Below are 57,671 nucleotides of genomic sequence, written 5' to 3' on the forward strand. Positions count from 1 at the left end.
GTCTCTGAACATTACACCCATTGAATCCAATCAACTATCTCTATGGGCGGCTTAAACAAGATTCACGTTAATATATGTTTCGGTAAATTGAATTTGTTTAGGTTTATCGTTTAACAATAAGTCCATAATTTCTACGTCCACTGTTATGCTCCAAGTCTTATTAGAGACTTTACTGCCTTTAATGGTTCCTTTTTCAACTTCATGTTTTACATGTGACACCCAGGCTCCATACTGCTGATAAAAGCATTTCGTTAAAAGAATTTCATTATTACTAAATTCAAATTCTGTTTCCCCCAACTCTACCTGAAAAGTTAATTTTTCTCCCCATTCATCATCAATAATATCATCACATTGTGCTCCTGAATGGTTATACTCAAACACCAACTTATCGCCGTTTGATACGGTATAATTGTTTCTTTCAAACTCTGCACCATAAGCCACCATTATTTCTTTTTCAGCATACCAATTTGGCACTACCGCTTCTGGATAACAATTAGATTCACCTCCTTCTTCGCACGAAAAAAAGCTTCCGAGTGCGATTAACAAAAAAAGATACTGCATCACGTTCTTTATTTCTCTTAAGATGTAAAAGACTTATTTTGGTTGCGTCAAAAAAAGCAATCACATTTTATAGATCCACGAAGCCGGATTTTCTGTTCTGGTTTCTTTAAAAATACTGAAATTTAGTGTTGTGTCCCCTGTAGACGGATTGGTAAAAACTTCGCCTATTTCTTGTTTTGTAGAAATTTTATCGCCTTTTTTCACATAAACCTTTCCTAAATTCTTATAGGCGGTAAAGTAATTTCCATGTCGGTTCATAACTATTATATTTCCATTTTTAATGGCAACAATCCTTGTTACTTCTCCGTTAAAAATAGCACGTACCTTGGCATTCCTTTCGGTTGCGATTCGAACCCCAGGACTATTAATTGATAAGGACTTATCTAGTGGATGCGGTTGCTTCCCATAACCCAACTTAACAAAGCCTTTTTCTACCGGCCAGGGTAATTTTCCTTTATTGGCTGTAAAATTGGATGCTAATATTTTCTCTTCGGCTGTTAAAGCAAACGCTGTTGAACTAGACGCCTTTCCAGCACGTTTATTGGAACTGGCAATAGCTTCTTTAATAATACGTTCTATTTGAGCATCTATCTTCTCGGCTTCGCGTTGTTTTCTCTTAATTTGGGAAGCGTACAAGGAAATGTTCTTTCTTATAGATTTCATTATAACCTCGTGCTGTTTACGCTCAGTTTCTAAAGTCCTTTGGTGCTCCCTATTATCAGCAATTAATTTCTTTTTATCTTCTTGCTGTTTTAACAAGTCGACATTAACTTGCTGTAATTCCCTTGTTTTTGCCTTAATCGCTTCTCCTTGTTGTTTTTGGTGATCGGAATACTGCTTTATATACTGTAAACGCTTATATGCCTGCTTAAAATCGTTTGAAGACAACAAAAACATAATTCTGCTTTGTTGGCTTTTGCTTTTATACGATTTAACGATCATTCCAGCATAGTCTTCCTTTAATTGTTTTAATTCATCTCGTAGGGCTGTAATTCGTTTTTGGTTAGCGTCAATTTCCCTTGTTAACAAATTAGCTTGTTGATTTGTAACTTTAATTAAATTATCTAATATGCGTATTTTATAATTAAGATTTTCAATTAATGATAATTCCGATTTCTCTTTCGACTTGTTCTCGGTTCGTAGCTCATTAATCTTCTGAATCTCTCGACGCAATTCCTGTCGGCGTGTCTCCAATGCTTTTTGCTTGTTGTTTTGAGTAAAAGCAATGGCAGAACATAGCAAGAAAGCCAACAAAAAAACAGACTTATTTATGGTAGTGGTTTTTATCATTAAAATGCTATTTCCTTATATCCAGATGGTATTTTAAACGGAAATCTAAGGTCGACATCCAATGCTGCCCCCTTATACTCCAAATTAATAATTAGCTCTTCATTCGCCTCAATAGCAATAACTTTAATATGTTGTGGTAACGTTTGTTTTTCTATCTTTTGATAAGCTAAATAATCAATCTGTAAATGTCTAAACTTTTCGGGTTGGTAAATTTGCTGTGACTTAATTTTAAAATAAGAAGGCTCTAGCAATAAAAACAGTTCAAAAACAGCACGTTGCTGTTTGGGTTCTAAAACATAGGTATTGTCATCTACCGACACTTTGTATGTCTCATCTTTTAGATGGAACAGCGCCTCTCCCAAAAGCAAATTCTGTACTTTTTCAAAATCCAATTCTGTTCCCAACAACTTGCTTAAATAACTGTAATCGCCTTCAAAATAAGTGTTATCAAGTTTATTATAAAAACTGACTTTATCAGGTGTTATCAGAGCCTTAACAACAGATATTGGTGAAGACATCAATAAAATTTTTTTGTCTTTCTCTATACGCATGTTAACGGTATATCCCTTTTCTTTATCACCATCTTTAACATCTACTTTTACCCGCACCGCCAAGGTTTTAAAATGGGGTGTTTGCCTTAAGTTTTCCTTAATTAACTGCTTAGCTGATAATTTAAGGTTTGCTTCTCCAGATCTGACCGTTCTGGTCGATTTGCAATTAAAAACCAGTAACAGCAACAGGATTGTAATGGAGCGTCTATAAGTATACATTAATTTGAAGATTCTAATTGTTTGGCTTTATCATTATAAAATTTGGCTTTGGCTTCATTATTTAACAGGCCATAGGCTTTACCTAACTGATTATAAAAATCGGCTTCCATTTTAGGACTGTCAATAATATAATCGAGTCCAATTTCTAAAACTTCTATAGCCTTTTTATGTTTTAGTAAATTATTTAAAGACACACCATTTATTAGGTAAAGAATAGGCTGCGAGGGATATTTTTCCAATGCTTTACTACTTTTCGCTTCTGCTAATGTATCTTTTTTTAAATCGACATATAACAGCAACACATTACGTAGAATATCAAAATTATCAGTATCCAACTCTAAGGCTTGCTCATAATATTCTAGTCCTTTTTCTTTATTATTATTCTGTATATAGTATTGTGCCACCTCAACAAGTGTTTTGGCGTTGTTTAAATCTCCCATTAATAGGGTCGCTTCAACCAAATCGGCTTCATATTCTGGGTGGTTCCCTACGAATTTCACAAAATCTGATAAGACCTTGAGCTTTGCTTCTGGCTTAATTTGGGTGCTCTTGATAACTATTTTCATAGAGGCTATAGCCTTTTGGGTATCGACATCATCCAGATAAAACTTGTATAAGGCCAAATGTACTAAATGTGAGTTCGGGTTTACTTTTAGCAATTCTTTTGCTGTTTCAAAAGCTTTTTCTTTATCGTTGTTCTCACTATATCTGAATATAAGGTTTAAATAATTAGATTCTTTGTCTGGATTATTCTCAACTCGAGCTTCTAAATTCTTTATTTGGTCTTTTTTGCGCCCGGTTGCCTCATATACTTGGTTACGCATCCTATCTCTCTCCATTGAAACACCAAACTCTGCATCAAGTTCATCCAAAAGCTCCAATGCATCTTTGTACTTTTTGGTCCTAACATATAAAGCGGCCAGGTCTTCTTTGTAATCGGGATGATATTTAACCAACTGTTTAACAGTTTTTATGGCTTTATCATAATCGTTTTGTTGGGCATAAAACGCATAAAGCTCATCCAAAAACCATTCGTTATCGGGCTCTTTAATTACCGCTTTCTTTAAGGCTTCTTCGGCTGCTCCAAAATTTTTTAGTTTATTATAATTTTTTCCAAGCTCGAAATATAATATTGGAACATTCTTATCTAATTCAACACATTTTAAAAGTGCCTCAATAGAGCGATCGTAATTCTCAATCCCTTTTTGCTTAAGTGCTTCAAAAAAGAGTTCTTGAAATTTATCCTCTACATTACCTAAATCGTCATCTGGCTTTTTATTAAAATCTACTTGGGCATAATGATGTGTAGGAAACAAAAAGCCTCCTAAAAGAAATAGTATTATGTATATGTTACCTTTCATAAAAACACCTTTTCGACTTCAACCTCGATATAAGTAGTACAATATGTATTCCAAAAGTTAAGCAATTTCATCTACGCTTGTAAGCTACTCCAAAACGGCATAATCACCTAGGCTAATCGCCTTAAAATTACCATCAAACGAAACATAATTCCCAATCATTGCTTCATCTAAGTTAGCATTTTTAATGACGGTATGGGTTTGTATTAAGCTGTTCTTAATAGTAGCATTTTCGATAAAACTATTATGCCCAATGGATACATAAGGGCCAATAGTTGTGTTTTTAAGTACAACATTGTCTCCTATAAAGCACGGTTCTATAACCTTAGAGTTATCCAATTTCACTGAAGGAGCAACTAATTGCTCTTCGCCATCCGCTTTTAAAAAGCCTAGCATTTTACCATTAGTTTCCACAGTTATCGCTTTATTGCCACAGTCCATCCATTCATCAACCGTACCTGTTTTAAAAATTTTCCCATCGGCCATCATACGTTTAATTCCGTCATTTATTTGGTACTCTCCACCATTCATAACGTTTTCTTCCAAAACTTCTTGTAATTTATCCTTTAAAATGCTTACATCCTTAAAGTAATAAATACCTATTACTGCTTGGTTACTAACAAAATTTTGAGGTTTCTCTACCAACTCAACAATCTCTTCATTAGCATTTAATTTTACAACGCCATAGGCCTCTGGGTTATCAACTTCTTTAGTCCAAATAACGCTATCGGCATCTGGATCTAAGTCGAAAGTCGCTCTTATTAATGTATCTGCATAAGCAATTACTGCAGGCCCAGACAATGAGGGCTTGGCACACATAATGGCATGACCGGTCCCTAAAGGTTGGTCCTGACGGTAAATTGAGGCTTTGGCTCCTAAATCTTTTGCTAAATCTTGCAAACTTGAAACGACATCATCTCCAAACCAAGCAGGGTCGCCCAGTACAAATGCAATTTCTTCTATAGGCTGATTTAAAACCTTAGCTATATCTTTTACCAAGCGGTGTACAATTGGCTGACCTGCAACCGGAATTAAAGGTTTTGGTATTGTTAAACTATGGGGTCTTAATCGTGACCCACGTCCTGCCATCGGCACTATTATTTTCATCTTACCATTACCTGCATAAGCAGGTATCTTTTAATGTTAAACTTTATTCTCTAATTTTATTCAGGTTTAAATTCCAATTAAGACTAAGATCCAACCTAGCAGGATTCATATCTTCTACCAAATCTATTTTCCTATGTTCTTTAACCCGCTCTTCAATATTATCTGTTACTCCTATATACAAAACTCCTTGTTGTTTATTTGTCATAATATAGACATACCAGAAACCCATTACTGTTTTTTTAGAGACCCCTGCCTCCGCAAGAATCATTTTGTTCCTGTGCTTCCAAATCCGCCTGCTCCACGAGATGTTTCCGATAACACTTCAACCTCATTCCATTCGGCCCTTTCGTGTTTGGCAATTACCAATTGGGCAATACGTTCACCATTTTCTACTGTAAAATTATCGTTAGAAAGGTTTACCAATATCACGCCAATTTCCCCTCTATAATCAGCATCAACTGTACCTGGAGCATTTAATACCGTTATACCTTTTTTGGCTGCAAGGCCACTACGAGGACGTACTTGAGCTTCATAACCAATAGGCAATTCAATAAACAAACCTGTTTTTACAATAGTTCTTTCTAGAGGTTTTAAACTAATAGGTTCGCTTATATTTGCTCTTAAATCCATGCCTGCTGAAGCGATGGTTTCATAGTTTGGCAATTCGTGATTGGATGTATTTATTATTTTAATTTGCATATTTCTGATTTTTAATTGACTTCCTAACCCTAATATGGCATTATAATCTTGTTAGCAGTCTTTTTAATTCATTTTTCTCTAAGACATAAATAATACCCAAAAATACTAAAAGTAAAACTGTATTTATATAATAGTTTGCATTTGTGTTAAGTGCTAAAACTGATAAAATAATGGCTAAAACCAAATAGCTTATTATACTTTTGAGATTATAGGGAACTTGGTAGTGTTTTTGTCCCAAATAATATGACAGAACCATCATGGTTCCGTAGGCCAATAATGTAGCCCATGCCGCTGCAATAAATCCTATTTTTTCAATCATAATAACATTAAAAACAATTGTGATGACTGCCCCTATAAGCGACAGATACATGCCGTAACGCGTTTTATCGGTTAACTTATACCAAATGGCCAAATTGAAATAAATGCCCAAGCACAAATTAGCCAACAGCACTATTGGCACAATGTTTATAGCCACCCAATAACTCTCATCCCTAACGATTAGGGACTTAAAAACATCCAAATAAGCAATAATAAAAACAAGCATGAAACTTCCCAATATAACAAAGTATTTCATTATAATGGCATAGGTCTCTTTTGCATTTTTTTCTTTGGCATGATTAAAAAAGAACGGTTCTGCCCCAAGTCTAAACGCCTGAATAAAAATAGTCATAAAGACCGCTATTTTATAACATCCACTGTATGCCCCATTAATATCCTTACCCAGAACAGTTGGCAGTAACCACTTATCAAAATTTTCATTAATAACATAGGCTAAACCAGCTACCATAATTGGCAAGCCATAATTTAGTAACTGTTTAAAAATGACTTTACTAAATTGTAACTTAGTTTTAAAAAAGTAGGGCGTTAACAGTAAAAAAGTAACCACACTGGCTATAAAATTAGCTATAAATATATATTTTACTAAGTCGTCCCCATCGTAATAGGAAACTTTTATACCAAACTTTGGAATAGCCCATAAAAAGAAAAAATTCAACAAGACATAAATAAAAATATTACCCAATTTTATAGCCGTGAACTTAATAGGCTTTCCTGTAGCTCTTATATATGCAAAAGGTATAACTACAATGGTATCTAAAACTAACACACCTATTAATAGGTTAAAATAGCTTTCTTTCAAATTTACCCATTGTGCCAATTCTGCACTAAATGATAACACAACCGCTAAAAAGATAATAGTTGTTACTATCAAACTAATTAAAGCCGTAGAAAATACTTTGCTTTTTTCTTCACTCTTACTGAAAAACCTAAAAAAGGCTGTTTCCATTCCATAGGTTAACAGTACATTAAAAAAAGCAGCATAAACATAAAATGTGGTATTATCAGAATAACTAGCTGTTTCCAATGTATCAGTATGTAATGGTACCAAAACAAAATTCATTAGTCTTGGCAAAACAGTTGCTAGTCCGTATATTATGGTATCCTTAAAGAAGGTCTTTAATGTACTCAAGTAGTATTTGTTTATATCGCTAAAAATACGTTTTTAGCTAACGTAAACCAAAGATAAGTTATTGCTTCTTAGTACGGGAACCTCGATATATTTGTACGTTTTTTTCGATAATGCCCTCGATTTTAAAGTAAAGCGTTTTGTTGCCATCGTTATAACTTACTATACAGGCATTATCTTGTAACTCAAAAGGTTTCTTTTTGGGACGTACTGGCGCTGTATTACCATATTCGGCATAGGGTTCATTGCTCATAATAATATCCTGCTTTTGATTCAGGGAAGTTTTAAATCGCCCTATGAATAATGATTTATCTACAAATTCCAACTTAACTTGTTCTCCTCTAAAAAAGGCGCTATCTAGTGTGATATCCTTAGGGTTCGATAGCACTGGAATATACAAATTACCTCCTTTACCGCCGCTTTTCACCCCCGATAGCCAAGGCTCATAATAAACTTCACCAAACACCATAGGAATCCTATCTTGGAGTTTCTGGGCACTTGTACAACTCAACACTACCAGTATGATTAAAGATGAAAACGATATGTTTTTTAAAGTATCCATTTCTAACAATATAAAGATATGGATTCAAAATTGATGCCATAAAAAAGCCCCACTTAAAGTGAGGCTTGATAATTTATAGTGAAAATCCCTTTTGAATATTCTTAGGGCAGCAATTTAATTATTTAAAGCTTCTGCTCCACCAACAATCTCAAGAATCTCGTTAGTAATAGCTGCTTGACGCGCTTTGTTATACGTCAGTTTTAATTGATCTCTCAATTCGGTTGCATTATCGGTAGCTTTATGCATTGCAGTCATACGAGCACCGTGCTCACTTGCGAAAGAATCTCTTATTGCCTTATACAATTGCGTTTTTAAAGATTTTGGTATTAATTGCTCAACGATTTCTACTTTAGTAGGTTCAAAAATGTAATCGAGATTAACATTTGCATTGGCCTCAACTTGTACAATTGGCAAAAACTGCTCAGTTATTACTTCTTGCGTTGCGGCATTCTTAAATTTGTTATACACAACTTCAATTTTATCGAAATCGCCTGCAACAAACTTATCCATTAACAACTGGGCTATTTCAGAGACATTATCAAAAGTCAAATCATCGAAAACCTCACTTTTATTTGCAATGACAATATCCTTCTTAGCAAAGGCATCGTTGGTTTTCTTTCCTATTGCAACTACAGATACATTTTTGCCGGCATAAACATTGTCGATTAAATAGTTTGTTTGCTTTATGATGTTCGAATTAAAAGCACCACATAAGCCTCTGTTAGAGGTAATGGGAACAATCAATACGTTCTTTACATCTCGCTGTGTTGAAAAAGTACTTCCTGAGTCTGCATCTAAAGTCGCACTTAAACTTTGTAAAAGCTCGGTTAACTTATCTGCATAAGGACGCATTGCGGTAATAGCATCTTGTGCCTTTTTCAACTTTGCAGCCGACACCATTTTCATGGCACTGGTTATCTGCATGGTTGAAGACACCGATGATATTCTGTTGCGTATTTCTTTTAGATTAGCCATAATCTCTTTTTGTCATTCCGCATTTAATGCGAAATCTATTTTAATTGAACTCCAAATTATGAGATTCCTGCTTTCGCAGGAATGACAATTATGCTTTATACTTTGCTGATAAATCCTTAGCTACTGCTACTAATGTATCGGTAACTTCGTCTGTTAACTTACCAGACTTTAAAGTATCTAAAGCATCTCTATGTTTAGCATTTAAGAACTCTATATAGTCTCTTTCAAATTCTTTAACTTTCTCTACAGGAACATCTTTTAACAAGTTCTTAGATCCAGCATAAATAATCGCAATTTGATCTTCAACTGTAAACGGATCGTTTTGAGCTTGTTTTAAGATCTCAACGTTACGTTTACCTTTCTCGATCACGTTTAAAGTTGCGGCATCCAAGTCTGAACCAAACTTAGCAAACGCTTCTAGTTCACGGAATTGTGCCTGGTCTAACTTTAACGTACCAGCTACTTTCTTCATGGATTTAATCTGCGCATTACCACCAACACGTGATACTGAAATACCTACGTTAATCGCTGGACGTACACCTGAGTTAAATAAATCGGACTCCAAGAATATCTGTCCATCGGTAATCGAAATTACGTTTGTTGGGATATATGCCGATACGTCACCAGCCTGCGTTTCAATAATTGGTAATGCTGTTAAAGAGCCTCCTCCTTTAACGATTGGTTTTAATACATCAGGAAGATCGTTCATTTCTTTTGCAATGGCATCATCGTTGATAACCTTCGCAGAACGCTCCAATAAACGAGAGTGCAAGTAGAAAACGTCTCCTGGATAGGCCTCACGTCCTGGTGGACGACGTAATAACAAGGATACCTCACGGTAAGCTACTGCCTGCTTGGATAAGTCATCATAGATAATTAAAGCTGGACGGCCAGTATCTCTAAAATACTCACCAATAGCAGCTCCTGCAAAGGGAGCATAAACTTGCATTGGTGCAGGATCTGATGCGTTTGCAGCCACAATAGTGGTATACGCTAACGCTCCTTTTTCCTCTAATGTTTTTGCAATTAAAGCAACAGTAGACGCTTTTTGTCCTATAGCTACATATATACAATATACAGGCTCACCTGCATCGTAAAATTCTTTTTGATTTAAGATGGTATCAATACAAACTGTTGTTTTACCGGTCTGACGATCACCAATCACCAACTCACGTTGTCCACGTCCAACAGGAATCATAGCATCGATAGATTTAATACCTGTTTGTAATGGCTCGGTTACGGGCTCACGGTAAATAACTCCTGGTGCTTTACGCTCTAAAGGCATTTGGAAAGTCTCACCAACAATAGCTCCTTTACCATCAATAGGATTACCAAGCGTATCTACAACACGTCCAACTATACCCTCTCCAACATTAATAGAGGCAATTTTACCTGTACGTTTTACTGTAGAACCTTCACTTACCCCAATGGAAGCACCTAATAATACGATACCAACATTATCTTCTTCAAGGTTTAGTACAATCCCTTCTAAACCACCATCGAATTCTACCAATTCTCCGTATTGCGCATTAGAAAGTCCATAAGCACGTACAATACCATCTCCAACAGTTAATACTGTCCCTACCTCGTCTAGCGAAGCTGACGCTTCAAATGCTGCAAGTTGTTGTTTTAAGATTGCTGATACTTCAGCTGGTTTTACTTCTGCCATCTTATTTTAATTTAATGTAAATTCTCTTTTTAATTTGTTAAGTTTGTTAGAAACACTCGCATCATATTGCTTGTCGCCAACTCTTAAGATGAACCCTCCTAAAATGGTTTCATCTACAATACTTTGAAGCTCAACAGTTTTATCTGTAAGCGTTTTTACTTTAGCAAGTACTTTGGCTTCTAAATCTTTAGTCAAAGGAAGGGCTGTTGTAACTTGTGCTATCTCTTTTCCATTTAGCATATCGTATAAATCACTATACTTGATTGCTATATCATTTAGAATACTTATACGCTTGTTTGTTATTAGCAAATCAAACAAACCCGTACTAATTGCGTTAAGATTAGGAAAAACAGCTAATAACACTGCCTTTTTAGCCTCAGACTTAATTACAGAATTATTAAGCATATCGCTTAATTCCTGATTTTCTGCAATAGTAGTGGCCATTAACTTCATATCGTTATTCACAGCATCAGCCTCATTTTGGCCATTGGCCAAACTTAAGACTGCTTTAGCATAACGTACTGCTGCTCTTGCTCCTGCCATTTTTTACTTAGTTTAAAGTTGTTTCAGCCAACATAGACTCTACTAAATCAACTTGCTTTCCTTTGTTAGATAATTCCTCACGAATTACTTTTTCTGCAATTTCTATAGACAGTCCAGCAACATGATTTTTAAGTTCTGCCATTGCTGACTTCTTTTCCCCTTCAATAGCTGCTTGCGCTTGCTGAATCATTTTATTGGCTTGCTCTTGTGCTTCCTCTTTAGCATCCTCTATCATTTTTGCTTTGACATCCCTAGCTTCTTTAAGCATAGCTTCACGCTCCATTCTAGCTTCTTTTAAAAGCTTCTCATTATCGGCCTGCAAGTTCTCCATATCCAACTTTGCTTTCTCTGCAGAATCCAAAGCATCTTTAATTCCTTCTTCACGTTTTTCAACTGCCTCAAGAATGGGTTTCCAAGCAAATTTTCTTAACAATAAAACTAAGCCTACAAATAATACCAATTGCCAAAAGAACAATCCAATTGAAAATTCATTAATTAACTTTTCCATGTATATCTATGTTATAATCTTAACTAATCTTTTTTAAACAACAGCTACAACCAACCGTTATAGCTGTTGCTAGTGTTACTAAGCTGCGAATAAAGCAGCAAATCCAATACCTTCAATAAGTGCAGCTGCAATAAGCATAGCTGTTTGGATTTTTCCAGAAGCTTCTGGTTGACGGGCAATAGCCTCCATAGCTTGTCCACCAATTCTACCAATACCTAAACCGGCACCGATAACAATTAATCCTGCTCCTACGATACTTGGAATTTCCATAAAATATATATTAAAAATTAAACATTCAACTTTTAAATTAATGATCGTGGTGCTCTTCTACAGCCGACCCAAAATACAATGCCGATAACATTGTAAAAATATATGCCTGTAATGCTGCCACTAAAAGCTCTAGTAATGATAAGGCAAATGCCAAACCAAATGACAACGAACTTCCTAGCCAATTTTTAAAGATAAACATCAAACCGATAATGCTCATCAACACTATATGGCCTGCCGTAATATTAGCATACAAACGTATTAACAGCGAAAATGGCTTAATAAAAATCCCAAATAATTCAATTGGGGCTAACACTATTTTCATAGGCCATGGCACACCCGGCATCCAAAATATATGTCCCCAATAATTTTTATTTGCTGTAAAGTTTGTAATAAAGAACGTTAATAAGGCCAAGGCCAATGTTACAGCTATATTATTTGTTACGTTAACGCCAAGTGGTGTTAAACCTAATAAGTTAATAATCCAAATGAAGAAAAATATGGTAAGCAAGAAGCTCATGTAACGCTTATAATGCTTTTTCCCAATATTAGGGATTGCAATATCATCACGAATATAAAGCACTATTGGTTCTAATAAACGTCCCATTCCTTTTGGTAACGCTCCTTTACGGTAGGACTTAGCCATAGAGCTAAACATGTACAGCATTAATAACCCAACCAAAATGATTGTAAACACATTTTTAGTTATTGACAAATCCAAAGGCTTCGCATTGGTTGGATGATGGTGATCATCGTAAGTTATTGTACCAGAAGCATCCGTTTTATAAATTTTACCATGGTAAGATTTATAATAATTCCCCTCTACCTCAGCAACTGTTTCTCCATGGTGGAACTTTGACGATGAAAATACTTTTAAACCGTTATCCAACAGAATAACTGGCAATGGAAAACCAACATAAACATGTTCTCCATTTTCTTTTGTATAGGATGTTAAGCTAAAATCGTAAGAATCCTTTAAATGGTGTTGAATGTACTCCTTAATTTCTGTTTTTATATCGCCCTTTGGTTCCCCTTCAGAGTGCCCTTCTTTAGCGAAAGAAGTGAATGTTATTAAAAACAGTAGTAGTGTTATTGGTTTTAAAGATATTTTTCTACGCATATCACTTTAAATAATAGTGGCTTAAAAATCGCTGCAAAGGTAGGTTTTTATCTCAAAAACAAAAACTATTTTTCTTTTTATTTCAATTCACTTATTAATAAGATTTTAAGGTGCAATTAATCCATTCTATTTAACCATTTGCTCAAGCTAATGGTTTCTATAATTAAACCCAAGCCGTAGGGCACAAAAAAAGCCAAGAATTCAAGCCTTGAAACGTCATTATCTTGCTTATAAAAAGGATAGAAAAACACGAAGAATACGGCAAACTTAAAAAAACTCCCCAACATAAAAAGAAATCCTAATTGACTTTTGTATTTATTCCTCAAGAGATATAGAAAACCAAAAACCCCAATTACCAACAAAAGATTTATTGTGTAAGACAAAATAATTCTGTTATCGTATAGAGGCAGTTTTAAAATAGACAAAACACTTAGATGGACACAAAAAGCCAACAATAAAAATACGCTAGCCCTTATTGTAAAACTTAAAAAAGGATTTATCATTTAATCTTGAATTCGGCTCAGTTGTTTCAAAACCACATACAATGAAACACCAACCCCTAGAAGTGTAAAAATTATTAAAAAAGCTTTGCCCCCAGTATTATAGGTTGCATCTAACCACTTACCCAAAAGCACAAACAAATAGATAGTTACCCCCATTTGGATGCCTACCCCAGTAAGTACTGCAATTTGCTTAAGCGGATTGTTCGGCTTTTGTCCCTTTTTGTCCTCCATTAATTTCTTTTACAGATCCCTTCATAACACAGGTTACATTAAACGTTGCTCCAGGCTCTACGGCTAACTTTCCTACCACCACTTCCCCTTCAATATGAGCTGAGGATTTTAATGTTAGCGTCCCCGAAAGGGTTAGTTTACCTGAAAATTTACCGTCAAAATACGCATCGGTTCCTTGTAAGGTCCCTTTTATTAAGCCTGCCTTACCTACTACTACTTTCCCAGATGTTTTAACATTACCTTCAACAACCCCATCAATCCTAAAGTCTCCTTCGCTGGTAAGATCACCGACTATCTTCGTGCCTTGCGCTATAATATTCTGACTTGACGCTCCTTCTACCATTTGTTTTTCTTTTTTATTATCAGAGAACATAATATCTATTTATTGCTTCTATTTAAATATATACTCAAATTCTTATGTATTTGGATGATTTGATAATTCTCAGATGCCAATACAAAATAGGGCACCTGTACCTTATGCTTATCTTCCTCTGTCAAAAGTTGATCAAAAGTTTTAGCTACCTGCGCCGTTTTTAATCCATGAACAACAACCAAAGACGTACTTGGGTCATATACATCCAAAGAGGTTTTTAAATCGTAATACTTTATATTTTTTAAAACAGTATCCAACACTTTCTGAAAAGGTTTGGCTTCAGACAATGTTTCATCTTGAAATCTAAAAACCACCTTAAAATTGTTTGACACATTGTCTTCTACAAAATCTTTATTAGCCAATACAGGCAAAACATTATTCTCAATTGCTTGTGCCTGTATCCCTTCGGGCGTATTCGCATAGGTAACAGCAATGTAATTAATTGCTTTACTATACTTTTCTAAACCATATAAACGCCCCATAGCTGTTGCCTTTAACAGTTCCAATTTAGAGACTATAGGTTCGCCATCAAATCTATTAATGTAAGTTTCGCAGGCAGCAATCACCTTAGCATATTCCTGATTTTCATGTTGCTGATACAATGTTTCATACAAACGTTCTGGACTATCACTATCTTCTGTACCTGCCAACTCAGGGTTATTTAAAATGGCCGCATAACGCGATTCCGGATACGCTGTAACAATGTCTTGCTTGGCAATAGCTGCTTCATCATTTTCACCTAAAACCGTGTAAATCTTATACAAATTATATTTAGAAGGCAACACCAAGCGTTCTTCAGGATTATTGTTTAGCAAAGTCTTAAACTTACTCTTCGCCAATGGATATTCTTTAAATTTCTCTTTATATATGAGTCCTAATTGGTAATATGCAAAATTACGTTCTTTGGCAATACTATCTATTTCTTTTTCTTCGGATGGTATTTTAGAAATATAAAATTCTGGATCGTATAATTCATCTTCTGAAGCCGACGCCAGAATATCTTGATTCGAAGCATTGTTAACAGCCCCTGTCCCTCCTTTAGACGACCATCTCCAATTATCTTCTAGAGCACGATCCCCCCAAATTTTAACAAACTCATTTTTACCATAAGCAACCGTTGTAGGGTTATAAAAATAAAACATTGATGCCTGCCCCGGCCCCGGAACGCCTCTCCCAGAAAGCTGCTGTCCCCCTGGAACATTATTAACAGCGACACCTCCTCTATTACGCTCTATAGCTTCTTGGCGCTCTTTTTCTTCTTTTTCTTCTTGTGCCTTTAGCTTTAAGCGCTCTATAAACGATTCAAAATACTGTACACGATCTGCATCCGACAAATTCACTAATTCCAAAATGCTATCGTTAACCTGAGCAATAGCTTCATAAAATATAACATCTTCCAGATTATCCCGTTTACGTTTTATTACACGATAGGGCTTAGAATCAACAACTAAATTACTCATCGTGCTATCGTAATAAGCACCAGCATCGCGATATAGCAATTTATCAAAGCTCATATCGCCAAGTATTTCATAATTTTTAGCTTTTAACAATCTATCTTGCGTATTGGTCCGCAACGATTTATTATAATACGTTACGGCCAACGTATCGGATCCATTTTTTAAATGAAAGGCTGCTATTTGGTGGTAAATTTTATCTAAAAAAGGTCTGTTTTCTCTATTTTCTTCTAGATCTGTAAGATGCTCCAATAGCTCCAGTTTGTTGCCGTTTTCATAATCGAAATTTTTTATCTTTTCAATATGGGCACTTATTAAATATATGCGTGGTGTTTTTCTATTCAGCTCAATTACCTTATCAAAAGCATAATTAGCACTATCGGTTTTCCCTAAAGTATTATATAACTGTCCTTGTATAAATCGGTATCTACCTCGCTCATCATTTCGTTTGGTGACATTGGCAGCCACTTCCAACTGGGTTATAGCACTATCAACCGACTTGGTATTTAGGTATGCCTGAGCCAACATGGAAGTAGCATCTGCTAAATCTTGCCCTTCCAACTCTTCTTGCCTAAGCAAACGTTTTAAGTTATTGATTGCCAACTCGTCATTTTCTAAACGAATATTCGTTTTTTCACGCCAAATCTTAGCTTGATTTATTTTGTCGCTCGCCGGATATTTATAAAGAATGTAATTGAATGCTTCAAGTGCAGGAACAAAGCGCTGATCGAAATATCTTGCCTTTCCCAAAAGTAGGTAAGCTTCATCTATTTGTGGATTCTTCTCTTTTCCCTGAAAATTCATACTATGCTTTTGTATGGTTTTCACCGCCTTTTCCTCTGCCTTGGCAAAAAGCTCACTTTTAGATTGCCCTGGAAGCATGACCTCATCGGTAACTTCCATCCTTTCTATAGGAAGTACTTCCCAATAATTATCAAAATAACTTTCATTAAGACTAGTACGCCCCTGCTCTAAAACATTATATCCATTGTATAATGTGTTAAATTCTGCAGTGACTGCGTGATAATTACGACTTACAAAGCTGTTCTTTTTTCTTGAACAACTCGCCACTAAAAAAGTAGAAAATACTAAAACAAGTATAACGCTATAAACTGTTCTCAATGCTGGTTTTTTTAGTCTAAGTAAATAACTTAAAACTCTCGTTATTATTATATATAAAGGTAAAAATACGCATCTTTTTGAATTTAGCTATAAAAATGAAACTTTTAACGATTAACCAACTCCTTTCACCAGCCCCCATTAACCATTAACCAAAATAATAAACCATCACCAAAATACACATTAGTTCACAGGAGATTAGTAAAAAACACAAAAGCCCCATTGTTATCTACTCTTTTCAATTTGCCATTACCCGTCAAATTCTGATTCACAAGTACATGCCAGCTACTACAATATCTTAAAATTAGTTAGAAACAACATCTTTATTTACAAATCAACTTATTACTTTTGTCAAAAATTTACATATGTCATCATTTCACAAACTTAGCATAAAGGAAATAAAAAGAGAAGCAAACAAAGCCATTAGCATCGCTTTTAACCTCCCTGAAAACTTAAAAGAGACCTTTGCTTTTCAAGCAGGGCAATATATTACTTTAAAAACGACTCTTAATGGAGCCGAAATACGCCGTGATTATTCGCTATGTGTTTCACCTAAAAGCGGCGAATTAAAAGTAGCTGTTAAAGAAGTAAAGGATGGCACGTTCTCTTCGTATGCAAACAATGTATTGCAAGTAGGAGACACATTGGATGTAGCCCCTCCTAAAGGACATTTTACTTTCGAGCCCAACGATGCTAAAACAAAGAACATTGCTGCCTTTGCTGCTGGAAGTGGCATTACACCTATTTTAAGCATTGTTAAATGTGCTTTAGAAGAAGAAGTACATAGCAAAATTATTTTGGTTTACGGCAACAAGACCACTAATGATACTATGTTTTTAGATGAATTACTAAACTTACAACATCAATATAAAGAGCGCTTTTCCATCCAGTTTGTATTTAGTCAGGTTGATGAAGAGGATGCCATATTTGGACGTATTGAAAAGAGCACTGTAAATTATGTTATGAAAAACAAACATAAACATATAGAGGTTGATGCTTTTTTCCTTTGTGGGCCAGAAGCCATGATACATACTGTTAAAGATGTTTTAACCGATCACGGCATTGATGAAAACAGAATCCATTTTGAACTCTTTAAAGCTGCCAAACCTGCCGAAATTGATGTAACACCTGTTAAAAGCGGCAAAACACAAATCACTATTACAGTTGATGATGAAACAAGCACTTTTGAAATGTCTCAGAAACAAACTGTTCTTGAAGCTGCCCTAGACGAAGACTTAGACGCTCCTTATTCTTGCCAAGGAGGTATTTGCAGTAGTTGTTTAGCTCGTGTAACCGAAGGCGAAGTAACTATGAGGCAAAATAATATTTTAACAGATAGTGAAGTTGCAGAAGGGCTGATTTTAACATGTCAAGCACACCCAACAACCTCTACGCTTTCTGTTGATTACGACGATGTTTAGGCTCCTTCTGTCCTTTAGAAAGCCCATAAGAGGAAACATAAACACTAAATTTTTCGTCATTGCGATGATTGAACACAGAGCGAGAAGAAGCAATCTCTCTGTTTTTAATAATGGGATTACTTCGTTGTTCGCTCCTCACGCCTCGTAATGACGGATTTGATTTTCTCCACAAGAACTTTAGGAAGAATACTTCCTGCCGCTGTTTCGTAGCCCTCGGGGTATTTGTTACCATAAATCGATGTTGGGATATCTGGAAACTGTGTTCTGTCTGCCAGTAACGCATAATCTTCCGGTTGGTTAAATGGCGCAAAACCAGCATAAGGGTGGGTAACCCCCCAAACAGTAACAACTTTTACTCCTAACATAGCTGCTATATGGGCGTTACCCGAATCCATAGATAGCATGACATCCAAATTTGAAATAACATCCATCTCTTCTTCGAGAGATAATTTCCCGGCTACATTAACAACATTCCCATAATTTTTTTCAATAGCTTTGAGCTTATCAATTTCCGATTGCCCACCCCCAAATAAAAGCACCTGATAATCCCTGGACAGAACCTCAATTACCCGATGCATCAAATGCAAAGGATACATTTTGCCTTCATGGGCAGCAAAAGGTGCAATACCTATGCGTTTTTTTTTCTCTTCACCTAAAAGGCGTAGTGCTTTTTCATTTAAAACCGATGGTTCTGGAAATACTGGACGGGATAAATCCAACGGAAATCCCAAAGTTTCAAAAACATGTGCATATCGCTGATGTGTGGTCGTTAAGGGCTTAAAAACACGCCCTGAAGTTAGCTGTTTTTTCTCTTTCCGCCCTTTATCAATGGATACAAAACGCTTCGTTTTTAAAAAGCGCTTTAACAATTTACTTCTTAACACATTATGTAAATCGGCAATTGCATAAAACTCATTTCTATTGAGTTCACGAGCTAGTTTATATAATCCAAAAACGCCTTTATGCCTCCCTTTTACTTCGGCAGAGTAAACAGAAACCTGTTTTAAGCCCCTAAAAAAAGGCGTAAAAAAACTTCTTGTTAAAACGGTAACCTTAAGGTCTGGATATTGCTGAATTAATGCACGCAAAACAGGCACAGTCATGGCTACATCCCCCATGGCGGATAGACGTATAACAAGGATATGTTTAGGTTCTATGGACATAGCCTTTTTGTCTTTTCATTTTTGAAAAGTCAGTCAATTCGAGTGAATTTACGGAGTAAAACGAAGCAAATTTGTGTCGAGAAGTTTTGTTTACTAACAGGTTATCGATACAAAACACTTCACCCCTCAGTGTTTCACTCTAACTGACATTCAAATTTAGGTGAAATTATTTCTGCGAACGCAACACAGGGTTCAATTCATCGTCATTGTACATCTTCATTTGCTTATACACCTTCATATACTTATCGCCATTTTCGATATCGCTCAGCAAAGTATCGATTGCCGTTGATAAATCTACACGTTGCTCCAATAGAACATCTAACTTTTTTTGGCATGCAGTACGGTGTTCGTCTGAGGCATCAGCTCTTGTCGCCTCTTCATTCATATGATAGATTTTTAAAGCCAAAATAGACAGCCTATCAACACCCCATGCAGGACTTTCGGTATTTATTGTAGCATTGTCCTTTGGCGTTACGTCTTTATATTTTTCAAGAAAATAACTGTCTATATACTCTACCATATCGGTACGATCTTGGTTTGAAGCATCAATCTGTCGCTTTAATTTTAATGCTGCTACAGGGTCAATTTCCGGGTCACGAATTATATCTTCATAATGCCATTGCACGGTATCTATCCAACATTTCCTATACAGCAAGTGCTCTATCAAATCACTTTCATCATAAGCATTCTCAAACGGCTGGTCGACAGTATTAACAATATGGTATTTTTCTATTACTCGCTGAAATATTTTATTCGCCTTACTTGTAAACATATGCTTTTAATTTAAAGCGTAAATATACATCTATTTAGTCAACTTTAAATCTGTTATAGCCATGAAATTCCCTTAAAAAAAGAATCCAAAGCATTCATTTCCTAAAGACCTACTAAATAAACAATAACACAAACGGGACTAAAAACAGTATAGCAAGAAAGAGTTCCTTAAACCATGTCTCTTCGATGGTTTCAATATAATTGGTAATAATAATAGCTGAAGGCGCAAATAAAAATAAAAACTCACTACCATTCTTATTGGGCGCCAATACAATTATGGCAGTGGCTATTATAGCAGCAACAATAACAATTATAAATGAAGGTCTAAATGCCTTCTTCTTTTGTTTTAAATTTTTAATATAAAATAGGGAAGACCATAACCCAAAAGAAAACAATATCGTTATAAATAATAAATATTTAAGCGTATTGTAATTTTTAAAGTCATAACTCAATTCGGGTAGGCTTTTAAATACTCCAAAAAAACTATTATTCCAAACAACAGAAATACTTACAACAATAACAAAAACAGCCCCAACTCCCACAAAGGGAATAATCCAATGCTTTATTTTATTATCTGTATACAGTAATAATGTAATAGGAATTAAAATAAAAAACAGTAATGCCCAAAAGTAAAACAAGGAAGCTATTGCTATCCAAAAAGCTGCGTCGAACAGTTTTTTTCGAACATATAATTGAGAACGCAAACTTATTATACGTCGCACGGCCAATAGCACAAAAAAATTAGCTAATAGGATATTAGTGCTTCCAATACTTTGTGGTAATGCCAATAAAAACAGGCTAAACAAAAGTATTTCGTAATTACCATACTTCGTTAGGCTATTTTTACTCACAATAAAGTTAAGCAACAACACCGATCCTAAACAAACAAAAAACATCCCTAATTCATTAAAAACAAGTCCCATAGTAATTGTTTCATTTACCAACTCAGCTCTAGCGATTAGGAACGCCAGAAGTACAATAAAAAAAACAACTATAAAATTTATAGGCTTAGATTTACTAAAAATGCTTGTAATCATTAACTGTTTTTGTATTTTTGTCGGGTAAATATACTAACTATAAGTGGTTAGAAAACAATAAAACAAACACATGAAAGATTTCTTTTACGCCATACAGGATTTATTTGTGGATTACCTTTTTGCCCCTTTTGATGCTTTAAGAGCTTTAGAGCTTGAAAATTGGTTTGCAGCAAATATTTTTTCTTGGATTTTTATGCTAATAGGTTTTGTTGCGTTCGTATACTGGATGAAACAATTAAAAACCTATAACGACAACAACGAAGAAGATAAAAGTATTTCTTCGCACTCGTTTTTATAAATCGAATCCAATATCCTTACGATAATACATCGTATCGAAATGTAGTTTCTCTATATTTTGATACGATTTTTTTATGGCTTCCTGATACGATTTCCCATAGGATGTCACAGCCATTACACGTCCTCCCGAAGTTACAATTTTACCTTCTTGTAACTGTGCACCTGCATGAAATAAAATAGAATCTTCAACAGACTGCACGCCTGTTATTTCCTTTCCTTTTTGGTAAGCTTCTGGATAGCCACCAGACACAAGCATAATGGTTGTTGCTGCGCGTTCATCAATATCAATGTTAATAGTGTTTAATGTTCCATTGGCCATGGTTTGTAATATCTCTACCAAATCGTTTTTAAGTCTTGGCAAAACCACTTCCGTTTCAGGATCACCCATGCGCACGTTATATTCTATTACTTTCGGGTCGCCTCCCACCTTAATAAGCCCTATAAATACAAATCCAACATAAGGTAAATTGTCTTTTTTAAACCCATTAATGGTAGGTTTTACAATGCGTTCTTCAATTTTATTTAAAAATTCATCGGTCGCAAAAGGAACTGGAGAAACGGCTCCCATACCACCAGTATTTAAACCCGTATCGCCTTCACCAATGCGCTTATAATCTTTTGCTGTTGGTAAAATCTTATAGTTTTCGCCATCGGTTAATACGAAACAACTCAATTCAATTCCGTCTAAAAACTCTTCGATAACCACCTTTGTACTAGCTTGTCCAAATTTAGCATCTACCAGCATGCTTTTTAATTCTGCCTTCGCTTCTTCTAAGCTATTAAGAATAACTACGCCTTTTCCAGCTGCCAAGCCATCTGCTTTTAAAACATATGGCGGCTTTAAGGTTTCTAAAAATGCATACCCTGCCTCTACATTATCTTTCGTAAAGCTCTCATATGCTGCTGTAGGAATGTTATGGCGATATAAAAATTCTTTTGCAAATTCTTTACTGCCTTCTAAGGTCGCGGCTTCTTTTTGTGGCCCTATTACAGCCACATGCTTAAGCGCTTCGTCATTTAGAAAAAAATCATGAACCCCTAGCACTAACGGATCTTCTGGGCCAACTACAACCATAGTAATATCTTTGTCCAAAACAAGTTCTTTTATAGCACCAAAATCGGTTACTCCAATATTCACATTGGTTGCTATTTCTGCTGTCCCAGAATTCCCAGGAGCAACAAATAAATTATCACATAAAGGACTTTGTGCGATCTTCCAAGCAAATGTATGTTCTCTTCCGCCAGAACCAAGAATTAAGATATTCATTGTATTGTGTTTTTATGAAGTGCAAAAATAATTGGTTTTACCTTTAAACCCGAATTATTCGGCAAGAATTATCAAATGCTTATTATAGACATGGGATCTCTTAGAAATTTAAAATATTTCTTTACTTTACACAAACCTAATTTCACGTATTGCTTTTGAATTTATTTGACCTTTCATTACAACTTAACGGCTTCCCGATTCGAAAAGCCCAACAGATATTGCGTGATATCCAAAAAATAAATGAAGCCGAATACGCTAATTATATCAATACTAAAAGACAAACGATTCTTAAATACCATTTGGCACATAATACTTTTTACAAACAATTTGCTAAAAATTCAGACCCTATAAATTGGAACAGTATTCCCGTAATGACTAAAAGTGATTTACAGCAACCTTTAGAAAACTTGCTATCGGATGGCTTTTCGAAAAAAACTGTTTACATCGATAAGACCTCTGGAGCTTCGGGAACTCCTTTCTTCTTTGCAAAAGACAAGCTGTGCCATGCCTTAACTTGGGCAATTATAAAAGACCGATTTGGATGGTTTAACCTGGACTTTAACAGCTCTAAACAGGCTCGTTTTTATGGAATTCCCTTAGATAAAAAAAACTATTATAAAGAGCGTCTTAAGGACTTAGTAAGTAAGCGTATCCGATTTAACGTATTCGACCTTAGTGATACAGCATTGACAAACACTATGGAATCCTTCAAGATTCACCCCATTAACTATATAAATGGCTACACCAGTGCCATTGTTCAATTTGCTAAGTTTTTAAAGCGCAAACAGATTGTCCTTAAAACTATTTGTCCGAGTTTAAGCGTATGCGTTGTGACTTCCGAAATGCTTTTTGAAAATGACAAACAACTTATGGAAACACAGTTTGGTGTTCCTGTTGTTAATGAATATGGTGCTTCGGAACTCGACCTTATTGCTTTCGAAAATCCTGATGGCACATGGCAGGCCAATAGCGAAACATTGTTTATCGAAATTTTGGATGCACAAAACAATGTGCTGCCTCTTGGAGAAACAGGACGTATTGTTATTACATCGTTATACAATAAAGCCCAACCATTTATCCGTTATGATATTGGCGATACAGGGTCGCTTTCTACACGCAGTACTCCCATAAAGCCTATTTTAGAAAAACTCACTGGACGTACCAATGATATGATAACGCTACCTAGCGGAAAACAGGCTGCAGGATTAACGTTTTATTATGTAACCAAAAGCATTATAGAAGACGATAACAACGTTAAGGAATTTGTGATCGAGCAGCTAAAAACCAATACCTTTAAAATTAACTATGTTAGCTCGGAAGACCTATCTGCTAACAAAGTAAAAGCCGTCGAAAAGACCATAGATACGTATTTAGAAAAGGGACTTATCTTAGTATTTGAACGCCAAAAGCAACTGCAACGTTCAAAAAGTGGTAAATTGAAACAGTTTTCATCATTAATCCAACCTGCCTCATGAATATACTACTAGTCGCCGGTGCACGCCCTAACTTCATTAAAATAGCACCAATAATAGATGCTATAAAAACGAAACAAGCGCAAGGCATTAATATTGACTATAAGCTTATCCATACAGGACAACACTACGATAAAAATCTAAGTGACACGTTCTTTACCGAACTTGACATTCCACTTCCAGACACTAATTTAAATGTTAAAAGTGGCACACAGGCAGAACAAACGGCGGCTATTATGGTTGGCTTCGAAAAAGAATTGCAACAACACCAATGCGATTTAGTAATGGTTGTAGGCGATGTTACTTCTACAATGGCATGTGCCATCGTGGCAAAAAAAGCAGGCATTAAAGTTGCTCATGTAGAGGCTGGTATCCGTTCTGGTGATCTTAATATGCCCGAAGAGATTAATCGTATTGTGACCGATAGCCTAACCGATTATTTTTTTACAACCTCAACTCATGCCAATAACAACCTATTAAAATTAGGTGTTGATAAACGCAATATTTTTTTTGTTGGCAATGTTATGATAGACACACTAATTAAAAATGAACATCGCCTAAAGCAACCCAATATTTGGAACAACCTGAACTTAAAACCCAAGTCCTATTTGGTCATGACCCTACATCGTCCAAGTAATGTAGACGAAAAAAATAATCTTAAAACGCTTATTTCCCAAATTACTACCCTTGCAAAAAAACATACTATCGTTTTTCCTGTACACCCAAGAACACAGAAAGTTTTAAAAGATTTAGACCTTAATTTCAACAATCTACACTATATAAATCCATTAGGCTACTTAGAATTTAATTATATAGTAAAACACGCTTTAGCTGTAATAACAGACTCTGGAGGCATCACAGAAGAGACCACAGTCATGAATGTTCCATGCATAACCCTGCGTTCGAGTACCGAACGCCCTGAGACCTGCGACATTGGAACAAATGTTTTAGTTGGCAATAAAACAGAAAAAATCGCCAAGGCCTTTGGTTTCCTATTCTCAAAAGCTTGGAAGCAAGGGCAGATTCCTGAATTATGGGACGGCAAAGCTGCTGAACGCATCATAAATCATTTAATTGCAATCTACCAATTACAATGAAAGAGGTTTTAATCATAACGAATTATTTTCCTCCAGAAACAGGAGCTGCTGCCAACCGTATATTCCACTTAGCAAATGGCTTACAAAAGCACGATTTTAAGGTTTCTGTCATTACGCCTTTACCCAATTACCCCACTGGCAAAATCTTTAAAGCTTATAAAGGAGCTTTTAAGCTCTCAAGCAAAGAGCACAACTTAACCGTCCACCGCTTATGGATTTATGCCAGCAATTCCAAAAACAAATTTATTCGCTTTTTTGCCATGCTATCCTATAGTTTAAGTTTGCTTTGGTTTTTCATATGGCATAAACTACCCAAAACTATCATTATTCAGTCCCCACCGCTGCTAGTTGCTTTTACCTGTGTCTTCTTTTTACGGCATCGAAAACGGCAACTTATCTTAAACGTTAGTGACTTATGGCCCTTAGCAGGGTTTGAACTTGGTGTATTCAAAAAGAATGTTAGCTACCGCTTGTTGGAAAGCATAGAGCGTTTTAATTATAGGCATGCCAGTATCGTTTTAGGCCAAAGCCAGGAGATTCTAGATCACATCTCAAACGTCGTTCCTAAAAAACCATGTTTTTTATACCGCAATTTTCCGGATTTTGATATTTTAACACCTAATCCTTCTGGAACAGACACAAAAAAACTAAATATCGTTTATGCTGGGCTTTTAGGCATTGCACAGGGCATTTTCAAACTTTGCAAGGCGTTGGACTACACCAATGTAAGCTTTCATATTTACGGGACAGGTCCAGAGCAAAAAGACATAGAAGCTTTTATTGCCAACCACCCCGAATTAGACATGCATTACCACGGAGAACTACCTAGAAACAAACTACATCAAGCACTTTTACAATACGACCTTACCATTATTCCATTGCGAAACCGCATTTACGGTTCTGTCCCTTCTAAAATTTTTGAATATGCACGCCTGGGATTACCGATGTTATATTTTGGAGGAGGCGAAGGTGAAACGATTATTAATACCTACTGTTTGGGTTGGATTGCCAATTCTGGAGATTACCAACATTTAAATCAGGTTATTTCTAATATTAACAAAGAAGATCTCGACCTTCAACTTAAAGAACACATCCAAAAAACAGCTTTGGAGCACTTTGATTTTAACAAGCAATTGAATGCTTTTATTAAGTTTATTGAATAAAGAATTTCTTGAAACGAACTATCCCCGAGGCTGAGCGTCGAGGAATTCTTTTTGATTAAACCAATCTTTCCAAACAACTTCATAACCCTGTGATTGAATCATTTGCTCAATAGCTGCTGTAGAACGCTCATCGGAAATCTCAAATTGCTCTAAGGATTCTGGCTCTACACTATACCCCCCTGGATTGGTTTTAGACTCGGCACTCATACTTGTAATCCCCAAATGCACACTATGGTTTCTAAACCGTTCGCTTTCGCGCGTTGACAATGACAACTCAACATCCTCATCCAATAAACGGTAAGCACAGATTAATTGTACCAAATCGGCATCGTCCATTTCCACTTTTGGCTCCACATCTCCTTGATGCGGACGCAGTCTAGGGAACGAAATGGAGTATTTGGTCTTCCAATAGGTCTTTTGTAAATATTTTAAATGCAAGGCGGTGTAAAAGCTATCTACCCGCCAGTCCTCGAGACCAAACAATGCACCTAAACCTATTTTATGGATGCCTGCTTTACCCAATCTGTCTGGCGTTTCCAACCGATATTCAAAATTCGATTTTTTCCCTTTAGGATGATGCGTCTTATAGGTTGCCCTATGATAAGTCTCTTGATAAACCAAAACCGCATACAAACCAGATGCCATTAGCTGTTCGTATTCTTCTTGATCTAATGGTTGCACTTCGATACTTATATTCGAAAAATTGGACTTAATCAACTCTATAGCATGTTTTATATAAGATACTCCTACGGTTTTGTTAGCCTCACCAGTAACCAATAAAATATGGTCATAGCCCAAACTTTTAATATGGGCTACTTCCTTTAAGATCTCGGCATCACTTAATGTTTTTCTACGAATCTTATTGGTTAAACTAAACCCGCAATAGGTACAAATATTTTGGCACTCGTTAGAAAGGTACATGGGAATAAACATTTGAATGGTATTCCCAAAACGCTTTTTGGTCAATTGGTTACTACGTTGTGCCATTTGCTCTATAAAAGGCTTGGCTGCGGGAGCAACGAGTGCTTTAAAGTCTTCTAAGGTTATTTTATCCTTCTGGAGAAGAGCCGCAACCTCATCTTCCGTAACGTTATAAATCTCCTGCTCTAATGTATCCCAATCGTATGTTTCAAAAACAGTTAAAAATGACATGTGCTATAAATGAATTGAATGGTTCTTTAACTAAAGGTTTAAAAACGATGTTAGCGGACTACTTGCTTCTGCTTGTCTTTTAATAGGGGCCAACTTTGCTTTGTATGCCATCCTTCCGGCCTCGACGGCCTTTTTAAAGGCTATTCCCATTTGTTTCGGATTTTGAGATACCGCAATGGCTGTGTTTACCAGCACGGCATCAGCTCCCAACTCCATAGCATAAGCTGCATGCGAAGGTGCGCCAATTCCGGCATCAACGATAACGGGCACATTGCTTTGTTCGATGATAATCTCTAAAAAATCAAGTGTTTTAATGCCTTTATTACTTCCTATGGGTGCTCCCAAAGGCATAACACATTGTACCCCTACCGCTTCCAAGCGTTTACACAATACTGGATCGGCATGAATATAAGGCATTACTACAAACCCCAACTTTACCAATGCTTCTGCCGCTTTTAAGGTTTCTATCGGATCTGGCAATAAATATTTGGGATCTGGATGAATCTCTAATTTTATCCAATTGGTTTGCAAAGCTTCTCTGGCTAATTTTGCTGCAAAAACAGCTTCTTTAGCTGTTCGAACGCCAGATGTATTAGGCAATAAATTAACAGAGGTCGTTTTTAGGTGCTGTAGCATGTCATCCGACTCGTTTTCAACGTCAACACGTTTTAATGCTACGGTTACCAATTCGCTTTCAGAAGCTAAAATAGCCTCTTGCATTAACCGTGAGCTACCAAACTTTCCCGTACCCGTAAACAATCGCGATGTAAAGGTTTTATCTGCTATCTTAAGTATATCCATCTTATTTATTATTTGAGTTTACTTTCCAAACCTGCTCCCTTACAGAGGGTGCCTGCAACAGTTTATGAAAGCTTTTAATACTATTAAAATTATTCGTAATCGCCCCCGAGACAGCAATACCATAAACTCCTGTATTATTTAGGTTCGTAACATCTTCCAAAGTAATCCCGCCAATGGCTATAATGGGGGTTTCTGTTTGTAATGCTTCTACAATCCTGACATATCCCGAGACACCCAAAACAGGGCTTAACTTGGTTTTGGTTCTTGTAAATCGAAAAGGCCCCAAGCCAATATAATCTACGCCCTTGGCAATAAGTACTTCACAATCCTGTATGGTATTAGCCGTTCCTCCAATAAGCTGCCATGTTTCAAGATGTTTTTTTGCTATTGTCGGGCAGGTATCCGTTTTCCCCAAGTGCACACCATCGGCCTTGACCATTTGTGCTATTTTGTAATAATCATTGATAATTAAACGTGTTTGAAAATGTGCCGTAATGTCCCTAGCTTTTTCAGCAGTTTGAAGCACCTGTTCTTGCGAAAGGTTTTTAAGGCGCAATTGTACCAATTCGGCTCCTGAAACACAGGCCTTTTGAATATTGTCTAAATGGTTTTGAGGTGTTTTACCTTGTGATATATAATGTAATTTAGGAATCATAGATTTAATATGTTATTGTGTACACCCAATAATGAGGCATTGGAATTTAAAAACTGCTCGGTATAATACTTTGCTTTTTTGGAAGCCTTTTCTAAATCGGATTCAATTAAAATATTACTTGCTAAAGCTGAAGACAACACACAACCGCTACCGTGCTTTTCATGTGTCGCTTCGGTATAGGGTGGAATGTTAATCATTACAATACCGCTGTGGTATAGGGCATCCCATCCTTTTTTATCGGTTCTGTGTCCTCCTTTTAAATAAATATTGGTGAAACGACCGATATGTACAATCGTATCTTCAATATCCCTGTCTGGATACAACTCTTTAATTTCATCATAGTTAGGGGTAATGATGTAACATTGTTTCCAAATATTATCCAATAGCTCCTGACTTTCCGTGCTATGGAAATCAAAACCAGCACTTGCTTTAATGATAGGATCCAAAACGACTTTAATATTGGAATTTAAGGCATGTAATGTATCCAAGATCTGCAATAAGATTGGCCAATTTTCAATGATACCTATTTTAACCACAGAAATATTAAAACGTTCAAATAAAATTTCAATCTGATCTGTTATAATAGCTGCATCCACCCACTTACAAGCACGAAAGTCTATATCATTTTGTACGGTAAGAGCCGTACAAACCGAAAGTCCGTAAAGCCCATGTGATTCAAAGGTTTTTATATCAGCCGTAATTCCAGCGCCACTGGACGGATCTAAACCTGCAATGGTCAAAATATTATCTCTATCCAACATAAGCCTTATAAGCATTTTGCAAAATCTTAAAGCTGTCCACAGGCACATTACTGTTCCATATGCTCCCTAAAACAGCTGCTCCCTGATAACCCAATTCTTGTAATGTATACAGATTGTCCTGCGTCACCCCTCCCATACCAATAACTTTTTTATTGCATTGCATCACGTTAAACCCTTTTCCCTTATATTCTTTTTTTGAAATGGATGTAAATACAGGACTCAAAAAGTGATAATTGAATGCTGTTTCACAACTATTCAAAGCATCAAGTGTATGAAAAGAGGAACTGGTCGCTTCAATACAACCATTATAGCTTTCAATATAATTATCTATATCCGCACCCAAATCCCTCCTTTTTTCTTCTTGAAAGTGAATGCCCTTCAAATTGAAATGCTTTGTTAGCTCATGAAACCGATGTACCATAATTCGCTTATGGTATGCTGTATCTATTTGACTGATATACCTACAATGTCCTTCAAAATCCAGTTCTGGTTTTCTGAGGTGATAGCATGTTAAACCAACTTTAAACAATCTATTTAACACAGCTATTTCATTGGGTACCGATATTTCAGGAGCAACAACAATTAGCATCTTTTATAAATAGACCTCACTTCCTTTTTCTTTAAATTCCTTCGATTTTTCTGCCATGCCCTTTTCCACAATCTCGTTATCGACAATATCATTCTCGGCTGCAAAATTGCGCACTTCCTGTGATATTTTCATAGAACAGAACTTAGGGCCGCACATGGAACAGAAATGGGCTATTTTAGCCCCTTCGGCGGGCAGGGTTTCGTCATGATAAGCACGTGCCAATTCTGGATCGAGTCCCAAATTAAACTGGTCTTCCCACCTAAATTCAAAACGCGCTTTACTCAAGGCGTTATCGCGATGTTGCGCTCCCGGATGTCCTTTTGCTAAATCTGCTGCATGTGCTGCTAATTTGTAGGTTACAACCCCGGTACGTACATCCTCTTTATTAGGTAATCCGAGGTGTTCTTTCGGGGTTACATAACATAGCATAGCGCAACCATACCAGCCAATCATAGCGGCCCCTATACCAGACGTAATATGATCGTATCCCGGCGCGATATCTGTGGTTAAAGGTCCTAGAGTATAAAATGGTGCTTCGTCACAAACCGCAATTTGCTTTTCCATATTCTCCTTAATCATATGCATCGGTATATGTCCGGGTCCCTCAATAAAACACTGCACCTCATGCTTGCGCGCAATCTGTGTTAGTTCTCCCAAGGTTTCCAATTCGGCAAACTGAGCGGCATCATTGCCATCAGCAACCGATCCTGGACGCAATCCATCTCCCAAGGAAAAGGCCACATCGTAGGTTTTTAAAATCTCACAGATATCTTCAAAATGGGTATAGATAAAGTTTTCTTTGTGGTGGGCTAAGCACCATTTCGCCATAATCGATCCGCCACGGGATACAATGCCCGTAACACGCTTGGCTGTCATAGGCACATAACGCAGCAAAACACCTGCATGGATGGTAAAATAATCGACACCTTGCTCGGCCTGCTCTATAAGGGTATCTCTAAAGATCTCCCAGGTAAGGTCTTCGGCAACCCCGTTTACTTTTTCTAATGCCTGGTAAATAGGCACGGTTCCTACAGGTACAGGTGAATTACGAATAATCCACTCCCGTGTTTCATGGATGTTCTCTCCTGTTGACAAGTCCATGATATTATCGGCTCCCCAACGACAAGCCCAAACAGCTTTTTCGACCTCTTCTTCAATAGATGATGTTACTGCCGAATTCCCAATATTGGCATTAATCTTAACCAAAAAGTTACGCCCCAATATCATGGGTTCTGCTTCTGGATGATTGATGTTTGAAGGAATCACGGCGCGCCCTCTGGCTACTTCATCGCGTACAAACTCTGGCGTAATCTTTTCTGGAATGGCTGCTCCAAAATGTTCGCCTTTATGTTGTTTTATAATCTCTGTCATTTCGTCAATACGCTGGTTTTCACGAATGGCGATGTACTCCATCTCTGGTGTAATAATCCCTCTTTTCGCATAATGCAGCTGCGTTACATTCCTTCCTTTTTTAGCTCTTAAGGGCTTTTTCAATAAAGAAAAGCGCATATGATCCAAACTGGTATCGTTTAAACGCTGATTACAGTACTCTGATGTAAATTCATCTAAATAGTCTACATCACCACGCTCTAATATCCAAGGTTCCCGTATACGCTCTAATCCCTTGTAAATATCTATTTCTTTGTTAGGGTCGGTGTAAGGCCCTGAGGTATCATAAACCGTAACTGGTTCGTTGGGAATGCTTTTACCTGTAATGACTTCTTTGGTATCACTCAAGGCAATTTCACGCATTGCAACCCGTATTTGCGGGTGCATGATTCCCTTAACATAAATTTTTGTTGAATTGGGAAATGGGTTTCTCGATATCTTTTCGGCGTTTGGTGCTGTGTCTTTTGCTTTCATTCGTTTAAATTCTATCAATGTTCATTTTATTATTAATATCTGATGCACTTGAATATTTGATATCAGCCACCTTGTGTAGCCTGAATGATCAAAACGTGGTCATTACTGTTAAAGATTGTACTGTCCCATTGGTCTCTGGGAACGATGGCATTATTTACAGCTACTGCAATACCCTCAATGGGTAATCTTACCTGCTCCAATACTTGCATAACATTGAAGTCTTCTTTAATTTCGGTGGATGTGTCGTTAATGTAAATCTTGATCATACCTGTTTCATTTTTAGCGTGATTCTTGTTTAAGAACAAGTATGTCACTTCGAGTAAAATTCTGAAAGAATTTTGTGTCGAGAAGTTCTTTTAACTTATAAATTTTCCTGTTTTCGATAGCTCAACCAAGCGAAATCGAAGTGCACCAAATCGCAGATTTAGCACGCAAACTGACGAAAATTTCTTATCCAAAACTCACATATTTTCAATATTGAAACGGTAGAGGCAACTTAACGATCTTTGAAAAAAGCTACTTTGCATGATCTGCAAAGTCATTTATGAAAAGTAATAACAGACATCTTAAATGTCCTAACTTTTCCCTACGTCGGTACTAACCGCATCAGGTTCAAAGGGTCAATCTCAGTTCCTATTATGAGGAACACCCCTAAAGTTTCGGTTCAAAAATACTAAAAGAAAGTATATTTTCTTCTCTTTTCCGTAAAATATATAAAACGGATATTCAAACTAAACCACTATGACTAATGTACCATAGGTTTAATTACGGACTGAAAGTCCACTCCATTCATTATCTTTTTGCCACTAATTAACAAATACTTTTAATTTCTATTGTGAAAAATATTCATGTATTCGTGGCGTAAAATACTTTTAGATGCTAAAGCGAGATGTCTTAAAGTGCATAGTTTTAACTAAATTTGAGACTAATAAAACTGTTTTAATATGCCTTTTCTTCTCCCTTTATAGCATTTAAAAAGGTTTGCACTATAATTTTTATATCGAGTAACAGCGACCAATTTTCGATGTAGAAGATATCGTATTTTACACGGTTAATAATATCCTTATCTTTTTCTATCTCCCCTCTAAAACCACTTACCTGGGCTAAACCTGTAATACCAGGCTTTACAAAATGGCGCACCATAAATTTATCTATCCGTTGCGCAAACATGTTTGTATGGCTTACCATATGAGGACGTGGTCCTACTACTGACATATCACCGAACAGCACATTAAAAAACTGCGGCAATTCATCTATACTCGTTTTACGAATAAAACGTCCTATTTTGGTAACACGTAAATCACCTTTTGTAGCCTGACTCATATTTGCCTCCTTATTAGGCGTCATGGAACGAAACTTATAGCAATCAAATTCCTCGTAATTAAAGCCGTTTCGCGATTGCTTAAAAAATACAGGCCCTTTAGATTCCAATTTAATGAGTATAGCCAAAATTGGTGTTAACCACGATAGAACAAAGACAATAACAGATGCAGCAAATAAAATATCGAAAAGCCGTTTTAAAAACTGATTTAGCGTATCTTGCAATGGAATGGTACGCAAGGATAAGATAGGAATATAATCATAGTACTCGTATTTTAGTTTTTTTGCGTAGATATCTTTATTATCTGGAATGAATTTCAGTTCTTTTAAGTTATTGTCTGCAAAATCTATTAATTTATTGATCTGTTTATTAGATAGCTCGGCTACAGATGAATAAATTTCATTTATATCATTTTCAATAATAAAACTGAAACATTTATGTAGTGAAAAATCATCCTCTTTTACAGTAAACTGTTTTTTAAATTGATATCCAAAATCGAGTCGTGTATTAAAGATCCTTATCAACTGTCTCGTTTTTTCATTATCACCAATGACAATTACATTGCGTGTATTCCCGCTTAAAACTGACCGGTATCTCTTGAGTAAGAAAAAGATAAGAAACTTAACCATTGTAATCAATGTAAATACAACGCCCAAATAACTAGCTAAACCCAATCTGCTAATACTTGGTTGTTTAAAAAAACCTATATAAGCATAAGTTACAATAGAAAAGAACAAAAACTGCCTAAATAATAGAGGAATGACTTGTATTATCTTAGTATGTCTCTGTACCTCATAAAATTGGTTCCTAAAAGCTATAAGAACCCAAAAGACAGCTTGGTACGTTATAAAAACATATATATTGGTAAGGTTCATTTCCAATAAAAAAACCGTTGCTATAATAATGCTTAAATCTATTACATATGAAACAGGCCTTATATAACCTGAATACCGTCCTTTTTTTGTACCCAATTTATTTTTTTATATGTGTTTTAAAATCTTTGTGTTCACTTTTATAAAGTTCTTCTTCAGAAAGTCCTCTAAAATAATTGAAGGTTGCCCTCAACCCTTCACCCCTATCGACTTTGGGTTGCCAATCTAAAATCTTTTTAGCTAAACCAATATCTGGTTGGCGTTGCAAAGGATCGCCTTCGGGTAAGGGCTCATACACTATTTTTTGTTTGGTGCCCGTTAGTTTAATAATCTCCTCTGCAAACGCCTTGATCGTAATTTCATGTGGATTGCCTATGTTTACGGGATAGACATAATCACTTAACAACAACCTATAAATGCCTTCTATCTGATCGTCTACATAACAAAAGGAGCGTGTTTGCAACCCATCTCCAAAGATTGTTAAATCTTCCCCTCGCAAGGCTTGCCCCATAAAAGCCGGAATCACACGACCATCATTCAACCGCATACGTGGACCATAAGTGTTAAAAATGCGTACAATACGCGTTTCTAGACCATGAAACCTATGATACGCCATGGTTATCGACTCCTGAAAACGTTTGGCTTCGTCGTACACACCCCTTGGTCCAATGGTATTGACATTACCATAATAATCTTCCGTTTGCGGATGCACCAAAGGATCACCATAGACCTCGGAAGTGGACGCTATTAAAATACGTGCCTTTTTAGCTTTTGCCAATCCCAACAAATTATGGGTGCCCAACGATCCTACTTTTAAGGTTTGTATGGGTATCTTTAAGTAATCAATAGGACTTGCAGGAGAAGCAAAATGTAAAATATAATCCAATCTGCCTTCTACTTTCACAAACTCCGTTACATCGTGCTCAATAAACTCAAAATTGGGATGGTCTTTTAAGTGCAACAGGTTCTTCTTATCACCGGTAATAAAGTTATCCATGCCAATAACATGATAACCTTCCGAAATAAATCGGTCACATAAATGAGACCCTAAAAACCCTGCTGCTCCTGTAATTAAAACACGTTTCAAATCCGACTTCCCTTAATTATCAATTTTTTCAGTTAGCAAATTTAAAGGAATTACTTCAAAACCATTACTTCTTTTTTGATAATCTGCTCCTGCATAAATGACCTTCCCCCCTTTAAAGCCAGTTATAGTACTCCAGAACCTTAACCCTTTAAAATAGTCTTGGGTAATGGTCTTTCCTGATTGCCTGGGACCAATAACTGCAATAGTCTTATACTGCTTTGCTAAACTCAGAAGTTCTTGTTGTGCTTCTCTTAAAACCATAAACAAACATATACGTCATGGCGAGGGAGGCACGACCGAAGCCATCCCTTGGTTGAGAACACCCCTACTCACAGATTGCTTCACTGCGTTCGCAATGACGTTAAAGACTGATTCGTTATGCACACAATGACGCTATAAATTGATTAGTTATATATGCAAATATCGACCTGTCATTCCTCAAACTAATTATCCGAGTCTTAATTACAAACTCAGCCAAAAAACAAACATATACGTCATGGCGAAGGAGGTACGACCGAAGCCATCTCTTGGTTGAGAACACCCCTACTCACAGATTGCTTCACTGCGTTCGCAATGACGTTATAAATTGATTAGCCATACAAATAATGCCCTGCCTTTCCTCAAATTAATTGTCCAAATCTTTGTTGCAAATTCAAACAAAAAAACAGTGACGTCATTACGAGGGAGCACAGCAACCGAAGTAATCTCATGGTTAGACTACTAGATTTACAGATTGCTTCGCCATGCTCGCAATGACGATTATTATTTATATTTAAGAATGAAAAAATCTTACATTTATTTCTTAACCAATAAAAACAACACCGTAATATATATTGGAGTTACCTCAAACTTATTGAAAAGAATATATCAACATAAAACCAAAGCTTTCAAAGGTTTTACTTTAAAGTACAATTGTAATAAATTAGTTTACTATGAAACCTTTACAGGTATCAATCAAGCTATAGCTCGAGAAAAGCAACTAAAAGCAGGTAATAGAAAAAGAAAAGAAGACTTAATAAACTCTTTAAATCCCGAATGGAATGATTTGTCCGATGGTTGGCTGTTTTACTTTGATTAACGTCATGGCGAGGGAGGTACGACCGAAGCCATCCCTTGGTTGAGAACATCCTACTTAAAGATTGCTTCACTGCGTTCGCAATGACGTTATAATAAAGTGATCTAAGTCTAAAGAACCCTTAGCTCATAAGGTGCTTAGTTCCATTCTACACCGCATTGGCCTGTCATTCCTCAAACTAATCTTCCGAGTCTTGATTACAAACTCAACCAAAAAACAAACATATACGTCATAGCGAGGGAGGCACGACCGAAGCCATCTCTTGGTTAAGGACTCCCCTACTTAAAGATTGCTTCGCCATGCTCGCAATGACGCTATAAATTAATCAGTTATACAAATAATGACCTGCCTTTCCTCCAATTAATTGTCAAAACCTATGTTACAAATCCAAACAAAAAAACAGTGACGTCATGACGAGGGAGGCACGACCGAAGCCATCTCTTGATTAAGGACACCCTACTTACAGATTGCTTCACTGCGTTCGCAATGACGTTATAATAATAAAGTGGCACAAAATCCAATGAGACCTTAACTACTTGAGATATTTGATTCCACTCTACATGACAATACCCTGTCCTTCCTCAAACTAATTATCCGAGTCTTAATTACAAGCTCAAACAAAAAAACAGTGACGTCATGGCGAGGGCCACACGACCGAAGCCATCTCTTGGTTGAGAACACCCTATACTTACAGATTGCTTCGCCACGCCCGCAATGACGTTTAGCATCAACATTAAGAGCCCTTTCCTATAGTGTAACAAGTAAACCCTATTTTTTTAAGGGATTCCGTATCCAAAATACCACGTCCATCAAAAATAACATCAGTCTTATTCATATCATAACGAATGTCTTGTATATAAAACAAAACGTCAAAAATCAGAAATAGTGAGCGAAAGAATGAAACTGCGAAGCGTAGCTTCAAGCATGCCATTCTGAAAGCGAATGGTGCCTTGGCAATTTCCTATTTTTTGACTTGATTTTTTGGTTTTGTAATTATTTAAAATGCCTATCAGGCATCTTAAATAATTAGTGTATCAAGACAAAATGAACAGGCATCAAATTCCCTATTAACGTTAAAACTCGTTGGAGATGATTCGCTTCACTATGCTTACGTTCTGCATGAACACCCTATCAATCCAACAATAGGAGGAATCTCTTTCTCCTATAAAACCTAAGTCTTTTGAGATTCTTCGTTGCACTCTGAATGAACAAGATCGTTCTGAGTGACGGAATTAAGAACCTTTCCCTATGGTATAGCACACAAAACCAATTTTCTGTAAGGCTTTCTTATCTAAAATACCACGTCCATCAAAAATAAAAGCAGGCTTGTGCATATTATCATAGATCTTTTGCCAGTCGTAGATTTTAAATTCATCCCACTCTGTTAAAACAGCAATAGCATGTGAATCTTTACAAGCCTCATACGGATCTTTACTAACATGCAACAAAGTTCTATTGGCTTCTTCGCTACGGGTATTTAAATAGTCTAAATCCGCATAGATGCGTTCTTCAACCACTTTAGGATCGTACACCGCTATGCTTGCCTGTTCGCTTAATAAGTTATCGGCCACTTTGATGGCAGGCGATTCCCTAGTATCGTTCGTATCCTTTTTAAAGGCCCAGCCTAAAAAGGCGATTTTTTTTCCAGAAACTGTATTGTATAAGGTACTGACGATATTATCGGAAAAACGATTCTTCTGGTGATCGTTCATCAATATAACCTGTTCCCAATAATCAGCTACTTCGTTTAATCCGTAGGTTTTGGCTATATATACCAAATTTAAAATATCCTTTTGAAAACAGGAGCCTCCAAAGCCAACGGATGCTTTTAAGAATTTAGGGCCAATACGACTATCCATCCCAATCGCTCTGGCCACTTCATCAATATCTGCTCCCGTTTTTTCGCATATTTCGGACATGGCATTGATGGACGACACCCGCTGCGCTAAAAAAGCATTAGCCGTCAACTTAGACAACTCGGATGACCACACATTCGTTGTCAATATACGCTCCTTAGGCACCCAATTAGCATATATTTCTACTAAAGTTTGTATGGCCGCTTGCCCTTCTTTAGTTGTATCTCCTCCAATTAAAACCCTGTCCGGATTCAGTAAATCCTGAACGGCAGTCCCTTCTGCCAAAAACTCAGGATTTGACAATATTTGGAATTGTACCCCATTACCTGTATTATCCAGAATGTTTTTAATAGCGGAAGCTGTACGCACAGGTAAAGTAGATTTCTCCACCACGATCTTATCTTGCTTAGCAACTTTGGCAATTTGACGCGCACAAAGTTCAATGTATTTTAAATCAGCCGCCATCCCTTTCCCTTTACCGTAGGTTTTGGTAGGTGTATTAACCGAAATAAAGATCATATCGGCTTCGTCAATGGCCTGATCTATATTCGTTGAAAAAATTAAGTTTCTTCCCCTAGCCTCTTTAATGATGCTGTCCAATCCGGGTTCAAAAACTGGCAAGTTATTTAAATCATTATCATTCCAGGCTGCAATACGGGATGCATTAACATCTACAACGGTTACTTTTATATGGGGGCATTTTTGTGCAATAACGGCCATGGTGGGTCCGCCTACGTAACCAGCTCCGATGCAACAAATGGTTTTAATTTTCATACATAAATTTTCTAAAATAATAATAATCCCCCTGAGCAATTTATCAAGTCCACAATTTTTCAAAACAACCTCTCCTCATAATACTATTATGAAACTCTCTCCCTAGAAATGTAATATGTCTCATTTTTAGGACACCTCAGAATTGGACAAAGATTTGTTAAAATTCATATGGGCAAATAGAAAAAAATTCATAAATGAAAAAAACATTATCCCAAATTGTCTATGAAAAATAGATTCTGTTATTGCAGAAAGGGACAAAACGACTATAAACAACAAATAAATATAATCTTTTGACTTCAGAACTTCGGGCATTGAGCCAAAAAGTAAGTATATGAAAAATAAGAATCCTATTATTCCCGAAACAAGTAATGTCTGGATATATTGATTATGGGAATTGTATTTATATCTAAGAGCTCTTCTGAAGTTAGTTCTTTTATATTCATTTATAAGCTCTTCATTATAGTTACCCAAACTATATCCGTAAATAGGAGATTCCTTAATTACATTTATAGATTTCTCCCAAAGCTTCTTCCTTAATTTAAATCCCGAATAATTGGCAACTTCCTTATTCATAGATAAAAACCTATCCTTAAGGTTAGAATTAAAGAACACTATTGAGCCAAAAATAATATAAATACAAAGTGTAGATATTGCCACTAATTTTTTGTTCTTTAAAGCAAAAAACAGGCTCAATGGTATCACTAATAACGAGATTAAAATTGTCATTCTTGCAGACAACAAAACCATTCCTGAAAATAGGAAAAAAAACAATCCTAACAATATTGTTTTTGCGGTTTTATCCTTAGTCGTTGCAAAAAAATTGATCAAAAACACTATTGCAATTAGATAATAGATAGACAGATAGATTGGTTGTATCCTAAAAGGTTCTGCAAATGAATCATAAGTAAAATAAGTTGATTGTATCTTTCCTGATATTATATAACCTCTAAAAATTGCATTTACAGAATTAACAACAATATTAATTATTGCACCAATTACAAAAGCTCCAGATATAAAATTGAAAAACTTTGTGTTTATTTTCCCTTTGTTAAAATAAAAGAGTAAAGGGATTATTAGAATTGGCAACAAATTTCTTAATTTATCATAACCTTCCTTATTATTGGCTATAAAAATTACTAAAAGCAGTTGTATGACAAAGAATAGAAATCCTGCTAAAAAATATTTGTTTGATGATAATAGTTTAAAAGAAGACTTACTGATTGTTTTATCTCTAATAATTTGCACTATTGCAGCTACTATAAACAACGCAAAAGCAATTGAGTTAACCGCTAAGCCGAAAAAAAATGACATCGCGAGTATAGTTGAAGCGTATAAAAAAATATTGTCGACTATTTTAGGCATTTAAACACTTTTTAAGAAAAACTTCGTATTTTGAGTTTATGATATCCCAGCTAAATTCACTTTTAATCTTTTCTGTGTTTTTTTCAATAAAAGTAATATGTTCTAGTTTTTTAAGATTTAAAAGGTTTAAAACATCTTCCTTTGTCTTGAAATAAAAAGCATTTTCTTCAAGAACACTTTTATTAAACAAATTATCATTGGCAATGATTAAAGCAGAAGAAGCCATTGCTTCTAAAAGAGAAGGATTTGTTCCTCCTACTGAGTGTCCATGGAAGTAAAGATTAGAAAAATATCTGAGATTATCTAGGTGTGCAATGTTATAAATGCCTCCGATAAATCTAATATTTGAATAATTCTTTAACTTATTTTTTAAGTATTCCCCAAATTCAGTTTCATGTTTTCCAATTACAAGAAAAGTGCTGTTATTTCTATCCATTGCCACCCCATCCAGAATTGTTTCAATATTGTTTTCTGGCTCTAATCTTGCGATTAACATATTATACTCATGTTTTGATACATCATAAGTGCTTAATACACTTTCGTCAGGAGATGAAAAAATATTTGCTCCATAAGCAATATATTCAGAATTAACCTCATATTTGTCCGTTAAATACTTTTCAATTCCTATAGAATCAGAAACAAAATAGTCACTGGTTTTGATGGCTAATCGTTCTGCATACTTTAAGAACTTTTGAACAGGTTTTGAATATTTGCTTCTTTTCCACTCTAAACCATCCATATTTGTAACAACGATAGATCTAGAAGGAAGCATCCAACCCCAAACAGAACTGCTCGTATATCCTAATTGCAAGATAACGTCAAATTTTCTTTTTCTTGAATCAAGAATACAATTAAAATCATATATAAACTGACCTGGAGTTCCAATCTTATCTTCAGGATCATACTTATGAATTATTTGGACTCCATTCCAAACTTTTTCTTGATAAGGGTGGCTATGCGAATTATAGACATATACTTCATGTCCTTTATTGCTTAAATATACCGAAAGATATTCTGCAAATTGCTCGAATCCACCATGATTGTTGGGTATCCCTCTTGTACCCAGAATAGCTATCTTCATAAATGTAATTATGACTTAGGCACAAATATAACCTATATTTTTACCTTATATAAATTTAAATATGATTTCTGAAATTTTATAAAGCCCATATTTATTATTTTTGTACTTTAAGTTTAATATTTCCTGCTTTGAAAAAATCACAAAAATTTTTCTTTTTATATTGTTTCATATTACTTCAATTAAGTAGTTATTCTCAAATTCCTTTAAAAAATAACATAACTCAGAAATATTCATATTCTTTAGAAAATGTCAGCTTAGCTCATGCAAATGGTAATCATAATGCTTTTCCAAGTATCATGATGACTAAAAATAAAAAAATGATCGTTGGTTTTAGATCTTCTAGTGGGCACTTGAAAGGTAAAGCAAGTGCCAGTATTATTTTTAGTGATGATAATGGAAAAACCTGGTCTGAAGAAGTTATTATTGATAATGGTTTGGATTTTAAGGACAGTAAGTATGGAATAAGGAATGTAAATGTTACATTCCTTAAGAATAAATCCATAATCGCTACCTATCACGAGAACGATGGAGATTATGGAAGTTTATATTTTAAAACCTCATCTGATAATGGTACAACTTGGTCAAACAGAAAACAAATATTATTTGAAAATTTTGAAACAAACAAAATTAGTTGTGAAGGACACCTGATTGAAGTAGACAACAGGTTCGTAATTCCTGTTTTTGAAGGAAATAAAAATGATTCTTTAAATGCCGGAGTAGTAATCTCTGAAGATTTATCCAGTTGGAAATATGTTAAATTACCAAATCAAAATGGTAATGAACACGAAAATACCCTGATAAAAGATAATGATCAAAATCTAATTATGTTTTACTCAGATCCTACAACTGAAAAATTGTATAGATCAATATCAAAGGACAAAGGTAATTCTTGGAGTATTCCACAAGACATAACTTTTACTGAATGGAAAGTTCATCATAGACCAACTGTTTATTATGACTCTTCAACAGAACACATGTTTATCATTTTTAGGGAAAAAACAGAACAATCTGGCGCTTTAGCTATTTCATACGATAAAGGAGTAACTTGGCAAAGAATACTAACTGTTAATGATGATAAAAGACGTATTACTTATGGTGATTTCATAAAAATTTCTAAAAACAAAATTGGCTTGGTATTTGCCTCTGAACAAAAAAGTAATGGTCATAACTCTAACTTATACTTTGCCGAGCTTATAAGAACCAAAAAGTAAACACAATTCATCTTATCAAAGAATTTTGAATCATTCTTTAGTGAAGAATGCGATAAAAATGAAAATTGGTGCTGTAGGTCCGATATTCTTCGTATTTTAAGCATAGAAATTTAAAAGAAAACCCCGTTTTTTGGCTATATCGCCACTTTGCGGGGTTTGGTTTCTTTAAATTACAAAATAACAACTTGATATACAAATGGTTATTCACTTACGAACGTGCCAATATACAACGCGCCTATTACTATAGACAAATATCTATCAGTTTATATTTTATCCCAATTTCTCCATTACTTCTAATTTTGGATTAAGCTCTTTAAGTCCCAATACCAAAATCAATATCAAAAAAGCAACTATTTGATGTTTAAAAAGTCCTGCATTGGTTATACCCGCAAAAATCATCAATAAATTAATCAAAAAAAGGTAACTAACCTTGTTAAAAATATTAGTTTTTTCTTTTAACCTTTTCCTAAAACAAAAAAGGGGTGTTAGATATATACAAGAAACAAAAAATACTCCTGGTATCAGTCCATATTGGGAGGAAAAAGCCAATAAATCATTATGAGAATCCATGATATTTCTGTCTTTAGAACCAAAATCACTTTTATAAGCATTCCATCTTCCTGGGCCAATTCCAAAAACTTGGTTCTGTTTTATCATATTTAATGATGTTTGGAAATGATCTAATCTCAATTTCAAAGAAGCATTAAAATCATTGTCCTCTAGAACTAAAATAGTGTTTAAAGTTTTGCCTGAAAGATCAATCCTTTCTATTTTGAAATCTGTCAATTTAAGTCTTTCACTTTTGGGTTCAAAAAAAACAAGCACCGAAATAAAAATAAAAAAGCAAATAATCATTGTAATTATTTTCCCTACTCTCTTTCTTTTAATTAATATAAAGAGCTGAAAACAAAACTCAAAAAAACCATATAATATTAATATAAAAATAGCGCTTCTTGTTTTTGTTAATATTATTCCAAAAATTAGCACCAATATCAATAAAAAATATCTATTGGAAATTTTTTTCCTTGTTATCGAAAAACAAAAAAAGCAACATAAACAAGCTAAGATATTTGCAAACGTATTATTTCTTAACGAGCCACTAATAAATCGCCCAGAATCCGAAAAAAAAACACTATAAATTGTAGCTTCAAATAAAAGGAAAATAATGGATCCAATTATACCATAAAAAATATTTTTTTTTTGATACAACACTTCTGTGTTTAATAATATAAGAAACAGCAAACTATATCTCAAATGATAAGAGTTAGAAAGGATTAAACCCATATCATATCCCGTATGATAGCTCAATATATTAACTAACACCGAAACACAGATTAATCCTACACTAAAAAGGAATATATTGTAGTAACTGGAATTCTTAAAGTTATTTTTGGAAAAACTCTTTTTTCTATATTTGAAAATACCAAGAATCAAATATAAATCTATAGTGGTCACTAACGGAAAATATACTGTTTTATAATCATTTGGTGATGATATTAAAACACTTGGCAATAAATTATTTACCGCTACAGGTTGTGCCAAAACATTAAAAACCAAAAACAAAGAGTACCATTTAATATTCTTATTACCCAAAAAAATCGAAATGAAAAATATTATGGAAGAAGCTGCTTCAACCCATGTTATTTCACCTTCTAGGAAGTAAAATTTTTGGCTTTTAGAATTTAAAGAAAAAACAATTAATGTACCTATGTAAACAATACTTAAAACCGTTGTCAGTATTATATTTAGAATAAAGGTCATATACCATTTATATTATAACCGAATTTAGACAAAACTCATCATTCAAATCAAACAAAAGTTATTTTAGTGCATATAAAAGTTTGACTAATCCAATATATAAGAAATAAACCAAAAATATTACTGTCATATTTTGGATGAGAACAGTCATAACCCCAGATGTAACTACAGCTCCAAAATTAAAAGAAATCAGTATTAATAAAATAAGATTAGAAGGAATCTTTAAATCAAATTTACTTAAATAGACTTCATAAAAAAGATTGGATAAAAATCCCAACAGTAATGGAGAAAAAACCAATCCATAAACCCCAAAATTAACGTAGGAAATACCTAAATAGGAAGGTGTGATACTTCCGCCATCAAAACTAAATCCCATCAACTCTTTAAGAAATGTCCCACTATTTGGATGACTACCTGGTAATAACATTGAAAAATCAACCAAATATGTCTTTCCTAGTAAAAAATCGTACTTTTTAGGGAAAAAATCTATTACATATTGAAAGTTTTGAATATTAACAAAAGGCCTCCAAGCAAATCTCGCTTTAAATAATTTACTTAAATCAGCTTCATAATTTGTTCTAAGCGCTCCAAAAAAAACCATTAAAGAAAAAAGAGCCACAGCTGCAATCGCAATTTTCTTAAAAGAAAATTGCTTCCTATTAACAGCTTGTATAATGTAGATTATAAATACCACAAGAAATAGAGCTGGTCCTCTATTACCAAATGATAACACAAAAAAGAAAACCATTAGTGTAAGCAGAAACTTTATCATTTTGGATATCTTGGCCATCAAAATTGTTAATAAACCGAATGTAAAAAAATTCAGAGCTAGTTGGCTTATCAATCCTTTTCCTTCTCTTGCCCTAATTCTCACATTTTCAACATCTTTCATAAATATAATGAAGCCTCCGACATCATAAACAAATTTAAAAGTACACATTATTCCAAAAATCAAAAACAAAAACCCAACAATCGTTATTTTATGGTTAATAGAAAGATTTATACTTGATTCGGGAAATTTAACATATGAAACCCCTAATTTCTGAACCAAAAATCTAGACAATATTCCACCGATAAGAATAGAAAAAAACGAATAGTTAATCAAGAAAATTGTTTTATTTTCAATAACGATATGAGTATAAATATCCTTATAAAACAACCCTATATAAAAGAAAATAAAGTGAAATACAACAATAAATATGAATGGGTTAAACAAATTTCTAAGATTAAAAACCCTATTCACAAAATAGAAAATCAGAAAAGAAAAAAGTAAATAATAAATCATCTATTATCTTTATATTCTAATTATATCAATATCATAATGTTCAAAAACATCTAAGATGTTGGAGGAAACCTCCTCTTTACTATTTAGATAACAAACCACATCAATCTCATCTTTGTAAATTAGCTTAATATTTAACAAAGCGGATGAATAGTAAGAAAAAATCTTAAATGGCTTTACTTTTTCTATTAATAGTTCAATAGGCATGTTACTATCCAACTCCTCATACCCTAAGTCTAATTCTTTCATATATTCAGAAAAAACCTCTTTATAATAAGGATTATGAGTGTTAAAGGAGGCGTGTCCTTTATAATATATTATATTATTTTCTTTTTTCATTGTTGTAATTTCCTGAATACTTGCGTTATAAAACTCTTTTAAGTAGCTTACGGGGCCTCCAAGAATTAAAAAGTTTTCTTTTCCGAAACTGCTTCCAGAATTGTTAAATTGGACTTCAATTTTTTTTCTTTCCTTTCCTTTTGTAAACTTTCTAAGTGGAGTATAAATATAAGATATCTTATCAGATTCGTAAGGCAATATTGTTTCTTTATATCTATATAAAAAACCTAGAAACAGTGATATGGCAATTCTCTTAAAATGGTATTTTTTAAACCTCTCCTTATAATCATAAAAGTATAATACGCCTTCATAAAAAAAATTCACTTCACACTTAAACGTCTTTCTAAACTTATTATTAAAATAAATATAGTTTGCTAACAAACCGCCTATATGAGGAATAAAAATACTAACATCGGATTGGTTTTCTTTGACTATTTCTTTTAGAGCACCAATAACTTTTTTTAATTGGAAAAAACTTTTAACTAGTTTAGCTGTATTATCAACCCTTATATAATCAATATTCTTGGTATTCTTGGTATTTACTTTAAGACTTGAATGAATAATTAAAAATCTTTTATTTTCCGATCTTTTAGTTAAATAGTTAATCAACTCATATGCATAAAAAAGCTGAAATGGTGTTTGGCAAATAAAAATATTCATAAATTCTCTTTGTATATTTTCCAAAAATATAACTTACTGATAAATAGTGATAAAAATGATAGAACTTGAGCGATAGAAGCCCCTAAAACACCATACGTTGGAATTAATAAAAAGCTAGCTACAATATTAATCGTAAAACCAATTGCTGTCGCCTTTAATATTTGAAAATCTCTACTATACGAATATAATGCGTAATGGGAGATAAATGAAACACAAAAAAATGACATTGCAATTAATAAAACAAAATAGGAAATTATATTGCTTAACAATACGGTTTTATTCATAAATAAAAGAAGAGGATAAATAAATACAGAAGATAGTATTATCCCTAAAAAAGTATATTGTAGTAATTGCTTCTTATATACTTTAAATACAATCATAAATTCTCTAAAATTCTTTTTTCTGCTTTCTAACAATCTGGGGTATATTTCAATGATAACTATGGTTTGTACGAAAACGAAGAGAATATTTGATATACTCGAAAAAAAAGTAAAAATCCCCACCTCTTTATCCGAAAAATAAAATTTAAGAAAATACCTACCTGAGAACTCAATTAACTTGTACATAATTGTTCCAACAAAAAAAGGAAGAGCAATTACTATTCCCTTTTTTATCCAATCAAAATCTAATTCTTTAACCCATGTAAAATTGGTTTTTCTAAAACCTACCACCAAGGAAAATGCAGCCCCAAACAACCATAATATAAGAAGTGCATTTATGTTTTTGGCAACAAAATTAATTTGCCATAAAACATATAATACAATGATCCAAATACCAGATCTAAGAAAAAGAACCATTGTTCCTACAATTGATTTTTTAAGCAATATTAGAATTCGATATAATTCTTGAGATAAATGTTCTGCTACTAGTATTAGTATGAATAGAAATAAGTGCTCTTTTTCTACGATATCTAATTTTACCAAAAAAAAAGAAAATGGTATAACAAAAAAGTACGAAAGTAAGTAAAATAACAACTGATGTTTGAAATAAAAGCTAAACGGCTTTGCTTCTTTTTTAAGAATCTCTCTTGAACTGAAAGAATAGAAGTCAAAACCAACAATAAAAGTCATTATTATAACGGTACTTTGAAAAATACCAAAAGTGCCATATTCCTCAACTCCCAGTTCGTTAATTATTATTATTGATAAGGCAAATTTTAATCCAATTGTAGCTCCTCTTAAAAAAAGATTAAATAATCTGACCCTTGACGAAATGTCCATATTTTATAAATTAAGAATCATTACATCATCGTGACTACTCATGAACTATACTATAGTGATTGGGGTTTAGAGGCGTTCCTTTTTCTATATTTTGGGAAAAGGTATTTCCCAGTATATCCTTAAAGTACTTAGGGTGCATTCCGTAACCTGGCCTTATAGATCTTACATTCTCAGAAGAAACAACATCTCCTTTCTTAACATCTTTAATAACAAATAAAGATCTTGCAAATTTTTTATTCTTTTTTACTTTCTCAGAAAGCTCATAACTTACTTCACCTAACATCTTTTCAGTATTTCTCACTGCCATTACCATTTCTGTAAACTCTTTTTCATCTAAAGAAAAGTCTGCATCCGGCCCTCCTATAGATTTGTCTAAAATGAAGTGTTTCTCAATAACTTTTGCTCCAAGAGTGATTGCCACAGCTGGCGCTAATGATCCATAAGTATGATCACTAAATCCTACTTCTACGTTAAATCGCTTCTTTATATCGGGGATAGTATTAAGGTTTGCTAGTTCTAAAGGAGCCGGATAGGATGAAGTACATTTAAGCAACATTATTTCATTATTTCCTACATCTCTACAGGTATCAACTGCTAATTGGATATCTTCTTCGGTAGCAATACCCGTAGATATAATTATTGGCTTTCCTTTTGACGCTGTGTATTCTATTAATGGTATATCCTGAATTTCGAAAGAAGCTATCTTATAGGCAGGAACATTCAATGCTTCCAGATAGTCAACAGCTGTATTATCAAATGGGGAAGAAAAGCAAATCAATCCTTCCTCTTCTGCTACCTTAAATAGTTCCTTATGCCATTCCCAAGGAGTATAAGCCTCTCCATACAGTTGGTATAATGTTTTACCATCCCACAAAGTCCCTCCTTCAATCTTAAAATGCTCGTTATCACAATTAATTGTAAGTGTATCCGGAGTGTAGGTTTGCAACTTAATAGCGTCCGCTCCTGTTCTTTTTGCTGCTCTTATGGTTTCAATTGCTACTTCTAAACTTCCATTATGATTAGCCGATAATTCAGCAATAATAAAACAAGGATTATTCCCTCCAATATTTTTATTTCCTATTTTCATTTCCTAGTTTTTTTCCTTTAATAAATGTGATATTTTCGGTTCTAATTTTCTCCAAAACTACAGCTCCGTTTGGAGTTTTTACAACTATTTCTTCTTCTGACTGTAGAATAGTTCCATTATCAACCTGACTTTGGAAACCCAAATTACTATATCTTATTTTGTCAATAATAATTTTATGTCCTTCGTAAAATGTAAATGCTCCAGGATATGGGTTTGCTTGTGCACGAACCCAGTTCCTAATTCTTTCTTTATACCAATCCCAATTAATTTCACCATCTTCAGGAACACGCTTCCCGAAATATGTAGCTTCAGTATTATCTTGCTCTTCTAATTGAATGTTTTGATTTGTAGCTAGGGTTAGCACTTTTTCAACCAAAGGAAAGTATTTTTCAGCATACTTTTTTAGAATATCCGCTCCGGTATCTTTCTCATTAATTGGTACTCTAGTTTGTTCGATTATAGCACCAGTATCACATCCAACGTCTATTTTATGTGCCGTTATTCCAGTTTCTTTTTCATTATTAATAATAGCCCAGACATGAGGTGTTCGTCCTCTATATTTAGGCAGTAAAGAACCGTGAACATTAAATACAAGCTGATTAGGGTGTTGTATGATATCCTCTTCTATCAGAAACAGATAATTAATCGAGGCAATCACGTCTACCTGAATGTCCTTAATGAAATTGTACCCTACACCATTACGTGGGTTTCCTGCAAAACAAATAATCCCTTTATTCTCACAAAGATCAATTATTTTTTTAGACCCTTTATCAGTAAGAACAAAACAAACGTTATATCGATCTACAATCTTTAATAGAGTATCATGACCTAAACCTCCACTGCATAGAATTCCTAGTTTTAACATAATTGATCGATGGTGTTAAGAAAACGCTCTTTGATACTATTGTCGAATAATTTTTTCTGTTGATCCAAATAGGAGACATAATTTTCAAATTCTAACATTTCTATTATCCTTTCTTCAAAATCATTGACTTCGTATTTAGAAAAATCCCCTCCAGGAATAATTGCTTTGTGTTTGATTAAACCGTTGTATATTTTTTTCTGGTTATCAACAAAATAACCTCCCAAAATTGGCACTTTAACACAACAAAGTTCATAACAAATAGTACTTGCCGGTGCTATTGCAAAATTACAAGAAGTCATTAAATTACACATTTTAACATCAGATAAATTAGAGTGAATACGTATTTTATCTTCAAATTCTTCTTGTAGTTTATAAATTTGGATGTCCTGGTAAGCAGCACCCAAAATAACTTCAATTTGTTTTATTTTTTCGAACTTCAAAAGCGCTTTTACAGCTTTTAAAGAAAGTTTTAAAGGATCTGCTCCTCCAAAACAAACAAAAGCTCTGTTTATTTCTTCAATATTTCGTTCTGATTCAATAGCTTTTAAAAAAGGAGGCCTTATCAAGGCATACTTGGTACCTAACAATAATTCTGTATAAGCTTCCTTTTTAAAATCCCTTTCTGTAATACTAATAGAGTGGTTAATAACAATATTAGCATACATATGTTCTATTGCCAGATCATCTATGTAAATCATAGAATAACCTTCTTCTACTATTTTTTTTTGGTAGTCTGAATTGAAGTGGTAGCCATCAGCAATAATGACGTGATTTTTGGATGTAAAATTCTTTGACAACCATTTTGGTTCATCACCTAAATTAATCTCTTCGGGAATTTTAAATACTCTGATTGTCTTGGGAATAACTGAATCTACAGATCTTGAGTTTATTATATATATAAAATCATAATTATCCTTGATCATTTCAACCAGCCCTAATAATCTGTACAGGTGTCCAAGGCCTGTTTTTGAATTGCCATCTGCACGAAATAAAATCTTTTTTTTCATTTGCGGAGCATTAAGTTATATTTAAGCTCTGCTAATTTCCAATCCACCTCAGTATCGATGTCTTGTGAAAGTAATTCTGAGATAACAACAGCTCCTGAATTGTTAGTAAATAACTTTTCTTCTTTTAAAAATACCTCTGTGTTAATCCAATAGTATTGTCCTGAATCATGGTATCGCTTGGGTAAATCTTGAGATCTGGAATTCAAATAGTCATTCCAGACCATTTTTATTTTGTCACCTTCAAACTCCAAACCTCTTTGTATAGGGTAAGAAAACTCTAATACCGGAAATACAGAATCAAGTTTATCACTAATTAACTTGTTAAAGCTTTCAATAATGGCATTCGAAGTGATAAATGGAGCTGTAGGCAGTATACAGCATATGTTTTCAAATTTTTTTCCAATTTTATCATACGATAAGATTACTTCTTTGATTACATCTGACAGTGTGGCAAAATCGTCTGCATTATCTTTACTTCTAAAAAAAGGTATTTGAGCTCCAAAACTAGTGGATATTTCTGCAACTTCTTTATCGTCAGTAGAAACCATAACATCTTCAAAAAGATTGGATCCAAGTGCTGCTTCTATAGAATAAGAAATAATTGGCTTTCCCAGAAAAGCTTTAATATTTTTTCTGGGAATTCGTTTACTCCCTCCTCGTGCAGGTATGAGCGCAAGATTACTCATTTACAAATTCTAAAACCTTAGAAATTACGTATTCTTGTTCATCTTCTTTCAAAGTTGGGTACATTGGTAAACTGATACATCTAGAGTAATACTTTTCGGAATTACTTAAATTAGCGTCTTTGTATCCTATTTTCTTATAGTATGGCAACGCATGTATTGGGATATAATGTATCTGAGAATAAATCTGATGTTTAAGCAAAAAATCATACAATCCTTTTCTATCGTCTACCTCGATTACAAATAAGTGATGGGCATTATAGCAGTTGTTAGGTAAAACCTGATATTTTACTCTACCTTCAAATGCTGCTTTATACTTTTCTGCTATTTCATTTCTTTTTTCTACCCTTTTATCATTTTTAGAAAGTTGAGTGATACCTAAAGCCGATTGAATATCGGTTAATCTATAATTAAAACCGAGTTCTTGCATCTCATAAAACCATCCTCCATGATTTTCTGACATGTTTTCTTTAGTTATTCCATGCGTCCTTAAGGAAGATAATCTTTTATATAGTTCTTCGTTGTTAGTGGTCACCATGCCCCCTTCTCCGCAAGCAATATGTTTTACCGGATGAAAAGAAAAAACTCCAATATCCGCATATTTTCCATTACCACAGAATTGTTTATTTCCTTTTGTATCTATAAAGTACCCTCCGGGAGCATGACAAGCATCTTCAATAATCCATAGATTATGTTCTTTTGCCAAATCTTTAAACGATTCTAAGTTAACTGGAAGACCTGCAAAATCAACGGGTATAATGCCTTTAAAAAAACCTTTTGGTTTACTTTCTATTAATTCTTTCGTCTTCTCTATAGACAAAAGATAAGTATTAGGGTCAATATCAGCGAACCATACTTCTCCTCCAGCAAAACGGACACAATTCGCTGAAGCCGCAAATGTTATTGGAGTAGTAATAACTCGTTCACCCTCTTTTAAACCTAAAGCCAAGACAGACAAATGCAGCCCCGAAGTAGCATTATTAACTGCCACGGCATATTTAGAACCAATATAGGTCGCAAATTTATCCTCAAACTCTTTTACCTTAGGGCCTTGAGTTAGAAAATCACTAGTTAATGTATTTACTACAGCATTGATATCTTCATGCGTGATATCTTGTTTTCCGTAGGGAATTATTTTATCTTTCATTACACTTCGAAAGTTGGATCTACATGTTCTTTAATGAGTTCTCTTAAACTATCAACTGTTTCCCATTCCTCATTCTTACCAGAATTATAACTAAATCCTAAATCTACCTTTTTAGCATTAAAAATCGAAATAAAGTCTTCTAAATTCCATGAATGTGTTGCAGGAAGTATGGTATAATACTTTCCTAAATCGTAAGTATAAAAAGAGTCTGAAGGCGTAATCATTTCTTCATGTACTTTTTCTCCTGGACGAATCCCCACTACGGGTTTTTCACATTTGGGACCAATTGCTTCTGCCACATCCATAATCCTATAAGAAGGAATTTTGGGAACAAACAGTTCCCCTCCCCAGGCGTGCTCTAAGGCATGCATCACCATGTCAACGCCTCCTTGTAAAGAAATATTAAAACGCGTCATATTGGGATCAGTTATTGGTAACTTATTTTCTATCTTCCTTTTATTTATGAAAAATGGAATAACAGAGCCATTAGACCCCATTACATTTCCATAACGCACTACCGAAAACCGAATAGGGTTACTACCCTTAATATTATTTGCGGCAATAAACAATTTGTCCGAAGTCAGTTTTGTTGCTCCATACAAATTAATTGGGGCACAAGCTTTATCAGTTGACAAAGCCACAACCCGTTCTACATTGGTTTTTAAGCAAGCATCAACAACATTCTCAGCACCTCCTATATTAGTTTTAATACACTCATCTGGGTTATACTCTGCTATATGAACATGCTTCATTGCCGCAGCATGTATAACATAGTTCACACCTTGGAACGCCCTAATTAATCGTTCTTTGTCCCTTACATCTCCAATAAAATATCTTATTTGAGGATATTTATATGAAGGGAATTCCTGAGCCATTTGAAACTGCTTTTGCTCATCTCTAGAAAATATGATTAATCTTCTTAATTCCGGTTTTTTATTCAAAATATGCTTTGTAAGAGCCTTTCCTAAAGACCCTGTACCGCCTGTAATTAAAACTGATTTTCCGTTTAAATCTAGCATGCTAATCTTCTATTAGATAATCTATAATATTTGTTATTTTTTTTGAGTAAAGATACGGATCATATCTACTATCTATCTCTTTTGTTCTAATAATCATCGATTCTTTATTAAATTCCATGAACTTACTTGGACTAAAGCCACTTACAATTTCTTCTTTACTAAACTCATAAGCTTTGTCATTATAAGTAAACTTAACTGAGTTTAGCTTCATTTCCTTTTGTTTTGGTGTTTTACCAAAATCAAGCCTTATTCTCTCCGGGTATATTCTATCTGGTAGTGTAAAAACTATGTCTTGGTTACCACGTCCGCCTTTTACTTTCGTTTCAACAAAATCTTCAGAATGAAATGTATCTTCTCCAAATTCATAAAAATAAACTTCAAAAACATCATCTACCAACACTTCTGCATTAATAATTAATTTTAATTCATTATCCTCAATAACAACTAATTGTCTATTTTCTGTTTCGCTATTTTTTTTCTCTTTACATGATATTAAAAATGATAATACCATAAATAATAATACATATCTCATTTTCTTTCAATTTATTTATATAATTTAGAAATAACTTTTATTAGACTATCTTTCCAATATGGAATTTCAATGCTCATTTTTTCTTTAATTTTAAATTTAGCAAGAACACTAAATGAAGGCCGCTTAGCGAATGTCGGGAAATCTTCTGTTTTTATTGAGCTTACCCTAATTCCTTCATTAATTTCGACAAAAATAGCCTTAGCAAAATCATACCAAGAAACCGCACCTTCATTGCTATAATGATAAAGCCCATAATTTTGGGATTTACTTCTAATAATTTGAATGATCACAGCTGCCAAATCTCCGGCATAGGTAGGAGTCCCTACTTGATCGGCAACCACAGAAATTTCATCACGTGCTTCTGCCAAACGTAACATGGTTTTCATAAAATTATGACCATGCTCAGAATATAACCAGGAGGTTCTAATTATAAAGTATTCTTTTAAAAACTGTTGTATTTCAACTTCGCCCTGTAGTTTTGATGATCCATAAACACTTATTGGATTCGGTTTATCTTCCTCTGTATAAGGTTCTCTTTTATTGCCATCAAACACAAAATCTGTAGAAATATGTATTAAAACAACTTTGTTTTCATGGCAAACCATGGCTAAATTCTTAGGGCCTTCAGCATTTACTTTAAAAGCTAATTCTTTTTCTTCTTCAGCTTTATCTACTGCTGTATACGCAGCACAATTCACACAATAGTCTATAGTGTTTGCAGCAAAAAAAGACTGTACCTGATTTAAATCGCAAATATCCAGATCATGATAGTCTGTATAAATAAAGTTCAAATCATCATATTTAGCTTCAATGCACTTGATACAAGATGCTAATTGCCCATGACCTCCTGTTACTAATATAGTTGTTAGTTGTTGGCCCCCTTCGACAAGCTCAGGCTGACAGTTTATTACTGATTGTTGATTCATTAAAGTCAATTTAAATTTGGAGCTTCGAACAATTAGTTTTTTTAAATAAATAATTCTTTAAATGTGGTCAATTCCATATCCTTTTCTGAAATAATAAGATCTTCTTCTTGTAGTCTCCAATCGATTTGTAAATCTTGGTCGTTAAAAATAATACCTCCTTCAGCCTCTTTGTTGTAAAAATTATCACATTTATAGGAGAAAATAGCTTTGTCGCTTAAAACAACAAATCCGTGTGCAAACCCTCTTGGAATGAATAACTGATGCTTATTGTCTTCTGTTAACTCTACAGCAACATGTTCCCCAAAGGTTTCAGAATCTATTCTGATATCAACTGCAACATCTAATACCGAACCTTTTATCACTCTCACCAATTTTGCCTGAGCATGATCTCTCGTCTGAAAATGCAGCCCCCTTAAAACACCTCGTGATGAAAAGGACTCATTATCTTGAACGAAATTCACATTTTGATTCGTGAGTTCATTGAATGTTTTTTGATTAAAGCTTTCAAAAAAATATCCTCTACTATCGTTAAAAATTTTAGGCTCAATAATATAACAGCCTTTCAACTTTGTCTCTCTTACCATCATTGTTTTTTATTCAGTAACCCTAATAAATTTTTACCATAACCACTTTTTAAAAGCGGTTCTGCTAAAGCTTTAAATTGTTCTTCGTTAATATACCCCATCTCATAGGCTGCTCCCTCAATAGCCCCTATTTTTAAACCTTGACGTTCCTCAATCACCTCTACAAACTGTGAGGCCTGCATTAACGATTGAAAAGTACCAGTATCTAACCAGGCCGTCCCACGATCTAAAATGCTTACATTTAGTTTTCTCATTTTAAGATACTCTCGGTTAATGTCGGTAATTTCCAACTCCCCTCTATGACTTGGTTTAATGTTTTTAGCAATCTCCACTACCGCATTATCATAGAAATAAATGCCTGGAACCGCATAATTCGATTTTGGATTTTCTGGTTTTTCTTCAATAGAAATCACTTGTCCTCCGCTATCAAACTCAACAACACCATATCGTTCCGGATCATGAACACGGTACGCATAAATAATCCCCCCGTCAGGATCATTATTAGCTTGTAATAATTTGGCTAAACCCGTCCCATAAAATATATTATCCCCTAAAATCAATGCGACTTTATCTTGACCAATAAAATCCTCTCCTATCAAAAAAGCCTCTGCTAATCCATTGGGTTCTTTCTGTACAGCATAATCAAAGCGGCAACCATACTTTCCTCCATCCCCCAACAAATCTTTAAACAATGGTAAATCTTTAGGTGTAGAAATAATCAACACTTCTCGAATTCCCGCGTACATTAAAGTTGAAAGGGGATAGTATATCATCGGTTTATCGTAAATAGGCATCAACTGCTTACTTACCGATAAGGTTAAAGGGTGTAATCTTGTACCCGAACCACCTGCTAAAATTATTCCTTTCATCTAGCTATATTGTTTTTCGTAATAATTTTGGTATTCACCACTCGTAACATTGTTCAACCAGTCTTCATTATTTAAATACCAATGAATTGTGATTTCCAAGCCTTCTTCAAAAGTAACCGATGGTTTCCAAGCTAACTCTTTATTAATTTTGGAAGCATCTATTGCATAACGTAAATCATGTCCTGGGCGGTCTTTAACATAGGTTATTAGTTTCTCTGAAGTCCCAAAGGGCCTTCCTAATTTTTCATCCATTTGCGCACATAACAGCTTCACCAAATCAATGTTTTTCCATTCATTAAAACCTCCTATGTTGTAGGTTTCCTTATCTTTCCCTTTATGAAATACTAAATCTATAGCTAAGGCATGATCTTTTACATATAACCAGTCTCTAGTATAATTTCCATCGCCATAAACCGGCAACGGTTTATTATTGATAATATTATTTATAAATAAGGGGATCAACTTTTCAGGAAATTGATTTTGACCATAGTTATTGGAACAATTAGTAATAACATATGGCAAGCTATACGTTTCACCATACGCTCTTACAAAATGATCGGAACTTGCTTTTGAAGCTGAATAAGGCGAATTTGGATCATAAGGTGTTTCTTCCGTAAATAATCCTGACTCCCCTAACGTTCCATACACCTCATCCGTACTTATGTGATAAAACCGCTTGTCTTTAAAATCCTTACTCCAACAGTTTTTAAAAGCATTCAACAGATTCATCGTTCCTATCACATTCGTTTTCACAAATGCTAAGGGATCTTTAATAGATCTATCAACATGAGATTCAGCCGCTAAATGTATAACCCCTTCAAACTTATGCGTATTAAACAGTTCATTTATGAAGTCCTCATCGGTAATATCCCCTTTTATAAAAGTATAATTTGGTCGCTCTTCAATGTCCTTTAGGTTTTCTAAATTACCCGCATAGGTCAAAGCATCCAAATTAAAAATATGGTACTCTT

General features: G+C 34.7%; 57 protein-coding genes and 1 riboswitch (1 of these 58 running past the window's edge). Of the genes, 7 read left to right on the forward strand and 50 right to left on the reverse strand.

Annotation, left to right across the window (positions count from 1 at the left end; genetic code table 11):
- Positions 1-51 precede the first annotated feature (51 nt).
- The 18 genes from ABD792_RS07670 to porW all read right to left on the reverse strand — a co-directional run bounded on the left by ABD792_RS07670 (position 52) and on the right by porW (position 16,577).
- Positions 52-561 carry a hypothetical protein gene (locus ABD792_RS07670; protein WP_345005290.1) on the reverse strand — a complete coding sequence of 170 codons (510 nt, stop codon included), beginning with the start codon at positions 559-561 and terminating at the stop codon, positions 52-54.
- A 60-nt stretch (positions 562-621) separates the two neighbouring features.
- Positions 622-1,851 carry a murein hydrolase activator EnvC family protein gene (locus ABD792_RS07675; RefSeq protein ID WP_345005291.1) on the reverse strand — a complete coding sequence of 410 codons (1,230 nt, stop codon included), beginning with the start codon at positions 1,849-1,851 and terminating at the stop codon, positions 622-624.
- Positions 1,851-2,621, reverse strand: coding sequence for a lipoprotein insertase outer membrane protein LolB1 (lolB1, locus tag ABD792_RS07680; protein WP_345005292.1), 771 nt, complete (start codon positions 2,619-2,621; stop codon positions 1,851-1,853). Before lolB1 ends, ABD792_RS07675 begins: the two co-directional genes overlap by 1 nt.
- Positions 2,621-3,982 carry a tetratricopeptide repeat protein gene (locus ABD792_RS07685; RefSeq protein WP_345005293.1) on the reverse strand — a complete coding sequence of 454 codons (1,362 nt, stop codon included), beginning with the start codon at positions 3,980-3,982 and terminating at the stop codon, positions 2,621-2,623. Before ABD792_RS07685 ends, lolB1 begins: the two co-directional genes overlap by 1 nt.
- An 84-nt stretch (positions 3,983-4,066) precedes the next feature.
- Positions 4,067-5,086: a sugar nucleotidyltransferase gene (locus tag ABD792_RS07690; RefSeq protein ID WP_345005294.1), complete on the reverse strand. Its 1,020-nt coding sequence runs from the start codon at positions 5,084-5,086 to the stop codon at positions 4,067-4,069.
- Between the two features lie 43 nt (positions 5,087-5,129).
- On the reverse strand, positions 5,130-5,315 hold the full coding sequence (locus tag ABD792_RS07695) for a GIY-YIG nuclease family protein (protein WP_425568126.1): 186 nt from the start codon (positions 5,313-5,315) through the stop codon (positions 5,130-5,132).
- A gap of 35 nt (positions 5,316-5,350) precedes the next feature.
- Positions 5,351-5,785 carry a dUTP diphosphatase gene (dut, locus tag ABD792_RS07700; RefSeq protein WP_345005296.1) on the reverse strand — a complete coding sequence of 145 codons (435 nt, stop codon included), beginning with the start codon at positions 5,783-5,785 and terminating at the stop codon, positions 5,351-5,353.
- A gap of 40 nt (positions 5,786-5,825) precedes the next feature.
- Complete coding sequence (locus ABD792_RS07705; RefSeq protein WP_345005297.1) at positions 5,826-7,253, reverse strand: oligosaccharide flippase family protein; 1,428 nt, start codon at positions 7,251-7,253, stop codon at positions 5,826-5,828.
- A gap of 58 nt (positions 7,254-7,311) precedes the next feature.
- Positions 7,312-7,812 (reverse strand): hypothetical protein, encoded by a 501-nt coding sequence (locus tag ABD792_RS07710; protein ID WP_345005298.1) that lies wholly within the window; start codon positions 7,810-7,812, stop codon positions 7,312-7,314.
- 114 nt (positions 7,813-7,926) lie between these two features.
- On the reverse strand, positions 7,927-8,787 hold the full coding sequence (atpG, locus tag ABD792_RS07715) for an ATP synthase F1 subunit gamma (RefSeq protein WP_345005299.1): 861 nt from the start codon (positions 8,785-8,787) through the stop codon (positions 7,927-7,929).
- Positions 8,788-8,875: 88 nt separating this feature from the next.
- Entirely contained in the window at positions 8,876-10,456 is a 1,581-nt protein-coding gene (gene atpA, locus ABD792_RS07720) for a F0F1 ATP synthase subunit alpha (protein ID WP_345005300.1), read from the reverse strand.
- A gap of 6 nt (positions 10,457-10,462) precedes the next feature.
- Entirely contained in the window at positions 10,463-10,999 is a 537-nt protein-coding gene (gene atpH / locus ABD792_RS07725) for an ATP synthase F1 subunit delta (protein ID WP_345005301.1), read from the reverse strand.
- A gap of 7 nt (positions 11,000-11,006) precedes the next feature.
- Positions 11,007-11,507 carry a F0F1 ATP synthase subunit B gene (locus ABD792_RS07730; RefSeq protein WP_345005302.1) on the reverse strand — a complete coding sequence of 167 codons (501 nt, stop codon included), beginning with the start codon at positions 11,505-11,507 and terminating at the stop codon, positions 11,007-11,009.
- Between the two features lie 78 nt (positions 11,508-11,585).
- Complete coding sequence (gene atpE, locus ABD792_RS07735) at positions 11,586-11,777, reverse strand: ATP synthase F0 subunit C (protein WP_199114950.1); 192 nt, start codon at positions 11,775-11,777, stop codon at positions 11,586-11,588.
- A gap of 37 nt (positions 11,778-11,814) precedes the next feature.
- Positions 11,815-12,894 (reverse strand): F0F1 ATP synthase subunit A, encoded by a 1,080-nt coding sequence (gene atpB / locus ABD792_RS07740; protein ID WP_345005303.1) that lies wholly within the window; start codon positions 12,892-12,894, stop codon positions 11,815-11,817.
- 503 nt (positions 12,895-13,397) lie between these two features.
- Positions 13,398-13,628, reverse strand: coding sequence for an AtpZ/AtpI family protein (locus tag ABD792_RS07745; protein WP_345005304.1), 231 nt, complete (start codon positions 13,626-13,628; stop codon positions 13,398-13,400).
- Positions 13,588-14,001, reverse strand: coding sequence for a bactofilin family protein (locus ABD792_RS07750; RefSeq protein WP_345005306.1), 414 nt, complete (start codon positions 13,999-14,001; stop codon positions 13,588-13,590). The genes ABD792_RS07745 and ABD792_RS07750 overlap by 41 nt, the downstream gene beginning before the upstream one ends.
- A gap of 5 nt (positions 14,002-14,006) precedes the next feature.
- Entirely contained in the window at positions 14,007-16,577 is a 2,571-nt protein-coding gene (porW, locus tag ABD792_RS07755; RefSeq protein ID WP_345005307.1) for a type IX secretion system periplasmic lipoprotein PorW/SprE, read from the reverse strand.
- Between the two features lie 362 nt (positions 16,578-16,939).
- On the opposite strand from porW, the gene ABD792_RS07760 reads away from it, so the two are divergent.
- A complete protein-coding gene (locus ABD792_RS07760) occupies positions 16,940-17,995 on the forward strand; it encodes a 2Fe-2S iron-sulfur cluster-binding protein (protein WP_345005308.1) in 1,056 nt (351 codons plus the stop codon).
- 116 nt (positions 17,996-18,111) lie between these two features.
- Here the strand turns inward: ABD792_RS07760 and ABD792_RS07765 are convergent, their stop codons facing one another.
- From ABD792_RS07765 to ABD792_RS07775, 3 genes are all read right to left on the reverse strand, one after another.
- Entirely contained in the window at positions 18,112-19,158 is a 1,047-nt protein-coding gene (locus ABD792_RS07765) for a glycosyltransferase family 9 protein (protein WP_345005309.1), read from the reverse strand.
- Between the two features lie 166 nt (positions 19,159-19,324).
- Complete coding sequence (locus tag ABD792_RS07770) at positions 19,325-19,930, reverse strand: DUF4254 domain-containing protein (protein WP_345005310.1); 606 nt, start codon at positions 19,928-19,930, stop codon at positions 19,325-19,327.
- A 112-nt stretch (positions 19,931-20,042) separates the two neighbouring features.
- Positions 20,043-20,966, reverse strand: coding sequence for a DUF6427 family protein (locus ABD792_RS07775; RefSeq protein WP_345005312.1), 924 nt, complete (start codon positions 20,964-20,966; stop codon positions 20,043-20,045).
- A gap of 70 nt (positions 20,967-21,036) precedes the next feature.
- On the opposite strand from ABD792_RS07775, the gene ABD792_RS07780 reads away from it, so the two are divergent.
- A complete protein-coding gene (locus ABD792_RS07780; protein WP_345005314.1) occupies positions 21,037-21,264 on the forward strand; it encodes a DUF6341 family protein in 228 nt (75 codons plus the stop codon).
- Here the strand turns inward: ABD792_RS07780 and purD are convergent.
- Positions 21,259-22,530: a phosphoribosylamine--glycine ligase gene (gene purD / locus ABD792_RS07785; RefSeq protein ID WP_345005315.1), complete on the reverse strand. Its 1,272-nt coding sequence runs from the start codon at positions 22,528-22,530 to the stop codon at positions 21,259-21,261. The two genes, ABD792_RS07780 and purD, sit on opposite strands and share 6 nt — an antisense overlap.
- A 155-nt stretch (positions 22,531-22,685) precedes the next feature.
- Between purD and ABD792_RS07790 the strand changes: the two genes are divergently transcribed.
- Genes ABD792_RS07790 through ABD792_RS07800 form a run of 3 tightly spaced genes read left to right on the forward strand, consistent with a single transcriptional unit; the run spans position 22,686 to position 26,262 of the window.
- A complete protein-coding gene (locus tag ABD792_RS07790) occupies positions 22,686-24,005 on the forward strand; it encodes a phenylacetate--CoA ligase family protein (RefSeq protein WP_345005317.1) in 1,320 nt (439 codons plus the stop codon).
- A complete protein-coding gene (gene wecB / locus ABD792_RS07795; RefSeq protein WP_345005319.1) occupies positions 24,002-25,099 on the forward strand; it encodes a non-hydrolyzing UDP-N-acetylglucosamine 2-epimerase in 1,098 nt (365 codons plus the stop codon). The genes ABD792_RS07790 and wecB overlap by 4 nt, the downstream gene beginning before the upstream one ends.
- Positions 25,096-26,262: a glycosyltransferase family 4 protein gene (locus tag ABD792_RS07800; RefSeq protein ID WP_345005320.1), complete on the forward strand. Its 1,167-nt coding sequence runs from the start codon at positions 25,096-25,098 to the stop codon at positions 26,260-26,262. The genes wecB and ABD792_RS07800 overlap by 4 nt, the downstream gene beginning before the upstream one ends.
- Before the next feature lie 18 nt (positions 26,263-26,280).
- Here ABD792_RS07800 and thiH read toward each other — a convergent pair whose 3' ends face one another.
- From thiH to ABD792_RS07850, 10 genes are all read right to left on the reverse strand, one after another.
- Entirely contained in the window at positions 26,281-27,414 is a 1,134-nt protein-coding gene (thiH, locus tag ABD792_RS07805; RefSeq protein WP_345005321.1) for a 2-iminoacetate synthase ThiH, read from the reverse strand.
- Positions 27,415-27,444: 30 nt separating this feature from the next.
- Positions 27,445-28,215 carry a thiazole synthase gene (locus ABD792_RS07810; RefSeq protein WP_345005322.1) on the reverse strand — a complete coding sequence of 257 codons (771 nt, stop codon included), beginning with the start codon at positions 28,213-28,215 and terminating at the stop codon, positions 27,445-27,447.
- 1 nt (position 28,216) lies between these two features.
- On the reverse strand, positions 28,217-28,870 hold the full coding sequence (thiE, locus tag ABD792_RS07815; protein ID WP_345005323.1) for a thiamine phosphate synthase: 654 nt from the start codon (positions 28,868-28,870) through the stop codon (positions 28,217-28,219).
- Positions 28,867-29,631, reverse strand: coding sequence for a hydroxymethylpyrimidine/phosphomethylpyrimidine kinase (locus ABD792_RS07820; RefSeq protein ID WP_345005324.1), 765 nt, complete (start codon positions 29,629-29,631; stop codon positions 28,867-28,869). Before ABD792_RS07820 ends, thiE begins: the two co-directional genes overlap by 4 nt.
- Positions 29,621-30,220, reverse strand: a complete 600-nt coding sequence (locus ABD792_RS07825) for a thiamine phosphate synthase (protein ID WP_345005325.1) — start codon at positions 30,218-30,220, stop codon at positions 29,621-29,623. Before ABD792_RS07825 ends, ABD792_RS07820 begins: the two co-directional genes overlap by 11 nt.
- A 3-nt stretch (positions 30,221-30,223) precedes the next feature.
- Positions 30,224-32,083, reverse strand: a complete 1,860-nt coding sequence (gene thiC / locus ABD792_RS07830; protein ID WP_345005326.1) for a phosphomethylpyrimidine synthase ThiC — start codon at positions 32,081-32,083, stop codon at positions 30,224-30,226.
- A 62-nt stretch (positions 32,084-32,145) separates the two neighbouring features.
- Positions 32,146-32,349 carry a sulfur carrier protein ThiS gene (gene thiS / locus ABD792_RS07835; RefSeq protein ID WP_345005327.1) on the reverse strand — a complete coding sequence of 68 codons (204 nt, stop codon included), beginning with the start codon at positions 32,347-32,349 and terminating at the stop codon, positions 32,146-32,148.
- Between the two features lie 300 nt (positions 32,350-32,649).
- Positions 32,650-32,746: riboswitch (TPP riboswitch) on the reverse strand.
- Between the two features lie 276 nt (positions 32,747-33,022).
- Positions 33,023-34,375, reverse strand: coding sequence for an exopolysaccharide biosynthesis polyprenyl glycosylphosphotransferase (locus tag ABD792_RS07840; RefSeq protein WP_345005329.1), 1,353 nt, complete (start codon positions 34,373-34,375; stop codon positions 33,023-33,025).
- A 1-nt stretch (position 34,376) separates the two neighbouring features.
- On the reverse strand, positions 34,377-35,363 hold the full coding sequence (locus ABD792_RS07845; RefSeq protein ID WP_345005330.1) for a UDP-glucuronic acid decarboxylase family protein: 987 nt from the start codon (positions 35,361-35,363) through the stop codon (positions 34,377-34,379).
- Between the two features lie 12 nt (positions 35,364-35,375).
- Positions 35,376-35,624: a hypothetical protein gene (locus ABD792_RS07850; protein ID WP_345005331.1), complete on the reverse strand. Its 249-nt coding sequence runs from the start codon at positions 35,622-35,624 to the stop codon at positions 35,376-35,378.
- Between the two features lie 517 nt (positions 35,625-36,141).
- On the opposite strand from ABD792_RS07850, the gene ABD792_RS07855 reads away from it, so the two are divergent.
- Positions 36,142-36,441, forward strand: a complete 300-nt coding sequence (locus ABD792_RS07855) for a GIY-YIG nuclease family protein (protein ID WP_345005332.1) — start codon at positions 36,142-36,144, stop codon at positions 36,439-36,441.
- 1,229 nt (positions 36,442-37,670) lie between these two features.
- Here ABD792_RS07855 and ABD792_RS07860 read toward each other — a convergent pair.
- The 3 genes from ABD792_RS07860 to ABD792_RS07870 form a co-directional block, all read right to left on the reverse strand.
- Complete coding sequence (locus ABD792_RS07860; RefSeq protein WP_345005333.1) at positions 37,671-39,068, reverse strand: UDP-glucose 6-dehydrogenase; 1,398 nt, start codon at positions 39,066-39,068, stop codon at positions 37,671-37,673.
- Positions 39,069-39,194: 126 nt separating this feature from the next.
- Positions 39,195-40,430: an O-antigen ligase family protein gene (locus ABD792_RS07865; protein WP_345005334.1), complete on the reverse strand. Its 1,236-nt coding sequence runs from the start codon at positions 40,428-40,430 to the stop codon at positions 39,195-39,197.
- Positions 40,423-41,511, reverse strand: coding sequence for a DUF1972 domain-containing protein (locus ABD792_RS07870; protein WP_345005336.1), 1,089 nt, complete (start codon positions 41,509-41,511; stop codon positions 40,423-40,425). The genes ABD792_RS07865 and ABD792_RS07870 overlap by 8 nt, the downstream gene beginning before the upstream one ends.
- Positions 41,512-41,807: 296 nt before the next feature.
- Here ABD792_RS07870 and ABD792_RS07875 point away from each other — a divergent pair, with 296 nt between their 5' ends.
- The gene (locus ABD792_RS07875) at positions 41,808-42,722 is read left to right on the forward strand and encodes a sialidase family protein (protein ID WP_345005337.1); all 915 of its coding nucleotides are present in this window, start codon (positions 41,808-41,810) and stop codon (positions 42,720-42,722) included.
- 270 nt (positions 42,723-42,992) lie between these two features.
- Here ABD792_RS07875 and ABD792_RS07880 read toward each other — a convergent pair whose 3' ends face one another.
- The 15 genes in view from ABD792_RS07880 to rfbB are tightly spaced (at most 58 nt apart) and all read right to left on the reverse strand, a layout consistent with a single transcriptional unit that may run on beyond the window.
- Positions 42,993-44,483: an O-antigen ligase family protein gene (locus ABD792_RS07880; protein ID WP_345005338.1), complete on the reverse strand. Its 1,491-nt coding sequence runs from the start codon at positions 44,481-44,483 to the stop codon at positions 42,993-42,995.
- 58 nt (positions 44,484-44,541) lie between these two features.
- Positions 44,542-45,765: an O-antigen polymerase gene (locus ABD792_RS07885; protein ID WP_345005340.1), complete on the reverse strand. Its 1,224-nt coding sequence runs from the start codon at positions 45,763-45,765 to the stop codon at positions 44,542-44,544.
- Positions 45,766-45,774: 9 nt separating this feature from the next.
- A complete protein-coding gene (locus ABD792_RS07890) occupies positions 45,775-46,761 on the reverse strand; it encodes a polysialyltransferase family glycosyltransferase (RefSeq protein ID WP_345005341.1) in 987 nt (328 codons plus the stop codon).
- Positions 46,758-47,981, reverse strand: a complete 1,224-nt coding sequence (locus tag ABD792_RS07895; RefSeq protein ID WP_345005342.1) for an MATE family efflux transporter — start codon at positions 47,979-47,981, stop codon at positions 46,758-46,760. The genes ABD792_RS07890 and ABD792_RS07895 overlap by 4 nt, the downstream gene beginning before the upstream one ends.
- Positions 47,982-48,015: 34 nt before the next feature.
- A complete protein-coding gene (pseI, locus tag ABD792_RS07900) occupies positions 48,016-49,068 on the reverse strand; it encodes a pseudaminic acid synthase (RefSeq protein WP_345005343.1) in 1,053 nt (350 codons plus the stop codon).
- Positions 49,052-49,933, reverse strand: a complete 882-nt coding sequence (locus ABD792_RS07905; RefSeq protein WP_345005344.1) for a methionyl-tRNA formyltransferase — start codon at positions 49,931-49,933, stop codon at positions 49,052-49,054. The genes pseI and ABD792_RS07905 overlap by 17 nt, the downstream gene beginning before the upstream one ends.
- The gene (gene pseG, locus ABD792_RS07910; protein ID WP_345005345.1) at positions 49,927-50,940 is read right to left on the reverse strand and encodes a UDP-2,4-diacetamido-2,4,6-trideoxy-beta-L-altropyranose hydrolase; all 1,014 of its coding nucleotides are present in this window, start codon (positions 50,938-50,940) and stop codon (positions 49,927-49,929) included. Before pseG ends, ABD792_RS07905 begins: the two co-directional genes overlap by 7 nt.
- The gene (gene pseF / locus ABD792_RS07915; protein WP_345005346.1) at positions 50,937-51,626 is read right to left on the reverse strand and encodes a pseudaminic acid cytidylyltransferase; all 690 of its coding nucleotides are present in this window, start codon (positions 51,624-51,626) and stop codon (positions 50,937-50,939) included. The genes pseG and pseF overlap by 4 nt, the downstream gene beginning before the upstream one ends.
- On the reverse strand, positions 51,619-52,770 hold the full coding sequence (pseC, locus tag ABD792_RS07920) for a UDP-4-amino-4,6-dideoxy-N-acetyl-beta-L-altrosamine transaminase (protein ID WP_345005347.1): 1,152 nt from the start codon (positions 52,768-52,770) through the stop codon (positions 51,619-51,621). The genes pseF and pseC overlap by 8 nt, the downstream gene beginning before the upstream one ends.
- Positions 52,770-53,789 carry a UDP-N-acetylglucosamine 4,6-dehydratase (inverting) gene (gene pseB, locus ABD792_RS07925; RefSeq protein ID WP_345005348.1) on the reverse strand — a complete coding sequence of 340 codons (1,020 nt, stop codon included), beginning with the start codon at positions 53,787-53,789 and terminating at the stop codon, positions 52,770-52,772. The genes pseC and pseB overlap by 1 nt, the downstream gene beginning before the upstream one ends.
- 1 nt (position 53,790) lies before the next feature.
- Positions 53,791-54,321, reverse strand: a complete 531-nt coding sequence (locus tag ABD792_RS07930; RefSeq protein ID WP_345005349.1) for a hypothetical protein — start codon at positions 54,319-54,321, stop codon at positions 53,791-53,793.
- Between the two features lie 11 nt (positions 54,322-54,332).
- Positions 54,333-55,247 (reverse strand): dTDP-4-dehydrorhamnose reductase, encoded by a 915-nt coding sequence (gene rfbD, locus ABD792_RS07935; protein WP_345005350.1) that lies wholly within the window; start codon positions 55,245-55,247, stop codon positions 54,333-54,335.
- 41 nt (positions 55,248-55,288) lie between these two features.
- Entirely contained in the window at positions 55,289-55,834 is a 546-nt protein-coding gene (gene rfbC, locus ABD792_RS07940) for a dTDP-4-dehydrorhamnose 3,5-epimerase (RefSeq protein ID WP_345005351.1), read from the reverse strand.
- Positions 55,831-56,700, reverse strand: a complete 870-nt coding sequence (gene rfbA, locus ABD792_RS07945; RefSeq protein WP_345005352.1) for a glucose-1-phosphate thymidylyltransferase RfbA — start codon at positions 56,698-56,700, stop codon at positions 55,831-55,833. The genes rfbC and rfbA overlap by 4 nt, the downstream gene beginning before the upstream one ends.
- Positions 56,701-57,671 carry the 3' portion of a dTDP-glucose 4,6-dehydratase gene (gene rfbB / locus ABD792_RS07950; protein WP_345005354.1) on the reverse strand. The gene runs 91 nt beyond the window's last position, so 971 of the gene's 1,062 nt are visible here — the last part of the coding sequence; its start codon lies beyond the right edge, outside the window; it ends in the stop codon at positions 56,701-56,703.

Source organism: Snuella lapsa (assembly GCF_039539345.1).
Taxonomy (GTDB): Bacteria; Bacteroidota; Bacteroidia; order Flavobacteriales; family Flavobacteriaceae; genus Snuella; species Snuella lapsa.

What these genes read in the sequence shown, in the direction of transcription:
- ABD792_RS07670 (WP_345005290.1), bottom strand. Translation starts at nt 561, where the DNA reads ATGCAGTATCTTTTTTTGTTAATCGCACTCGGAAGCTTTTTTTCGTGC.
- ABD792_RS07675 (WP_345005291.1), bottom strand. Translation starts at nt 1,851, where the DNA reads ATGATAAAAACCACTACCATAAATAAGTCTGTTTTTTTGTTGGCTTTC.
- lolB1 (WP_345005292.1), bottom strand. Translation starts at nt 2,621, where the DNA reads ATGTATACTTATAGACGCTCCATTACAATCCTGTTGCTGTTACTGGTT.
- ABD792_RS07685 (WP_345005293.1), bottom strand. Translation starts at nt 3,982, where the DNA reads ATGAAAGGTAACATATACATAATACTATTTCTTTTAGGAGGCTTTTTG.
- ABD792_RS07690 (WP_345005294.1), bottom strand. Translation starts at nt 5,086, where the DNA reads ATGAAAATAATAGTGCCGATGGCAGGACGTGGGTCACGATTAAGACCC.
- ABD792_RS07695 (WP_425568126.1), bottom strand. Translation starts at nt 5,315, where the DNA reads ATGGGTTTCTGGTATGTCTATATTATGACAAATAAACAACAAGGAGTT.
- dut (WP_345005296.1), bottom strand. Translation starts at nt 5,785, where the DNA reads ATGCAAATTAAAATAATAAATACATCCAATCACGAATTGCCAAACTAT.
- ABD792_RS07710 (WP_345005298.1), bottom strand. Translation starts at nt 7,812, where the DNA reads ATGGATACTTTAAAAAACATATCGTTTTCATCTTTAATCATACTGGTA.
- atpG (WP_345005299.1), bottom strand. Translation starts at nt 8,787, where the DNA reads ATGGCTAATCTAAAAGAAATACGCAACAGAATATCATCGGTGTCTTCA.
- atpA (WP_345005300.1), bottom strand. Translation starts at nt 10,456, where the DNA reads ATGGCAGAAGTAAAACCAGCTGAAGTATCAGCAATCTTAAAACAACAA.
- atpH (WP_345005301.1), bottom strand. Translation starts at nt 10,999, where the DNA reads ATGGCAGGAGCAAGAGCAGCAGTACGTTATGCTAAAGCAGTCTTAAGT.
- ABD792_RS07730 (WP_345005302.1), bottom strand. Translation starts at nt 11,507, where the DNA reads ATGGAAAAGTTAATTAATGAATTTTCAATTGGATTGTTCTTTTGGCAA.
- atpE (WP_199114950.1), bottom strand. Translation starts at nt 11,777, where the DNA reads ATGGAAATTCCAAGTATCGTAGGAGCAGGATTAATTGTTATCGGTGCC.
- atpB (WP_345005303.1), bottom strand. Translation starts at nt 12,894, where the DNA reads ATGCGTAGAAAAATATCTTTAAAACCAATAACACTACTACTGTTTTTA.
- ABD792_RS07745 (WP_345005304.1), bottom strand. Translation starts at nt 13,628, where the DNA reads ATGGAGGACAAAAAGGGACAAAAGCCGAACAATCCGCTTAAGCAAATT.
- ABD792_RS07750 (WP_345005306.1), bottom strand. Translation starts at nt 14,001, where the DNA reads ATGTTCTCTGATAATAAAAAAGAAAAACAAATGGTAGAAGGAGCGTCA.
- ABD792_RS07760 (WP_345005308.1), top strand. Translation starts at nt 16,940, where the DNA reads ATGTCATCATTTCACAAACTTAGCATAAAGGAAATAAAAAGAGAAGCA.
- ABD792_RS07765 (WP_345005309.1), bottom strand. Translation starts at nt 19,158, where the DNA reads ATGTCCATAGAACCTAAACATATCCTTGTTATACGTCTATCCGCCATG.
- ABD792_RS07770 (WP_345005310.1), bottom strand. Translation starts at nt 19,930, where the DNA reads ATGTTTACAAGTAAGGCGAATAAAATATTTCAGCGAGTAATAGAAAAA.
- ABD792_RS07775 (WP_345005312.1), bottom strand. Translation starts at nt 20,966, where the DNA reads ATGATTACAAGCATTTTTAGTAAATCTAAGCCTATAAATTTTATAGTT.
- ABD792_RS07780 (WP_345005314.1), top strand. Translation starts at nt 21,037, where the DNA reads ATGAAAGATTTCTTTTACGCCATACAGGATTTATTTGTGGATTACCTT.
- purD (WP_345005315.1), bottom strand. Translation starts at nt 22,530, where the DNA reads ATGAATATCTTAATTCTTGGTTCTGGCGGAAGAGAACATACATTTGCT.
- wecB (WP_345005319.1), top strand. Translation starts at nt 24,002, where the DNA reads ATGAATATACTACTAGTCGCCGGTGCACGCCCTAACTTCATTAAAATA.
- ABD792_RS07800 (WP_345005320.1), top strand. Translation starts at nt 25,096, where the DNA reads ATGAAAGAGGTTTTAATCATAACGAATTATTTTCCTCCAGAAACAGGA.
- thiH (WP_345005321.1), bottom strand. Translation starts at nt 27,414, where the DNA reads ATGTCATTTTTAACTGTTTTTGAAACATACGATTGGGATACATTAGAG.
- ABD792_RS07810 (WP_345005322.1), bottom strand. Translation starts at nt 28,215, where the DNA reads ATGGATATACTTAAGATAGCAGATAAAACCTTTACATCGCGATTGTTT.
- thiE (WP_345005323.1), bottom strand. Translation starts at nt 28,870, where the DNA reads ATGATTCCTAAATTACATTATATATCACAAGGTAAAACACCTCAAAAC.
- ABD792_RS07820 (WP_345005324.1), bottom strand. Translation starts at nt 29,631, where the DNA reads ATGTTGGATAGAGATAATATTTTGACCATTGCAGGTTTAGATCCGTCC.
- ABD792_RS07825 (WP_345005325.1), bottom strand. Translation starts at nt 30,220, where the DNA reads ATGCTAATTGTTGTTGCTCCTGAAATATCGGTACCCAATGAAATAGCT.
- thiC (WP_345005326.1), bottom strand. Translation starts at nt 32,083, where the DNA reads ATGAAAGCAAAAGACACAGCACCAAACGCCGAAAAGATATCGAGAAAC.
- thiS (WP_345005327.1), bottom strand. Translation starts at nt 32,349, where the DNA reads ATGATCAAGATTTACATTAACGACACATCCACCGAAATTAAAGAAGAC.
- ABD792_RS07850 (WP_345005331.1), bottom strand. Translation starts at nt 35,624, where the DNA reads ATGGTTTTAAGAGAAGCACAACAAGAACTTCTGAGTTTAGCAAAGCAG.
- ABD792_RS07855 (WP_345005332.1), top strand. Translation starts at nt 36,142, where the DNA reads ATGAAAAAATCTTACATTTATTTCTTAACCAATAAAAACAACACCGTA.
- ABD792_RS07860 (WP_345005333.1), bottom strand. Translation starts at nt 39,068, where the DNA reads ATGAAAATTAAAACCATTTGTTGCATCGGAGCTGGTTACGTAGGCGGA.
- ABD792_RS07865 (WP_345005334.1), bottom strand. Translation starts at nt 40,430, where the DNA reads ATGCCTAAAATAGTCGACAATATTTTTTTATACGCTTCAACTATACTC.
- ABD792_RS07870 (WP_345005336.1), bottom strand. Translation starts at nt 41,511, where the DNA reads ATGAAGATAGCTATTCTGGGTACAAGAGGGATACCCAACAATCATGGT.
- ABD792_RS07875 (WP_345005337.1), top strand. Translation starts at nt 41,808, where the DNA reads ATGATGACTAAAAATAAAAAAATGATCGTTGGTTTTAGATCTTCTAGT.
- ABD792_RS07880 (WP_345005338.1), bottom strand. Translation starts at nt 44,483, where the DNA reads ATGACCTTTATTCTAAATATAATACTGACAACGGTTTTAAGTATTGTT.
- ABD792_RS07885 (WP_345005340.1), bottom strand. Translation starts at nt 45,765, where the DNA reads ATGATTTATTATTTACTTTTTTCTTTTCTGATTTTCTATTTTGTGAAT.
- ABD792_RS07890 (WP_345005341.1), bottom strand. Translation starts at nt 46,761, where the DNA reads ATGAATATTTTTATTTGCCAAACACCATTTCAGCTTTTTTATGCATAT.
- ABD792_RS07895 (WP_345005342.1), bottom strand. Translation starts at nt 47,981, where the DNA reads ATGGACATTTCGTCAAGGGTCAGATTATTTAATCTTTTTTTAAGAGGA.
- pseI (WP_345005343.1), bottom strand. Translation starts at nt 49,068, where the DNA reads ATGAAAATAGGAAATAAAAATATTGGAGGGAATAATCCTTGTTTTATT.
- ABD792_RS07905 (WP_345005344.1), bottom strand. Translation starts at nt 49,933, where the DNA reads ATGTTAAAACTAGGAATTCTATGCAGTGGAGGTTTAGGTCATGATACT.
- pseG (WP_345005345.1), bottom strand. Translation starts at nt 50,940, where the DNA reads ATGAAAAAAAAGATTTTATTTCGTGCAGATGGCAATTCAAAAACAGGC.
- pseF (WP_345005346.1), bottom strand. Translation starts at nt 51,626, where the DNA reads ATGAGTAATCTTGCGCTCATACCTGCACGAGGAGGGAGTAAACGAATT.
- pseC (WP_345005347.1), bottom strand. Translation starts at nt 52,770, where the DNA reads ATGAAAGATAAAATAATTCCCTACGGAAAACAAGATATCACGCATGAA.
- pseB (WP_345005348.1), bottom strand. Translation starts at nt 53,789, where the DNA reads ATGCTAGATTTAAACGGAAAATCAGTTTTAATTACAGGCGGTACAGGG.
- ABD792_RS07930 (WP_345005349.1), bottom strand. Translation starts at nt 54,321, where the DNA reads ATGAGATATGTATTATTATTTATGGTATTATCATTTTTAATATCATGT.
- rfbD (WP_345005350.1), bottom strand. Translation starts at nt 55,247, where the DNA reads ATGAATCAACAATCAGTAATAAACTGTCAGCCTGAGCTTGTCGAAGGG.
- rfbC (WP_345005351.1), bottom strand. Translation starts at nt 55,834, where the DNA reads ATGATGGTAAGAGAGACAAAGTTGAAAGGCTGTTATATTATTGAGCCT.
- rfbA (WP_345005352.1), bottom strand. Translation starts at nt 56,700, where the DNA reads ATGAAAGGAATAATTTTAGCAGGTGGTTCGGGTACAAGATTACACCCT.